This window comes from Streptomyces sp. NPDC093109, from assembly GCF_040701725.1.
Taxonomy (GTDB): Bacteria; Actinomycetota; Actinomycetes; order Streptomycetales; family Streptomycetaceae; genus Streptomyces.
The window spans coordinates 1-55,713 of record NZ_JBFBEZ010000002.1 but is presented as its reverse complement, the minus strand read 5'-3'; the positions used below and the strand labels follow the sequence as shown (position 1 = coordinate 55,713).

Genomic DNA, 55,713 nt, shown 5'->3' with positions numbered 1-55,713 from the left:
CTTCCACTGCGCGCGGGCGAAGCCGAGGGGCGCGCGGGTGTGGTCCTTGCTGTCGCGTACGGCACGGCCGCCGTTGGCCGTAGGGGCTATCTCGACGCAGTCGTTGTTGTGGCCCGAGTAGGACGATTTCCGGTACGGGCCTACGGCCTCGGGGGTCACGAGGCATCCGTCTTCGCGTGCGTCAGGAAGATCTTCCACTGCGCGCGGGCGAAGCCGAGGGGCGGCCTCGCGGGATCCTTGCTGTCCCGTACGGCACGGCCGCCGTTGGCTGTCACGGCAATCTCGACGCAGTTGTTCTCCTGCCCGGAGTACGAAGATTTCCGATACGGGCCTATGACGTCAGAGGTCACGATGTGTCTTCCTTGCTGCTCCGCAGTGCGGCCCGGATAAGCCGCGCGCTCGCCTCGGGTGCCAGTGCTGCCGATCGTAGTTGGTCGAACGCATTGGCGTAAGCCGTCAAGTCGTCGGCTCCTTCGAGGACGGACGTACCTCTCAGGTTGTCCAACGTAACGGCCTCCACAGTCGGTTCGGAGTCGAAGCTGAACGACGCAAATGCTGAGGTCATGGCCGCCTTCGCCCCTGCGGTGAACGGCAGCACCTGGATGGTCACGTTCTTCCGCTTGCCCACCTCAAGGATGTGTGCCAACTGTTCACGGTGAATGCCGTCATCGACCAACGGGTGCGCAATGACTGGTTCCCAGACAATGGCGGCATAGGTGGCTCCGCCCTCGCTCACCTTCGCCTGCCGCCCCTCCCGCACTTGCATCAGCTTCTCGATCCGCTCCGGAGCGACATATCCAAGCCCTGCCTCGATGGATGCCTTCGCATAGGCAGAGATTTGCAGCAGCCCGGGGAACATGACGGGCTGCCACTCCCGGATGTACGTGGCGTCGTCCTCCAGAGAGATGTGGTCGAGGTAGTCCGAGCGGAGATGCGCAGCATGTTCGAGCCACCAGCCGCGCCGCTTCGACGTCTTGGCCAGTTCCTCGTACCGCGCGACCTTTTCGCGCTCGGTCTCCCCGTAAGCCGCCATGAGCAAGCGGACGTCGATCACACGACAGGACACATGCCCGCTCTCCATTCGGCTGATCTTGGCCGCGGACGCAGCGATCACCTCAGCGGCCTGCGCCTGATCCATCTTCGCCGCATGCCGGTAACGCCTCAGCGCCGCACCAAGCCGCCTGCTGCGCACCGTCGGTTTCCCACCATCGGGCATGGCATTCCCCTCTCTTCAGGGGCCCAAGTCTGCAACTCCGTTGCAGGGCACGGCTAGTCACCCGTCTGTGTGAATTACTGCATGCTTGCAGTCAGATGGGGTTGTCGTCAGAGGTTATGCAGCCCTAGCCTCGGGAACGCGCCGTCGCCATCCGGCCACTCGGCGTAACTCCGACCACGCGTCAGCTGGGGGTCCAGCCATGCCCACCACCCTTTCCGCGGAGCCGCTTCGCGCCACCTTCCGCATCCCGAAACGCAAGAAACACGTGCCGGCCGTGCGGGCCCGAGTCAGGGAGACCCTGGCCGCATGGGGGCTGGAACGGCTCACCCCGGAAGTCGAGTTGGTGGCGTGCGAGCTGGTCACCAACGCCGTCGTCCACTGCCGCGTGAGCTTCGCCGAGGTCGAGGTGACGCTGCATGTGGACTGGGGCGAGCTGGTGCTGGAGGTCTCCGACCCCGACCGCACGAGGCTGCCGCAGCTCGGCGCGGGCTGCCCCGAGGACGGGGAGGGCGGGCGCGGGTTGCTGCTCGTTGCCGCGCTGTCCGAATCCTGGGGGTGCCGGGAGCTGGAGTACGGGAAGTGCGTGTGGGCGCGGTTCGAGGCGGACCGGGACGGCGCCGGGGGTTCGGCGTGAGGGGGTGGTTACGTCGCGGCTTCGAGCGGTGGCGGGCCCGGGGGCATACGGCCGCGCCCATGCCCGTACCCGTAACTCCCGTCCGGTCGGCGCCCGTACCTACGACGCCCGAGATGTGGGACGCGCTTCTCACGCTCGCCCGCCATCACCGCGCGGCGCGAGGCCAGGACGGGTACCGCGACCGCAACCAGGGAGAGCGGTGGCGCACATGGACGGGCTGACCGTCGGGATGGTGGTGTACGACCGGACGTTCGAGATGCCCGGCCGGATCACCAGCTTCGCCGGGGAACGCGTCTGCCTGGAGCGGCCCACCGGGTACGCCTGGGTCGCGAAGCTGAGCACCGTACGGTCGGCAACCCCGTGGGAGCGGCGCCAACTCGCCGCCCTCGGCAGGCTCCACGGCCGCCGACGCCGCTCCGCGTCGTAATGGCGCAGGGGGGGGTGTGACCTGCGGGTTAGAGCGGTGTTGAGTGGGGTGGATGGGTGGCGCGGGTTGTTGGGAAAGGGGCCGCCCCTCCAGCCTTTGAGTGTCGCGTCTCCGTGCCAGGTGTAAAGGGCGCTCCTGTGTCGCGTCGGCTGCGCCGATTACGCTTCGCTACACCCTTGACACCTGTCCCGGAGTCGCAAGTGCGGGTGTGGGAGGGGCGGCCGGGGGGTGAGGGGGGCCCAAGAGGTCCGCTGCCCTACCACTCGGCTCAGGGTCCGACGGCCCGGCGGACCCTGCAGGGCCACGCGGCAGAGGAGAGGGGCGGCCCGACACCGGCTCAGCGGCCAACGGTCCGTTGCTGGTTACGACTCAGGCCCCGCTGGTCACCGTGGGGTGGGGGAGGGACTGGTGGGACCTGCGTGGCGGCAAGTGGGCTCCCGGAGGCGGTCTTTGCATCGAGGAGTGCGTCTAACGCACCTCAGGACACATGTGCCGTCCGGAGAGCCCCCCAACCACCTCCCAAATCACCCCATATGGGACTGATCGATGGGGGTGTGGGAGCTTGATCCCGACGACTGCGACGCTGTAGCCGTCTGACGTGCCGAAAGTGGCTCCAACGTCGCACTCCCTGCTCCCGGGCACCGCCCGGAGACTCCCGGCCCGGAACGGGCCCGAGGACCCCGACCGGACAGCAGGCGCCACCCAGCTCCCGGGCACCACAACGCAACGGTGATCAGTGGGGCATGAGTGCCGGCCAACCGGCGGCCGTCGGCCGCCGAGACGAGCCCGGCAGCCCCATGCAAAGAGTGCGCAGCCCCGCAGGGCCCACCCACCCGAGGACCCCGAACCGACCGGCAGCCCGGCCGGTCCCCCGGGCAACCCCTCACCCCCCGGCCGCCCCTCCCACACCCGCACTTGCGACTCCGGGACAGGAGTCAAGGGTGAGCGAAGCGAAATCGGCGCAGCCGACGCGACGCAGGAGCGCCCTTTACACCTGTCACGGAGACGCGAAACTCACAGCAGGAGGGGCGGCCCCACGCCCAACAATCTCCGCCACCCACCCACCCCACTCGGCGTTGCACTGACCCTCAGCACGTCCCGAAGCCGACGGCGGCTCAGTCCTCGTCCCCCTCCAGCTCCCCCTCCGTCTCCAGGAACACCTTCCGCAGCGCGTCCAGCACCCCCGGGTCCGGCTTCTCCCACATCCCGCGCGACTCCGCCTCCAGCAGGCGTTCCGCGATGCCGTGCAGGGCCCACGGGTTGGCCTCCTGGAGGAAGGCGCGGTTCTCGGGGTCCAGGACGTACGTTTCCGTCAGCTTGTCGTACATCCAGTCCGCGACGACGCCCGTCGTCGCGTCGTAGCCGAAGAGGTAGTCGACCGTCGCCGCCAGTTCGAACGCGCCCTTGTAGCCGTGGCGGCGCATCGCCTCGATCCACTTCGGGTTGACGACGCGGGCGCGGAAGACGCGGGACGTCTCCTCGACCAGGGTGCGGGTGCGGACCGTTTCCGGGCGGGTGGAGTCGCCGATGTACGCCTCCGGGGCCGTGCCCTTCAGGGCGCGTACGGTCGCGACCATGCCGCCGTGGTACTGGAAGTAGTCGTCGGAGTCCGCGATGTCGTGCTCGCGCGTGTCCGTGTTCTTCGCGGCGACGGCGATGCGCTTGTACGCGGTCTCCATCTCCGCGCGCGCCGGCCGGCCGTCGAGCTCGCGGCCGTACGCGTAGCCGCCCCAGACGGTGTAGACCTCCGCCAGGTCCGCGTCCGTGCGCCAGTCGCGGCTGTCGATGAGCTGGAGGATGCCCGCGCCGTACGTACCCGGGCGGGAGCCGAAGATGCGGGTGGTGGCGCGGCGTTCGTCGCCGTGTTCGGCGAGTTCGGCCTGGGCGTGGGCCCGTACGAAGTTGGACTCGGCCGGCTCGTCCAGCCCGGCGACCAGCCGCACCGCGTCGTCCAGCAGCCCGATGGCGTGCGGGAACGCGTCGCGGAAGAAGCCGCTGATGCGCAGGGTGACGTCGATGCGGGGGCGGGCCAGTTCCGCGAGAGGGACCGGCTCCAGGCCCGTTACCCGCCGCGACGCGTCGTCCCACACCGGCCGCACCCCCAGCAGCGCCAGCGCCTCCGCGATGTCGTCGCCCGACGTGCGCATCGCGCTCGTACCCCAGAGGGAGAGCCCGACGGACGTCGGCCACTCGCCGTTGTCCGTGCGGTAGCGGGTCAGCAGCGAGTCGGCGAGCGCCTGGCCGGTCTCCCAGGCGAGGCGGCTCGGGACGGCCTTCGGGTCGACGGAGTAGAAGTTGCGGCCGGTCGGCAGGACGTTGACAAGACCGCGCAGCGGCGACCCGGAGGGGCCCGCGCTGACCGAGCCGCCGTCCAGCGCGTGCAGCACGTTGTCGATCTCGTCGGTCGTCGCCTCCAGGCGCGGTACGACCTCCTCGGCGGCGAATTCGAGGATCGCGGCGACCTGTTCGGGGTGGCCGGCCGCGACGGTGGGCACCGCGTCGACGTCCCAGTCGGCGTCCTCCATCGCCTGGACCAGCGCGCGGGCCGTCGCCTCGACCGTGTCCGCGTCGGTGCGCGTCGGCGCCGACTCGTCGAGGCCGAGCGCCTCGCGCAGGCCGGGCAGCGACGTCGTACCGCCCCAGATCTGGCGCGCGCGCAGGATCGCGAGCACCAGGTTGACGCGCGCGTCGCCCTCCGGCGCGTGGCCGAGGACATGCAGCCCGTCGCGGATCTGCGCGTCCTTGACCTCGCAGAGCCAGCCGTCGACGTGGAGGAGGAAGTCGTCGAAACCGTCGTCGTCCGGCCGGGCCTCAAGACCGAGGTCGTGGTCGAGCTTCGCGGCCTGGATCAGCGTCCAGATCTGCGCGCGGATCGCGGGCAGCTTGGCCGGGTCCATCGAGGAGATCGCCGCGTACTCGTCAAGGAGCTGCTCCAGGCGCGCGATGTCGCCGTACGACTCGGCGCGCGCCATCGGCGGTACGAGATGGTCCACCAGCGTGGCATGCACGCGCCGCTTCGCCTGCGTACCCTCGCCCGGGTCGTTGACCAGGAACGGATAGATCAGCGGTACGTCACCGAGCGCCGCGTCGGGCGCGCAGGCGGCGGAGAGGCCCGCGTTCTTGCCGGGCAGCCACTCCAGATTGCCGTGCTTGCCCAGGTGGATCATGGCGTCGGCGCCGAAACCGCCGTCCGCGCTGTCGGCCGCGATCCAGCGGTAGGCGGCCAGATAGTGGTGCGAGGGCGGCAGATCGGGGTCGTGATAGATCGCGATCGGGTTCTCGCCGAAACCGCGCGGCGGCTGAATGAGGATGAGCAGATTCCCGCGCCGCAGCGCCGCGAGGACGATGTCGCCGTCCGGGTCGCCACCGTTGCCGACGCGGCTGCGGTCGAGGAACATCTCGCCGGGCGGCGGGCCCCAGTGCGTCTCGACCTTCTCGCGCAGCTCGGCGGGGAGCTTGTCGTACCAGCGCCGGTAGTCGGCGGCCGGGATACGGACCGGGTTACGGGCGAGCTGCTCCTCGGTCAGCCACTCCTGGTCGTGGCCGCCGGCGTCGATCAGGGCGCGGATCAGCTCGTCGCCGTCGCCGGAGGCGAGGCCGGGGACGGGTCCGTCGGTGTCGCCGGTGCCGTCGGGGTCGCCGAAGTAGTAGCCCTGGGCCAGGAGTTCACCGAGGAGTTCGATGGCGCTGGCGGGGGTGTCGAGACCGACGGCGTTGCCGATACGGGAGTGCTTGGTGGGGTACGCGGACAGCACGAGCGCGATGCGCTTGTCCTCCGTCGGGATGTACGCGAGCCGGGCGTGCTTCACGGCGATCCCGGCGACGCGCGCGGCCCGCTCGGGGTCGGCTACGTAGACCGGCAGGCCGTCCTCGTCCAGCTCCTTGAAGGAGAACGGGACGGTGATCAGCCGGCCGTCGAACTCCGGCACCGCGACCTGCGAGGCCGCGTCCAGCGGGGTCAGCCCCTCGTCGCTCGCCTCCCAGGCGGCGCGGCTGGAGGTCAGGCAGAGGGCCTGGAGGATCGGTACGTCGAGCGCGGCGAGCGCGCCCGCGTCCCACGCCTCGTCGTCGCCACCGGCGGAGGCGGTGGCGGGCTTGGTGCCACCGGCCGCGAGGACGGTGGTGATGATCGCGTCGACGTCCTCCAGCGCCTCCAACAGCTCGGGCTCGGGGGAACGGAGCGACGATACGAAGATCGGCACGGCGCGGCCGTTCGCCTCGTCGATGGCGTCGCACAGGACGTCCACGAAGGCCGTGTTCCCGCTGAGGTGGTGGGCGCGGTAGTAGAGGACCGCGACAAGGGGACGGTCGCGCTCCGCGAGAGGTCCGGAGGGGAACGGGGACCGGCGCTGCATCCGCCCCCACGTCGGCGACGCGGCCGGCGGCTCGAAGCCGTGCCCGGTCAGCAGCACGGTGTCGGAGAGGAAGCGGGCGAGCTGCGCGAGGTTCTCCGGGCCGCCGTGCGCGAGATATCCGTGCGCCTCGGCGGCGATCCCGATGGGGACGGTCGACGCCTCCATCAGCTGCGCGTCGGGGGCCTGCTCCCCGGTGAGGACGACGACGGGCCGGGGCCCGGCGAGGAGCTGGTCAATGCCCGCCTGCCAGGCGCGCAGCCCGCCGAGGAGCCGTACGACGACAAGGTCGACGCCCTCCAGCAGCGCGGGCAGCTCGTCGAGCGCGAGCCGGGCGGGGTTGGCGTACCGGTACGGAACCGGTCCCTCCGCCGAGCGGGCGCTGAGCAGATCGGTGTCGGACGTCGACAGGAGCAGAAGCATGCGGCGTCTGGCCTTCCTCGGGGTCCGCGCCCCGGGCGGGGTGGTGAGTGGACGGCGGGAGTTCCTGACTCGTCCGGCGCCGTGTCGCGTCGCACGCTGCGCCGCGTTACGGCTGCGCACGTCGCACGGCACACGTCGCCGGGCTCACAGTGGCGGGACCGCGCCGGGTTCGCACCGGGCTTCCTCCCCAAGACGCCGTCGCTGGCGATCGGCGGGCCGTGGAACCCGCCGTCTGCATAGTAAGTGCTGAGGTCACGGGCGGGGAGGCCGCCCGGGAGGGCGCCGGTGGAGACGGCTGCGCGCCAGGTGGCCGGGCGGTCCCACGTGGGTATGCTCGCGGCCATGCCGCCCACCCCGCAACCACCCGTGAACCGGGACGAAACCCCTGGCCCGGAGCCCGTAGGGGACGCTGCGTCGGTGTCCGTAGGGGACGCCGCTCCGGTGTCCGTACGGGACGCTGCCCGGCTGTCCGTAGGGGACGCCTCGCCGGCGCCCGTAGGGGACGCCGCACCCGTAGGGGACGCCGCGCCCGTCCCCGTACGGGATGCCGCCCCGGGGCCCGTACGGGAGCGCGGTGACGCCTGCCCCGGTGCGCTGCGGCTGCACAGCGCCGACGACGGATGGCTGGCCCGACTGCGGCTGCCGGCCGGGACGTTGACGTACCGCCAGGCGGAGGCGCTCGCGGTGGCGGCCGAGCGGCTGGGCGACGGGCATCTGGACATCACGTCCCGGGGGAACGTCCAGCTCCGGGGGCTGGGCGCGGCCTGCGGCGGCGAGCTGGAAGCGCTGCTGGACGCGGCCGGCCTGCTGCCCTCGCCGGAGCACGAGCGGGTACGGAACATCGTGGCGTCCCCGCTCTGCGGCCTCGACGAACTCGCCTCGGGGGACGCCCGGTTGTGGGCGCGTGAGCTGGACGCGCTGCTCTGCGCGAGCCCGGCGGCGACGGCTCTGTCGGGACGCTTCCTCTTCGCGCTGGACGACGGCCGGGGAGACGTGGCGGCGCTGGGCGCGGATGTGACGTTGCTCGCACAGCCGGGCGGCGGGGCGACCGTACACACCGGAACGAACCGTTCCGGTGACCGTTCAGGTGACCGTTCCGGCGTACGGGTATCCGCGTCCGACGCCCCCCGCGCGGCCCTCCTCGCGGCGGAGACCTTCCTCACGGTCGCGGCGGCGAGCGGCACCGGCGCCTGGCGGGTACGGGAACTCCCCGACGCGGGGCGGGAGCTGGACGCCGCAGTGGCGGCGCGGCTGACGGAGGCGGGAATCGGGGGGCGAGCGTACGAGCCGCCCACCGCACCGCCCGCACCGGCTTCTCCGCCCGCACCCTGGCCGTACGCCGCTCCCCCGGCCCCCGGCCGGATCCACTCCCCCGACGGAACGGTCGCCCTCTCCGTCCACGCCCCACTGGGCCGGCTGAGCGTCGAACAGTGGCGACTCATGCTGACCGAAGACAGACCGGAGAACGGACCGGAGAACGGACCGGGGGAGCTGCGCGTCACCCCCTGGCGCGGCATGATCATCCCCGGCCTGGCCCCGGCCGCCGCCGACGCGCTCCTCGACCGGCTCCGTACGGCCGGACTGATCACCACCCCCGACTCCCCCTGGCACGGGGTCGGCGCCTGCACGGGCCGGCCCGGGTGCGCGAAGGCGCTGGCGGACGTACGGTCCGACGCGGCGGACGCGGCCGGCGCGGCCGGCGCTCTGGCGCCCCTCCCCGGGGACGCCCTCCCCGTCTACTGGTCGGGGTGCGCGCGGCGCTGCGGTCATCCCGGGGGCGCGTGGGTGGACGTGGTGGCGACGGAGGCGGGCGACTACACGGTCTCCGTACACGGCGTTCCGCAGGCAACGACAGTGGCGGCGACGGCGACCGGACCACGGCTGGCCGCAGCAGTAGCGACAGCCCGATCACAAGCACAAACACAAACACAGACTCGAACACGATCAACAACAGTCACGAAATGAGCGAGACCAGAGTGTCCACAGCGTTCGACTACGAGAAGGACGGCGCGGAGATATACCGCCGTTCCTTCGCCACGATCCGCGCCGAGGCGGACCTCGCCGGGCTGCCCGCCGATGTCGCCCAGGTCGCGGTGCGGATGATCCACGCCTGCGGCATGGTCGATCTGGTCCGCGATCTCAGCTACACGCCCACCGTGGTCGCCCGCGCCCGCGAGGCGCTGCGCGCGGGCGCGCCGATCCTGTGCGACGTGTCCATGGTCGCCAGCGGGGTCACCCGCAAGCGGCTGCCGGCGGACAACGACGTCGTCTGCACCCTCTCCGACCCGTCGGTGCCCGCGCTGGCCGCCGAGATGGGGACGACGCGCAGCGCCGCCGCCATGGAGCTGTGGCGGGATCGGCTCGAAGGCTCGGTCGTGGCCGTCGGCAACGCGCCGACCTCGCTCTTCCGCCTGCTGGAGATGATCGAGGACGGCGCGCCGCACCCGGCGGCGGTCATCGGCGTACCGGTCGGCTTCATCGGAGCGGCCGAGTCCAAGGACGCGCTCGCCGAACACCCGGCCGGCCTGGCACACCTGGTCGTACGGGGGCGGCGGGGCGGCAGCGCCATCGCGGCGGCGGCCATCAACGCGATCGCGAGTGAAACGGAATGACCGAGAACAGCACCAGCACCAGCACCGCCGCCACCACCACCATCACCACCAACGAGTCCCGCGTAGTCCCGGGCCCGGGCCGCCTGTACGGGGTGGGCCTGGGCCCCGGCGACCCGAACCTGATGACCGTACGGGCCGTGCAGGTCATCGCCGAGGCGGACGTCGTCGCGTACCACAGCGCCCGTCACGGCCGTTCCATCGCGCGCTCCATAGCCGCTGAGCATCTGCGCCCCGACCACATCGAGGAACCGCTGGTCTACCCGGTCACCACCGAGACCACCGACCACCCCGGCGGCTACCGGGGCGCGATGGAGGAGTTCTACGCGGAGGCCGCCGCCCGGCTCGCCGTCCACCTGGACGCCGGGCGCACGGTCGCGGTGCTGGCCGAGGGCGATCCGCTCTTCTACGGCTCGTACATGCACATGCACAAGCGGCTGGCCGACCGCTATCCGACGGAGGTCGTCCCCGGGGTGACGTCGGTGAGCGCCGCCGCCGCCCGGCTGGGTACGCCGCTGGTCGAGGGCGAGGAAGTGCTGACGGTCCTGCCGGGCACGCTGCCCGAGGAGGAGCTGACGGCACGGCTGGCGGCGGCGGACTCGGCCGTCGTCATGAAGCTGGGACGGACGTTCCCGGCCGTGCGGCGCGCGGTCGAGCGGGCGGGGCGGCTGGGGGACGCGCGGTATGTGGAGCGCGCGACGATGAGCGGCGAGCGTACGGGGGCGCTGGCGGACATCGATCCGGAGTCCGTGCCGTACTTCGCGGTGGCGGTGCTGCCGAGCCGGGTGGACGCGAAGCCTTCGCCCGCCCCGAATGCCGCGCCGACCGGCGAGGTGGTGGTCGTAGGAACGGGCCCGGCGGGTCCGCTGTGGCTGACGCCCGAGACGCGCGGCGCGCTGGCCGATGCCCAGGATCTGGTCGGCTACACCACCTATCTGGACCGTGTTCCGGTCCGGCCGGGGCAGGAACGGCACGGATCCGACAACAAGGTGGAGTCCGAGCGCGCCGAGTTCGCCCTGGACCTGGCCCGGCGCGGCCGGCGCGTGGCCGTCGTCTCGGGCGGTGACCCGGGCGTCTTCGCGATGGCCACGGCGGTGCTGGAGGTGGCGTCGGCCGATCCGTACCGGGAGATCCCCGTACGGGTTCTCCCGGGGGTGACGGCCGCCAACGCGGCGGCGGCGAGGGTCGGTGCCCCGCTGGGCCACGACTACGCCGTCCTCTCGCTCTCCGACCGGCTCAAGCCGTGGGAGGTCATCGCGGAACGGCTGCACGCGGCGGCCCGCGCCGATCTCGTCCTCGCCCTGTACAACCCGGGCTCGCGCAGCCGCACCTGGCAGGTCGGCAAGGCCCGCGAACTGCTGCTGGAGCACCGCGCACCGGACACCCCGGTGGTCGTCGCGCGCGACGTGGGCGGCGCGGGGGAGCGGGTACGGATCGTACGGCTGGCGGATCTCGACCCGGCGCAGGTCGACATGCGGACGATCCTGCTGGTGGGTTCGTCGCAGACGGTACGGGTGGTGCGCGGCACGGGCGAGGAGATCGTCTGGACGCCGCGCCGCTACCCGGAGCCGGTCGCGGAACCGGAACCGTCGGACGCGGAGCCGGAGCCGGAGCCGGAGAGCTGAAGCACCACCCAGTCGGCGGCCTCCGCCACGGTGCCAGCCACCGCCACCCCCGGAGGCCCGGCCGGCCGCCGTACGACCACCACCGGAATCCCCGCCTCCCGGGCGGCGGTGAGCTTGGGCGCGGTGGCCGCGCCGCCGCTGTCCTTGGTCACGAGGGTGTCGATACGGTGCCGGCTCAGAATCTCCCGCTCGCCGTCGAGCCCGAAAGGTCCCCGGTCCAGCAGGACGTCCATTCGGGACGGGAACGGCGGCTCCGGCGCGTCCACGGACCGTACGAGGAACCACACCGCGTCGAGATGCGCGAAGGCGGCCAGCCCCATCCGCCCGGTGGTGAGGAAGACCCGGCGGGCGCCGAGCGCGGACAGCACGTCGGCGGCCTCGGGCAGCCCGCCGGCCGGATGCCAGTCGTCGCCCGCGACGGGGACCCAGGAGGGGCGGCGCAGGACGAGCAGGGGAACATGGGCGGTGGCGGCGGCGAGGGCCGCGTTGTGGCTGATGACGGCGGCGAAGGGATGGGTGGCGTCGATGAGCGCGTCCACCCGGTGCGCCCGGAGCCAGTCCGCGAGCCCGTCGGCACCGCCGAACCCGCCGATACGGACGTCCCCGGGCGGGAGCGAGGGCCGGGAAACGCGCCCGGCGAGGGAACTGGTGACCAGCAGCCGGGGATCCGGAACCAGGATCTCGGCGAGCCGACGGCTCTCGGTGGTCCCACCAAGAACAAGAACGCGGAACGGCTCGCGGAACGGCTCCGGGAACGGCTCCGGGAACGACTCACTCATAGACGGTGGAACTCCCCATGACGACTGACGGCGGCGGCGGATCCGCGACCGGCGGCGCGGCGGGCGGACGAGGTGCCCAACTCAAACACACGGGCCTGCGCTCCGGCTGGACGACCGGCGCGTGCGCGACGGCGGCGACGAAGGCCGCGTACACGGCGCTGCTGACGGGCGAGTTCCCCGACCCGGTGACCATCGAGCTGCCCAAGGGCCAGACCCCGTCCTTCGCGCTGGCGAAGGAGAGCCTGACGCCCGGACCGGAGCCGGAACGGTCCGCGATGGCGGCGGTGGTGAAGGACGCGGGCGACGACCCGGACGTCACCCACGGCGCCCTGGTCCGCGTCACCGTCCGCCCGCTGCCGCCGGACAGCGGCGTCGTCTTCCGCGCGGGCCCTGGCGTGGGCACGGTGACGCGCCCCGGCCTGCCGCTGGACGTCGGCGAGCCGGCGATCAACCCCGTACCAAGGCAGCTGATGCGCGCCCATGTGGCGGAGGTGGCGGCCCGGTACGGCGGCACGGGCGATGTCGAGATCACGGTCTCCGTGGACCACGGCGAGGAGATCGCCCGCTCCACCTGGAACCCGAGGCTGGGCATCCTGGGCGGCCTCTCCATCCTCGGCACGACGGGCATCGTCGTGCCGTACTCCTGCTCGGCGTGGATCGACTCCATCAGGCGGGGCGTGGACGTGGCACGAGCGGCGGGCCGTACACACGTGGCCGCCTGCACGGGCTCGACGTCCGAGAGAACGGTCCTGGCGACCTACAGCGCCCTCCCCGAGGACGCGCTGCTCGACATGGGCGACTTCGCGGGCGCGGTCCTCAAGTACCTCCGCCGCCACCCGGTAGACCGCCTCACCATCTGCGGCGGCTTCGCCAAACTCTCCAAACTGGCGGCGGGCCACCTGGACCTCCACTCGGCCCGCTCCCAGGTCAACAAGGACTTCCTGGCAACCCTGGCCACCGAAGCAGGCGCGTCCCCGGCCCTGGCCGCGCAGGTAGCAGTGGCGAACACGGGCCTGGAGGCCCTGCGCCTCTGCGAGTCACAGGGCATCCCCCTGGGCAACACGGTGGCGTCAAGGGCCCGCGACGAGGCGCTGGCGGTCCTGCGCGGTGCACCGGTGGAGGTGGACGTGATCTGCATCGACAGGGCGGGAGCGGTGGTGGGCCGCGCCTGAGCGCGCGTCAGTGGAACCAGACCAGAACGGGGATCCGGATCTCACGGATCTCCCGGAGCACGACGTACTCGAAAACGACCGGCTCACCATCGATCTGCATGCTGTACCGCACCCCGAGATCATCCATCGGGTCGCCCGGCGGCTCTCTGTCCGCATCAACGGCTCCCCCGGCATCCACAGCCAGGGACACCAGAACGTTCACCGTCTTCTTCACCAGATCCGGCGGTATGTCGAGCATGATCTGCGCCGGGAACTCCTCGGTGAAGACCGTCCAACCTCAACGCGGCGGAAAATCGGTCACTGACCAGCGTCTTCGATCCGTGCGGCAAGCTCATCCACGGACACGAGGTTACGGCCTGCGACGACATTGTCACGACTGTGCTCAGCGCCAGGGGCGCGGTTGAGCATCGCGATCTTCCACCAGCGGCGCATGACTGCCGGCACGAGGCTTTCCTCGGCGGCGAGGACATCGGCGTAAAAGCGGGCGCGGTCAGTGCCGTTGAGCGCGTCTCCGATGGCGTTGATGGTGTGGGGAATGGCCGGAACGGCCACGTTCCGGTTTCCCGCCGAGTGCTCTGGCTGAACAGTCAAGGCTCTCTCCTCATCACTGAAGACTCCGACCAACGCCCATGCTGCCAACGGCAGCCGTGCTCCCCGCACGGGGAACACGGGTGAGGCCCTGTGACATTTCTACAGTCACAGGGACCGTCCCCGCACGCGCGGGGAGCACAGCGGATCGGCGCCAGTGACTTTAGAGACAGCGGGACCATCCCCGCACGCGCGGGGAGCACGGGTCGGCCAGCAGTGCACGCACGGCGTGCACGGGACCATCCCCGCACGCGCGGGGAGCACGCCGTCCCGGACGACGCGACGTCCTACAACCAGGGACCATCCCCGCACGCGCGGGGAGCACCGGGACTGCGGGGCGGCGTGCACGGACCGCGGGGACCATCCCCGCACGCGCGGGGAGCACTCGGCGAGTTCCGCCCGCTGTGTCTCGTACTGGGGACCATCCCCGCACGCGCGGGGAGCACAGTCGGTCGAGGTCGGTTCCGGTGGTGATGGGGGGACCATCCCCGCACGCGCGGGGAGCACTCGGCGGCTGCATTGCGGAACAGGGTGGCGAGGGGACCATCCCCGCACGCGCGGGGAGCACACTGCCTGGCCTGCGACCCTACGCCCCGCCCCACTCCCCCACGCCTAGTTTCACCGAAACCGGCATTCCGCCCGAGACAGGACAAGCCTCAGCAAGTGTGGTCGTCCCCCGCCCCCGCCGTCGCCCCCCGCTCCCGCGCCGCCGAGTAAAGGTGGCTGTCCCGGAACTGCTCCGCGCCCAGCGTGCGGCCCACCAAGATCACCGCCGTGCGGACCACGCCCGCCTCCCGGATGCGGTCCGCGATGTCGGAAAGCGTGCCGCGCAGGACCAGTTCGTCCGGGCGGCTGGCCATCGCGACCACCGCGGCCGGGCAGTCGGGGCCGTAGTGCGGGAGGAGTTCGGCGACGACGCGGTCCGCGTAGCGCGCCGCGAGGTGCAGCACCAGCAGCGCGCCGCTGCGGCCGAGCGTGGCCAGGTCCTCGCCCTCCGGCATGGGCGTGGCCTGCTGGGAGACGCGCGTGAGGATGACCGTCTGGCCGACGGTCGGGACCGTCAGCTCACGCTTCAGCGCCGCCGCCGCCGCCGCGAACGCCGGCACCCCCGGAATCACCTCGTACGGCACGCCCGCCGCGTCCAGCCGCCGCATCTGCTCCGCGACGGCGCTGAAGACCGACGGGTCGCCGGAGTGCAGCCGGGCCACGTCGTGGCCCTCCTGGTGCGCGCGCACCAGCTCCGCCGTGATCCCGTCCAGATCCATCCGCGCCGTGTCGATCAGGCGTGCGTCCGGCGGGCATTCGGCCAGCAGCTCGCGCGGGACGAGGCTGCCCGCGTACAGACAGACCGCGCACGAGGCCAGCCGCCGCGCGCCGCGCAGCGTGATCAGGTCGGCGGCGCCCGGACCCGCGCCGATGAAGTACACCGTCATCGTTCTTCTCCTGCTCCTGCTTCTGCTTCTGAAGGCCGCTCCGACGGCCGCTCCGACGGCCGCTCCGACGGCCGCTCCGACGGATCCTCCGTCGAACTCTTCGTCACCGCCCACTGCGTCACCGGCATCGCCTGCCGCCACCCCGTGAACCCGCCCACCGGCACCGCGTGCGCCACCGCCAGCCGTACCAGCTCCCCGCCCCGGCGCCGGTACCACTCGGCCAGCAGCGCCTCCGACTCCAGCGTCACCGTGTTCGCCACGAGCCGGCCGCCCACCGGCAGCGCCGCCCAGCACGCGGCCAGCAGGCCCGGCACCGTCAGCCCGCCGCCGATGAACACCGCGTCGGGCACCGGCAGTCCCGCCAGCGCGGCAGGGGCCGCGCCGGTCACCACCCGCAGGCCGGGCACGCCCAGCGCACGCGCGTTGCGGCCGATGCGCTCGGCGCGCGCCGGATCGCGTTCCACGGACACCGCCCGGCAGGAACGGTGCGTACGCATCCACTCCACCCCGATCGAGCCCGAACCGCCGCCCACGTCCCAGAGCAGCTCCCCCGGCGCGGGCGCCAGCGCGCCGAGCGTCGCGGCGCGCACATGGCGCTTGGTGAGCTGGCCGTCGTGCTCGTACGAGGCATCCGGCAGCCCCGGTACGGCGCCGAGGCGCGGCGCGCCGTCCGCGCGGCGGCAGTCGACCGCCACGACATTCAGCGGGTCGCCGGCCGGCGCGGACCAGTCCGCCGCGTGTCCCTCGACGCACCGTTCGCGCTCCGCGCCGAGGGCTTCGAGCACGCGCAGCCGGCTCGGTCCGTAACCCCGTTCCCGCAGCAGCGCCGCCACCTCGGCGGGCGTCGCGGCCCCGGCGCTGAGCACCAGCACCCGGCGCCCGTGGTGCAGCGCGGCGGCCAACGTCGCGGTGGGGCGGCCGACGAGCGTGACGACCTCCGTGTCCTCCACCGGCCAGCCGAGCCGTGCGCAGGCGTACGACACCGACGACGGATGCGGCAGCACCCGCAGCGCACCGGGCCCCGCCTCCTCGGCGAGGGCCCGCCCGATCCCGTAGAACATCGGATCCCCGCTGGCCAGTACGGCGAGACGGCGGCCGGCGTACGCGGCCAGCAGCCGGGGTACGGCGGGCCGCAGCGGCGTCGGCCACGCGACCCGCTCGCCCGCGCACTCCCCCGCGCCTGTCCCGGCTTCCGCCCCCGTCTCAGCCCCTGCCCCTGCCCCTGCCTCCGCCCCTGGAAGCAGCGCCAGTTGGCGCGGGCCGCCGATGACCACCTCGGCACGGCGCAGCGCCGCCCGCGCGGCGTCGGTGAGCCCGCTCCAGCCGTCGGCGCCGATCCCGACGACTGTCACACGGGCCTCGGCCTCACCGGCCTCGGGAACCTCATCAGGCACAGGGGCCTGATGAGGCCCGTGGCCCTCGCGGGGCGGGATGCTCACTGCCGTACACCTCGGAGCTTCTGAACTGGGAGAAAACCGACCTCGAACTCTACTTCTCCCCGCCACCGCTCCCCGCCGAGGCACCGGCGCCCGCCGCCGCGAGCCCATCAGCGCGGGCCCGTCAGCGCGGGCCCGTCAGCGCGGGCCCGTCAGCGCGCCGGTTCGGCCGCCGTCCGCGCCGCGCCGCCCTCGGCCACCCCGCCCTCGGCCGCGCTGTCCTCCGTCCCGGCCCGGAGCATCCGCTCCGCCAGCGCGCCGAATATCAGCCCGAAGGCTGTCCAGAGCACCGCCTGCACGGCGATCGACGACAGTCTGAACTCCCAGAGCAGCGCCGCCGGGAAGGTCTCCGGGATGGCGTCGGTGTTCGCGGGCAGTACGAGACACGCCACGGCCACGGCGACGACATAACCGGCACCGGCGGCGAGCGACGCGTTCCAGTTGCCCAGCCGCGGCGCGAGCCGTCGGCCCGCGATGACCGCGGCGACCGCCAACAGCACGCTCAGCAGGATCATCAGGAAATACAGCGCGGTGCGCCGGCCTATCGTGTCCGCGTCTCCGACCGCGGGCGGGTTCGCCGGATACTTCAGGAACGGCACCAGACAGACGGTGGTGAAGGCCGCCCCGGCGATCAGCGCCGCGGTCGCCCGCGGCCCGAACCTGCCGAGCCTGCCCAGGCCGACGGCGAAGACCAGGGCGGCGATGCCGCCCACGGCCACCCCGTACACCAGGACACCGGTGGCCAGCCCGAACGTCGACTGCACCGGCCTGCTGACCAGTTCTTCCTCCTCATCTCCATGTGAATGGCCTGCGGAACCAGAAGTTGAAGCGGAATCGGAATCGGATGAACCCTGTTCTCCGTCGCCGTCGCCGTGTTCATGCGCCGGCGCGGAGTGGGCCTCCTCCTGCGCGATCGAGGCCCGTACGGAGGGCTCGCCCGCGAAATAGGCCAGTCCGAACGCGACAAGTCCGGCCAGCACGCCCGCGATCATGCCGCGGACCAGGAGGTTTCTGACGGTGGAGGCATGCATGTGCGTGATCTCCGTCAGTGGTCAGTGGCAGGGGAAGCCGAGCAGATGACGGCCGTCGTGCACCCACTCGTGCACCCCCGCACCGGAGAACACCGACGTCGCGCCCTGCTCGGCGCCGACGAAGTAGAGGAGCACCAGCATGAGCGTGCCCACGAACACGGCCCACGGGAGCACCGCGCGCAGCGGGAGCGGGGTCACCGGGGTACCGGCGTCGGCGGGAGAAATGACCGGATGCGCTATGGACTGCGCCATGACACAACCTCCTTGGGGAACTCGCGTCCCATAAGTGGAGCTCTGACGACGGCCATCGGGTCTGACTCACCCGGAACCCGCCGCCTGGTACGCGGCCGGTCCCCGGCATACAGTGGCGCGACCGTGCCGGACTCTCACCGGACTTCCGTCTCGCCGTCGTGATATCGACGTGAAGGTACCGCGAACCGACAAGCGGGCCAAGAGGCCCTTCGCCCAGGAACTGGCCCCCACGTATGACCATGACCACACAGCTGTCACTGCATGTGTCCCTCATCGCCCCCGCCATCAGCACCGCCCTGCGCGAGGCCCGCTTCGGCGAAAGCGAGAGCGACCACGACAGCGACGACGACGGGCTCGACGCCACCGGTCTGCGCCAGACCGAAGCCGTACGGGAGACCTTCCCCCGCGCCACGGCCCACTACGCCGCCCCCACACGCCGCTGCCACCGGACCGCTCAGGCCCTCGGCCTGACCACCGCCCCGCTGGACGCCCTCGCGCCGTGCGCCATGGGCCGCTGGCAGGGCAGGACCCTGGACGAAGTGGCCGCCGCCGAACCGGAGTCGGTGGCCGCCTGGCTGTCCGACCCCGACGCCGCACCGCACGGCGGAGAGTCCCTGCGCGACTTCCACACCCGCGTCGCCCACTGGCTGGACACGGCCGGCGCGGCCCACGGCGACGACGCGACCGGAACCGGCGGGCGCCTCGTCGTCGTCGCCGAACCCGACTTCATCCGCGCCGCCACCGTCCACGCCCTCGGCGCACCTCCGCAGACGTTCTGGAGGCTTGACGTACGTCCCCTGTCCGTCACCGAACTCAGCGGGCGCAACGGCCGCTGGAATCTACGCGTCGGCCGCCCGCTCCACGAATGAGCCCGGCAGGACAGCCGGCCCCGGCCGGTCAACCCCGGCTGCCCCGGCGGGTCAGCCGGTCAGCCCCGGCCCTTCACCCGGTCCAGCGCGGCGACACCCACCGCTGCCAGACCGATCTGGATTATCAGCTCGATCCAGTCGATCCCCTTGGTATTCGCGACACCGAGCCCAGCCGCGAGGGCCGTGCCGATCAGAGCCGCGACGATGCCCACCAGAACGGTCAGCAGCACACCGATGCGCTGGCGCCCGGGCACGACGAGCCGACCCAGCACACCAATGACGATGCCGATCACGATGGCCGTGATGATGCCGGAAATCTCCATGTCTTCCGTCCCCTCCTTGTCGCACAACCGCTACGGATAGTGGTCCCTGCAAGACGTCTGCCCGCCGTGCACCCGTCCAGTCCCGTCCAACCAATGATTGCGAGTGTTCGCCAGTTCGGTTTACGTCCCGGCTGCCGCGGTAGGAGAAGCCGTTCCGGAGCGGACCCAGCGCGGTTCCCGCCCTGTCAGACCTCCGTCCTACAGTGCCGGACATGGAGTCCACGACGCCGCGAGTACGGCTCACCCCCTGGTCGGAGCGCGACCTCGACCTGCTCCGCGCGGCCAACGCACCGGAGCTGATGCACCATCTCGGCGGCCCGGAGACCGAGGAACAGCTGCTCAAACGGCACAAGCGCTATGTCGCACTGAGCGCCGACCGCAGGGGCCGGGGCCGGATGTTCCGCATATCCCTCGCCCCGGACGGCGAAGCCGTCGGCACGGTCGGCTTCTGGGAGCAGACTTGGCAGGGCCGGAAGGTGTACGAGACGGGCTGGGCGGTGCTCGCCGCCCACCAGGGCCGGGGCATCGCGGTCACGGCGGTGGCCGGGGTGGTGGACCAGGCGCGCGCCGAGGGCAGACACCGCTATCTGCACGCCTTCCCGTCCGTCGGCAACCCGCCGTCGAACCGGCTGTGCCGCAGAGCCGGGTTCTCCCTGCGGGACGAATGCGAGCTGGAGTACCCACCGGGGCGTCCGATGCGCTGCAACGACTGGCGGCTCGATCTGCGCCCGGGGGACCCGGCGGAATAACCGCCGGACCCGGCGGAATAACCGCGGAACAACCCCATGGCCCCTCCCCTCCCCCGGTGACATCCTGGCCGCGTGAACGGACCAGAGATCCAGATCGACTTCGCCCACGAACTGCGCCTGTTCGTCCCGGCCGAGCGGCGTCAGGGGCGTACGGCCCTGCGCACCGACGGCTCCTCCACCCTCGGCCACGCCGTCGAGTCGCTCGGCATCCCCCTCACCGAGGCCGGCCCGCTGCTCGTCGACGGCCGCGAGGTGACCGTCTCGCACATCCCCGCGGCGGGCGAGTCCGTGGAGGTACGTGCCGTGCGCAGGCCGCAGCAGGTGCCCGGCGCACCGCTGCGCTTCCTGCTCGACGTGCACCTCGGCACCCTCGCCCGGCGGCTGCGGCTGCTCGGCGTCGACGCGGCGTACGAGAGCACGGACCCCGGCGATCCGGCGCTCGCCGCGCTCTCCGCCGCCGAACACCGCGTCATGCTCTCCCGGGACCGCGGGCTGCTGCGCCGGCGCGAGATCTGGGCCGGGGCGTACATCTACAGCGACCGCCCGGACGCACAACTCCGCGACGTACTCGAACGCTTCGCGCCCGCCCTCGCCCCCTGGACCCGCTGCACCGCCTGCAACGGCCCGCTCTCCCCTGCCGACAAGGAGTCCGTCCAGGACAGGCTGGAGCACGGCACGCAGCACGGCTACGACGTCTTCGCGCAGTGCGCGGCGTGCGAGCGGGTGTACTGGCGGGGCGCGCACCACGCGCGGCTCGCGGCGATCGTGGACGACGCGGTAAGGGAGTTCGGCGGCACGACGGCCCCGTCACAGCACCAGTCGGCGCAGCACCAGTCGTCGCAGCACCAGTCGTCAGAGCGCTAGAAGGCGTACTGGTCCCCGGTGGCCGGCACCAGCACCCGGTGGTGCTGGTTCTCGGGGTTACGGTCGCTCGCGCCACCGTTCCACGCGGTGTCGATCCGTACGACGACCTCGGCCGGATCGCCGGGCAGCGCCAGGTCGAGCGCGGTCTCTCGGCTCCTGCCGGTCGCCCTGAGCTGCCCCGTACGGCACAGCACCACGCGGTCGCCGCCCCACAGGCAGTGGGCGGGCAGCGCCTGACCGGCCGTGGGCGCGGCCGAGAGATCCAGCCGTACGGTCGCCTCCGGCACCTTGGCCGGGCCGTGGTTCTCGGACTCAAGCCGGACCGTCAACCGCCCCTTCCAGAGGGACACGTGGCCGTGGTGCGAGAGATCGGCCTCGACCGCGACGGAGTCGGTATCGACGTCCGCCACAGAAGAAACAGAAGAAACAGAAGAAGCGGAGGAAGCGGAGGAAGCAGAGGAAGCAGAGGAAGCAGAGGAAGCAGAGGAAGCAGAGGAAGCAGAGGAAGCGGAAGAAGCGGAGGCGCCCGGCCCGGCACCCGCACCCAGCACGACCGCCGCGGCGGTGGACACCACGGTCAACAGGGACTTTCGCATCACAGCCATAGCGGGAACATACAGATCATCACACCGCAATTCGGCCCACTCGCCCGCGCAGCACGCCCCGATCACCCGATCACCGGAACACCCATACGCCCCACACACCCCGGTCCGCACCCCGGTCCGCACCCCGGTCCGCGCCCCGGACACCCGGCGCACGCCCCCGCGCCCCCTGCCTATCCTGGCCCTGACCAGCTCGGCCGATCAGCCGATCACACGCGCGAGGAGTACGTCATGACCGCCGCCGGAAGCACCCCCGCCGCACCTGTCGCACCCGCCGCCCCCGCCACCCCCACCGCGCCCGTCGCCGTCGTCACCGGAGCGAGCAGCGGTATCGGCGCGGCCACCGCCCGGCAGCTCGCCGGCGCGGGCTACCACGTCGTCGTCACCGCCCGCCGCAAGGACCGCGTCGAGGCGCTCGCCGCCGAGATCACCGCCGCGGGCCACCGCGCCACCGCGTACGCGCTCGACGTCACCAACCGCGCCGCCGTCGACGCCTTCGCCGCCGGACTGACCGGGTCGAACGGCTTCCCGACCGTCAACGTCCTCATCAACAACGCCGGCGGCGCCCTCGGCGCCGACCCGGTCGCCACCGGCGACCCCGCCGACTGGCGTCAGATGTACGAGACGAACGTCATCGGCACCCTCAACATCACCCAGGCCCTGCTCCCCGCCCTCACCGCCAGTGGCGACGGCACGGTCCTCGTCCTCTCCTCCACCGCGGGCCACGCCACCTACGAGGGCGGCGCGGGCTACGTGGCCGCCAAGCACGGCGCCCACGTCCTCGCCGAAACCCTCCGCCTGGAGATCGTCGGCACCCCCGTCCGCGTCATCGAGATCGCCCCCGGCATGGTCAAGACCGAGGAGTTCGCCACCACCCGCTTCAACGGCGACACCGAGAAGGCCGCCAAGGTCTACGCGGGCGTGGCCGAACCCCTCACCGCCGAGGACATCGCCGAAACCATCACCTGGGCGGTCACCCGCCCCAGCCACGTCAACATCGACCTCCTCCTGATCCGCCCCCGCGCCCAGGCCTCCAACGCCAAGGTCCACCGCGTGCTGTAAACCTCCACGGGCCGGCCCACCCCTCCGAGTGAACCGTTCGAGTTCACCCGTGTGCGCGGTTCCGTTGACCGTACGGTCAATGGACAAGCAGTACACAGAACGGCCCTCAGCCCGGATCGCACTCCCGGCCAAGGGCCTGACCACACAGGAACGTGGGCTTCCCCGTGGCTGAACGCGAGCCTAGCGCGCACCAATACACCTTCGACGACACGCTGAGCGTCAACACCCCAAGGTTCATGGACCTTGAGAACCCCGACTACGCCTACATGTTCGGATTCCTGCAGACCGATGGGCATCTCTCCCAAGGAACGGGTCAGAAGGGCAAGCTCAGCCTTGAAATCAACGTCCGGGATATCGCGATCCTTCGCGAATTTCAGCGACTGACGCCGTACAACAGCTCCATCACAGAACGCACTCGATCTACGAATTTCACCGACAGTCACCATTCGGCGACATGGACACTGTGCTCCCTCGAAGCCAGGACCACGATCAACCAGCTCGGCCTGCCTTACGGCCGGAAGTCCAGGACGATCGCCCCGCCCCGAGTCCCGTTCTCCGGACGCGACTACCTGCGCGGGGTCATCGACGCGGACGGCTCGGTCGGCTACACCGCACAGGGCCTGCCCTTCATCTCGCCGACTTCGGCCAGTACGGCCGTCAGCGTGTATCTCGGCCGCTACGCGCAGCAGCTCACCGGTACAGAGCGCCTCATCAAGCGCAATTCTCGCGACCAGGTCTATAACGTCGTCTACACGAAGGAAGCGGCGATGCGACTGGCCGAGGACCTTTACTACCCGGGCTGTCTCGCCCTGGAGCGGAAGCGCGTCTCCGCCGCTTCCCTCGCTTCCTGGGAACGTCCCGCAGGAATGAAGGTCGCGCCTCCGCGTCGGCGCTGGACAGACTCGGAGGATCGCATCCTTCTGGAATCCGGCAACGCGGCGGTTACCGCCACAGCACTCGGCCGGACAGTGACCAGTTGCGCTCTGCGTCTCTGGCGTCTGCGATCCGGCCGTGTTCCGTTGCCTCCGCAGGAGCCGGGCAGATAGCCGGTCACGTACTGATCGCCCGCCGGCTCCGGGCAAGCCGTCCGAGGCCGGCTCCCCTCCGGCGGAACAAGCCTGTTTCAGCCCTTCACGCACACAACCTGCTTCAGCTTCTCCACCACCTCGACCAGATCCCGCTGCTGGTCGATGACTTGCTCGATCGGCTTGTACGCGCCCGGGATCTCGTCCACGACGCCGGAGTCCTTGCGGCACTCCACCCCCCGCGTCTGTTCCTCCAGGTCCTGGGTCGTGAACCGGCGCTTCGCCGCGTTACGGCTCATCCTCCGGCCCGCGCCGTGCGAGGCCGAGTTGAAGGCCGCGGTGTTTCCGAGCCCCTTGACGATGTACGTGCCCGTGGCCATCGACCCGGGGATGATCCCGTAGTCACCCACCCCCGCACGAATCGCGCCCTTACGCGTCACCAGCAGATCCATGCCGTCGTACCGTTCCTCCGCGACATAGTTGTGATGGCAGCTGATTTCCTGCTCGAACGCGATCCTCGCCCTCTTGAACTCCTTGCGGAGCACGTCCTTCAGCAGCCCCATCATGATCGCGCGGTTGTGCTTCGCGTACTCCTGCGCCCAGAACAGGTCATTCCGGTACGCCGCCATCTGCGGTGTATCCGAAATGAACACGGCCAGATCCCGATCCACCAGCCCCTGGTTGTGCGACAGCTTCTGCGCCACGCCGATGTGGTACTCAGCAAGTTCCTTACCGACATTTCGGGAACCGGAGTGAAGGGTCAGCCACACAGAACCCTGGGAATCGAGATTGACCTCGATGTGGTGATTTCCCCCGCCGAGCGTTCCCATCTGCTTCGTGGCGCGGTCCTGGCGGAATTTGACCGCGTCGGCCACCCCGTCGAACCGCCCCCAGAACTCCCCCCACCCCGCCGTAGGGAACCCGTGCAGCCGCCCCGGATCCACCGGGTCGTCATGCATGCCCCGGCCCACCGGAATGGCCTGCTCGATCTTGGAACGCAGCCGGGACAGATCGCCCGGGAGGTCGTTCGCCGTCAGGGACGTCTTCACCGCGGACATGCCGCAGCCAATGTCCACCCCCACCGCCGCCGGGCACACCGCGCCCTGCATCGCGATGACCGAGCCGACCGTCGCACCCTTGCCGTAGTGCACATCGGGCATGACGGCGAGGCCCTTGATCCAGGGCAGCGTCGACACATTGCGCAGCTGCTGCATCGCGACGCCCTCGACCGTCGCCGGGTCGGCCCACATACGGATCGGGACCTTCGCGCCCGGAATCTCTACGTACGACATAACTCCTCGTTCCCCCCGAAGTCCATGAAACGCAAAAACCGGAACCAGGGCCGTCATAGAGGACAGCCGGCCAGCATCGACGGCATCGCGTGCGATAGACATTGTGTCCACCGGCCGCCTCGCGGCGGCAACCAGTTTTCGCGCGGAGCCCGCGCGGAACCCGTACAGAAGGGAGCCCGGGACCGTGCAGCCAAAGGCGCGCCACGCGTACCTCCCCGGCCTGGCGGCGCTCCTCGTGGCGGCCGTCACCGGCTGCTCGGGCGGCAGTCAGGGCGGCGGGTCGACCTCCGACTCCAAGCCGGGCGGCCCCACCACCGTCACCGCCGCGCAGCCCGGCAAGTACCGCACCCTCCGCGAAGCGTGCGGCACCGTGCCGCGGGCCGTGCTGAAGGAGCTGCTGCCCGGCGTCGCGTCGCTCCCCGAAGCCCAGCAGGCCAAGGCGTACCGGGGCACGCCCTCCGTCACGTACGACACGGACCGCCGCGTCGGATGCGCCTGGAAGGCCGACTCCCCCGACGCCTCCCACCAGCTGGCGATCGACCTCGAACGCGTCGTGTCGTACGACCCGACCGTGAGCGACGCCGACCGCGCGCGGGAGGTCTACGAGAAGCAGCAGCTCGCCGCCGGCGTGCCCCTCACCGACGCGCAGAGCGACGCGTCCGCCACGGCAAGCCCGGACTCGGATACGGATACGGCCCCGGACACGGACACGTCCTCCGAATCGGCCTCCGCCTCGGGCACCCCCGCAAGCACGAGCACAAGCACAAAAACAGGCAAAACCCCCCAGAGCGGCACCGCCCCCGCCTCCCCCACCGCCTCCACCACCACCTCCGGCCTCGAACCCCGCACCCTGGACAGCCTCGGCGACGCCGCCTTCCTCAACGACGTCCTCGCCCACTCCGGATCGGCCGCCCAGCGGCGCACGGTGAGCGTGGTGTTCCGCACATCGAACGTGATCGTGACCGTCCGGTACACCGAGCAGCCCGCCCGCTCCTCCGAGGTCCCCGACAGCGCGGAACTCCAGGACAAGGCGCGGTCACTGGCCAGAAAACTCCGCGACCAGCTCAACGACTGACCGCCCGGCCGCCCGGCCCGGGACCGCCGCCCGCGCGAACCCGTGTACGGCTCACCGGCCCGCGAAGTCGCTCCGGCGGTTACCGTGGCCGATCGGACCGTACCCGTGACCCAAGGACCACTGAAGGAACCATGCGCCGATCAGCCTCGCGACTCCGACTCACCCGCATCCTCGCCTGCGCAGCCGTACCGGTGATGCTCGCCGCCGCCGGCTGCTCGTCCGACTCCGGTGACAAGAGCGACGCCGACGGCTCCTCCACGAGCCCGAGCACCGCCCCCTCCCCGACCGTGGCGCCCGCCAAGTTCAGCGGACTCCCCGACCCCTGCAAGATGCTCGCCGTCAAGACGATCCAGTCGCTCGTCCCGAAGGTGAAGACCAAGGGCGGCACGGCCGGCACGACCAGCGACACCGCCGCCCGCGGCAGCTGCTCCTGGAACGGTCTGGACGACAAGGGTGTGAAGGGCTCGCAGTACCGCTGGCTCGACGTCTCCCTCATGCGGTACGACTCCGACGCGACGCTCGGCACCGGCGCCAAGCGCGCCGACGAGTACTACACGAAGGAGGTCTCCGGCGCGCAGGCCACGGAGGGCGCCAAGAACGTCAAGTCCGCCCCGGCCACCGGCGTCGGCGACCAGGCGACCACGGTCACGTACACGATCAAGAAGTCCAACGCGGACTTCTCGTACGCGACGATCGTGACCCGTACGGAGAACGTCGTCCTCACCCTCACCTACAACGGCGCGGGCCTCGCGGGCGCGAAGTCGCCGGGCGTCGCCGACATGACGGCCGACGCGGTGAAGGCCGCCAAGGAGGCCGTGACCGCGATCGCGGGCGGTGGCGGCAGCGCCGGGAACGACAGCGACAAGAAGGACGACAGCTCCGAGGGCGTCGGCGCGAGCCCCGACAACTCCTCGGCCAAGTCCGAGTAGTACGGCCGGTACGGGGGCGAGGGCGGACGGGGCGGGCGCGAGCCGCCGGGCTCCGGGCCGCCCCGGGCCCTCCCCCCACCGGGCCCACCACCCCCGCCGTACTATCCGTACACATGTGCCAGGCTCCACGTCAGGCGTCTTACCCGGCCCGCGGAACGGGTCGCATACGGGAGGGGATCGCGGGTGGCCGCGATGCAGCTGACACGCACACACCGGATACTCATCGGGGTCGTGGTCTTCGGCTCGGTGATCATCGCCGCGATCGGCTTCGCGGGTTCCTACGCCGCCGTACGTGAACTCGCCGAGGAGAAGGGCTTCGGGAAGTTCTCGCTGGTCTTCCCGATCGGCATCGACGCGGGCATCTGCGTCCTGCTCTCGCTCGACCTGCTCCTCACCTGGATGCGCATCCCCTTCCCCCTGCTGCGCCAGTCGGCCTGGCTCCTGACGGTCGCCACCATCGCGTTCAACGGCGCGGCGGCCTGGCCGGATCCGCTGGGCGTCGGGATGCACGCGGTGATCCCGCTCCTCTTCATCGTCTCCGTCGAGGCGGCGCGCCACGCGGTCGGCCGGATCGCGGACATCACCGCCGACAAGCACATGGAGGGCGTACGCCTCACCCGGTGGCTGCTGTCACCCATCCCCACGTTCATGCTGTGGCGCAGGATGAAGCTGTGGGAGCTGCGGTCGTACGAGCAGGTCATCAAGCTCGAACAGGACCGGCTCATCTACCAGTCACGCCTCCAGGCACGTTTCGGCCGCAACTGGCGCCGGAAGGCGCCCATCGAGGCGATGATGCCGCTGCGCCTCGCCAAGTACGGTGTGCCATTGGCCGATACGGCGCACGCGGGGCTGGCCGCTGCGGGCATCGAGCCCGTACTGCTGCCGCCCGCGCCGGAGCCGGTACGGCCGAAGCCGGTACGGGCGGCCGTGGCGGATTCCGTCCGCCCGGTGGCCGAACTCCCGCAGGCGCAGGACGAGATACCCGCCGGCCCCCCGCCCGCAGCGCAGGAGCAGGCGCAGGCGCAGCAGCCCACAGCTGCCCAGCCCACGCCTCAAGAGCAGATACAAGACCAACAGCAGGCCCAACAGGCCCAGCAGGCCCAACAGACACAGCAGCAGCCCCAGCAGACACAGCAGCAACAACAAGCTCAGCCGGCCCCCCAGCCCGCCGCCGCCCCCGATCCCCAGGTCAGCCCCTGGTTCGCCGCCCCGCTGGTCCAGGAGGCCGCGTACGAGGGCTCGTACAACCCGGCGTACAACCCGCCGAACGGCCCGACCAGCGACCCGACCAACGGCCCGGCGAACGACCCCGCCCAGGGCGTCAACCCCGAGGCCGGGACCGGGTCCGAGACCGGCCAGGTCCGGGTCCCCGCCGGCCCCGGCCGCAGCCGCGCGCTCGGCCGCGTACCGGGTCAGGGCCCGCAGCCGTCGCCCCAGCAGCCCCCGGACCAGCAGCAGCCGTACGCCGGTCCCGAGAACAGGCAGACGGCCGAGCGGACGGCGGCCATCGACGGCCCCGGCTCCACCACGGGTTCCTTCCCGGTCATGGGCCAGGATCCGCTCGACGAACTTCCCGTCCCCAACCTGCCCGACGGCGTGACCCGCGAAGAGGCGTATTTCAGCGCCTTCCGCAAGTACATCAGCGAGAACGGCGACTTCCCCAACGCGCGCCAGTTCGGCCTCTACCTGATGGATCTGTACGGCATCACCGGCCGTAACGGCGGTCCCCTGAGCGAGAATTCCCTGCGCACGTACCTCAGGAACTTCAAGGAGCGCTACACCGCCGAGATGGACAGCGAGTACATCGCCTGACCACCTGAGTCCCACGGCATCAGGAAGTAAACCTCCAGCAAAGAGATTCTTTTCGGGCACAACTGTTCCCAGGGGCCACCGGTCTGGACTGCCGGGTCAGGAGACCCGTCGACATCACCACTCCCCCCGGGATGCACTATGCGCATGCGTGCCACCGTCGCCGCCGTAGCCGCCGTGACCGGCGCCCTGGCCCTCTCCGGCCTCGTCGTTCCGGTGGCGTCCGCCGCCACCACCGCCGACCCCGTGGTCAGCAAGGGTGTCGTGAACGGCGGCAAGCCGATCGTGGTCAGTGCCACGACGGCCAAGAAGGTGACCGTTTCGATCACCGCCAGCCACTCCTCGGGCATCAAGGACGCGTTCATCGCCCTCTGGAAGGGCAAGAACATCGAGACGACCCAGGACGTCCTCGGTCCCAACGAGGATCACGCCACCTGCAAGGCGGCCAGTGCCACCACCTCAACCTGCACCATGACGATCACCCTCGCTCCCAAGGCGCTGTTCAACACGGACGCCACCACCTGGAAGCTCGCCGCCGACGTGGACGCCAAGAACGGCGCCACCGTCTCGGCGGACAACATCACCACCACCAAGATCCAGCGGGCCTCGCAGCTGACCGTGGCCGCGACCCCGAAGCCGGTGAAGAAGGGCAAGACCCTCACCGTCACCGGCAAGCTCTCCCGCGCCAACTGGGAGACCGGCAAGAACGCGGGCTACGGCACGCAGCCGGTGAAGCTCCAGTTCCGCAAGAAGGGCGCCACCGCCTACACCACCGTCAAGACGGTGAACACGGCCACCACGGGCGCCCTGAAGACCACCACCACCAAGACGACCGCCACCGGCTACTGGCGTTGGAGCTTCGCCGGTACGGCGAGCAGCCCGGCCGTCAACAGCGCGGACGTCCTGGTCTCGGTCAACTGACCGGAGCCCGACAGCAGACACGAACACGGAGGGCCCGGCCTCAGAACTGAAGCCGAGCCCTCCGTTTCATTCACACCCGAGCAACACACGCGAGCAATTCACACCCGAGCAATTCGCACCCGAGCAAGCGACCCCTCAGGCACCGAGCAGCTTCCGCACCCGGTCCGCCCCCACCGCCAGCAGCAGCGTGGGCAGCCGCGGCCCGGTGTCCCGGCCCACCAGCAGGCGGTAGAGCAGCGCGAAGAACGACCGCTGCGCGACCTTCAGCTCGGGCGTCGGCTTGGCGTCGGGCGCCAGGCCGGCCAGCACCTTCGGCACCCCGTAGACGAGCGTGGTCAGCCCGTCCAGCGACCAGTGGCTGTCCAGGCCGTCCGCCAGCAGCCGCAGCGACTGCCGCCCCTGCTCGTCCAGGGTCGCCAGCAGCTCCTGGTCAGGCTCGGCCCGTACGATCGTGCGCGCCTCGGCCGGCACCTGGCTGGTGATCCAGTTCTCCGCGCGGTCAAGACGCGGACGCGCCTCGTCGAGCGAGGTCAGCGGGTGCGCCGGGTCCAGCTCGCTGAGGATGCGCAGGGTCTGCTCCTCGGCACCCGCCGTGATGTCCGCGACCGAGGCCAGCGTGCGGTACGGCAGCGGGCGCGGCGTCCGGGGCAGCTCCCCGGCGGCCGTGCCGACGGCCCGGGAGTACGCGGCGGCGTCGGCCGGCAGGACGGAACCGTCGGCGACCTTGCGCTCCAGCGCGTCCCACTCGTCGTACAGCCGCTGGATCTCCTGGTCGAAGGCGATCTTGAACGACTGGTTGGGCCTGCGGCGCGCGTAGAGCCAGCGCAGCAGCGGCGCTTCCATGATCTTCAGCGCGTCGGCCGGGATGGGAACGCCGCCCTTGCTGGACGACATCTTCGCCATGCCGGAGATGCCCACGAAGGCGTACATCGGGCCGATCGGCTGTACGCCGTCGAAGATCTCGCGCACGATCTGGCCGCCGACGACGAACGAGGAGCCGGGCGAGGAGTGGTCGACGCCCGACGGCTCGAAGATCACGCCCTCGTACGCCCAGCGCATCGGCCAGTCGACCTTCCAGACCAGCTTGCCGCGGTTGAACTCGCTGAGCGCGACCGTCTCCGAGAAGCCGCAGTCGGCGCAGGTGTACGTCAGCTCCGTCGTCGCGTCGTCGTACGCGGTGACGGTGGTGAGGTCCTTGCCGCAGCCGCCGCAGTAGGGCTTGTACGGGAAGTAGCCGGCGCTGCCGCCGCTGCCGTCGTCCTCGGCGGCGGCGCCGGAGCCCTCGGCGGCCTCCAGCTCGGCTTCCTCGGGCTTCTTCTGGCTCTTGGCCTGTCCCTGTCCCTGTCCCTGTCCCTGGCCCTGGCCCTGGCCCTGTGTCTTCGCCTTGTCCTTCGTCCGGTACCGGTCGAGGATCCCGTCGATGTCCGCGCGGTGCTTCATCGCGTGCAGGATCTGCTCGCGGTAGACGCCCGCCGTGTACTGCTCGGTCTGGCTGATGCCGTCGTACGCGACACCCAGCTCGTCGAGCGCCTCGGCCATCGCGGCCTTGAAGTGCTCGGCCCAGTTCGGGTACGCGGAGCCGGCCGGGGCGGGCACGGACGTGAGCGGCTTGCCGATGTGCTCAGCCCAGGACGCGTCCGTACCGGGGACGCCCGCGGGCACCTTCCGGTAACGGTCGTAGTCGTCCCAGGAGATCAGGTGCCGGACCTCGTACCCGCGGCGGCGGATCTCGTCCGCGACCAGGTGCGGAGTCATGACCTCGCGGAGATTCCCCAGGTGAATGGGGCCGGAGGGGGAGAGTCCCGACGCGACCACCACAGGTTTGCCGGGGGCACGCCGCTCCGACTCGGCGATGACATCGTCCGCGAAACGGGAGACCCAGTCGGCCTCGGTGCTCGGAGCCACGATCGGCACGTCCTTCTTTCTTTCTCGTACGCCCAAACAAACCGGCGCCAGTCATTCTCCCAGGTACCCACGACGATGCGAAAACGGATTGAGCACGCATGGGATACTTGACAGATCTCACCTCGACCCCCGACAGGAACGGCTCACGCCCATGGCCCCGGTCATCTCCCTCGCTTCGACCGTCGATCAGCGCATCGCGGACGCCCTCTCGGCTGCCCTGCCGGAGGCCGGCGCCGCGGACCCGCTGCTGCGCCGAAGCGACCGGGCCGATTTCCAGGCCAACGGCATGCTGGCGCTCGCGAAGCGGCTCAAGGGCAATCCGCGTGAGCTGGCGACCCGGGTGGTCTCGGCGATCACCGCCCCCGAGCTGATCAAGGAGATCGAGGTCTCCGGACCCGGCTTCCTCAACATCACGCTCACCGACCGGGCGATCACCGAGACCCTGGCGGCCCGCGCGGCCGACGCGACCGGCCGGCTCGGCGTCGCGTACGCGGACCACCCGGGCACGACGGTGATCGACTACGCGCAGCCGAACGTGGCCAAGGAGATGCACGTCGGCCATCTGCGGTCCGCCGTGATCGGCGCGGCGATGGCGGAGATCCTGGAGTTCACCGGCGAGAAGGTGATCAGGCGCCACCACATCGGCGACTGGGGCACCCAGTTCGGCATGCTCGTCCAGTACCTGATCGAGCACCCGCACGAGCTGGACCACGAGGGCACCGAAGGCGCCGAAGGCGCCGAGGGCACCGTTTCCGGCGAGGAGGCGATGACCTCCCTCAACCGCCTCTACAAGGCGTCGCGGGCGCTCTTCGACTCCGACGAGGAGTTCAAGACGCGCTCCCGGGACCGGGTGGTGGCCCTCCAGGCGGGCGATCCGGAGACCCTCGCGCTCTGGCAGCGGTTCGTCGACGAGTCGAAGATCTACTTCTACTCGGTCTTCGACAAGCTCGACATGGAGATCCAGGACCCCGACGTCGTGGGCGAGTCCGGTTACAACGACATGCTGGAGGAGACCTGCCGGCTGCTGGAGGAGTCGGGCGTCGCCGTCCGCTCCGAGGGCGCGCTCTGTGTCTTCTTCGACGACGTCAAGGGCCCGGACGGCAACCCCGTACCGCTGATCGTCAAGAAGACGAACGGCGGCTACGGCTACGCGGCCACCGACCTCTCCGCGATCCGCGACCGGGTCGGGAACCTCGGCGCGTCGACCCTGCTGTACGTGGTCGACGCCCGCCAGTCGCTGCACTTCAAGATGGTCTTCGAGACCGCCCGCCGGGCCGGCTGGCTGAGCGACGAGGTCAACGCCGTCCAGCTCGCGTTCGGTACGGTCCTGGGCAAGGACGGCAAGCCGTTCAAGACGCGCGAGGGCGAGACCGTACGGCTGGTGGACCTGCTCGACGAGGCGGTCGAGCGGGCGACGGCGGTCGTCCGTGAGAAGTCCGAGAAGATCGGCCTCGGTGAGGACGAGATCGCCGAACGCGGCGGCCAGGTGGGCATCGGCGCGGTGAAGTACGCCGACCTGTCGACGTCCGCCGCCCGGGACTACAAGTTCGACCTGGACCAGATGGTGTCGCTGAACGGCGACACGTCCGTCTACATCCAGTACGCGTACGCCCGTATCCAGTCGATCCTGCGCAGGGCGGGCGAGACGGCGGGCAGCGCGACCCCGCTCGCCCACCCGGAGCTGCCCCTGGCCCCGGCCGAGCGTGCGCTCGGGCTCCACCTCGACCAGCTCGGCGAGGTGCTGGCCGAGGTCGCGGCGGCGTACGAACCGCACAAGCTGACCGCGTACCTCTACCAGCTGGCGTCGCTCTACACGACGTTCTACGACCAGTGCCATGTGCTCAGCGACGAGAACGCGCCGGAGGTCGTGGAGAACCGTCTCTTCCTCTGCGACCTGACCGCACGCACGCTCCGGCAGGGCCTGGCGCTGCTGGGGATCCAGACGCCCGCGCGGCTGTGACAGCCTCGTAACACTACGTAGCAGAGAGCCCCCGGTGCGGTTGTCGCGGTTGTCGCACCGGGGGCTTCTCCGTTGCCCTGGCCGACAGGCCATCACGGCCACCGCGGCCCTCGCCGGCGGCCTCACCGCCTGTGACGGCGACGACGTCGCTGCGGCCACCCCGTCGGCCTCGGCCTCGGCCACGGGCAGCTCCGACTCGCCGTCGCGGTCAAGCTCCCGGGCCGATCCACGTCGAGAACCCCACCGTCGTCAACTGGTACGCCAACGCCGGCGCCGCCATCCCCCCGTACAAGGGCTTCACCACGTCGTAATCACCGGCCCGAGCGTTTCTCGGCGGCGGCGGGGATACGGAGCCGGTTCCCGCCGCATGCTTCCATGACCCGATGAACACTTCGGCCACGCCCGCCGCCTCCCTCCCCACCACCTCCCTCCCCGCCGCCGTCCCGGTCCGGCTTCCCGTCCTGCACTGGGGCCGGCCCGACGCGTCGCGCCGCGCCCTGCTGCTCCACGGGCTGACGTCATCGGGCGCGTGCTGGTGGCGCGTGGCGGACGAACTGGCCGAGGCGGGCTGGTCGGTGACCGCCCCCGACCTCCGCGGCCACGGCCACGCGCCCCGGACCCGGCGCTACGACATCGCGAGCTTCGTCGCCGACGTCACGCCGATCACTCCGTACGACGGCGGCGCCTGGGACCTGGTCGTCGGCCACTCCCTGGGCGGCGCGGTCGCCACCGCCGCGGCGAGCGCCGAGCCCGGCTGGGCGGACCGGCTGCTGCTGGTGGACCCGGCGCTCACCATCGCCGGCGAGCTGAACGAGGCCATGCTCCAGGCCATGATCGCCGAACTGGACGCCACCCCGGAGGCCCTGCGCGCGGCCAACCCGGCCTGGCACCCGGAAGACGCCACGCTGAAGGCCGCGGCTGCCGCGCTGACCAGCCCGCACGTCGTCGACAGCATCCTGCGGCAGAACATCCCCTGGTCGTACGAGCAGGCCCTGACCGCCTACCCCCACCCCGCCACCGTCCTCGCCGCCGACCCCGCCCGCTACCCGGCCTTCACCGCCGAGGAGGGCCGCCGGGTGGCGAGCGCCAAGAAGGACTTCGCCTGGTCGGTGGTGGAGGGCGCGGGCCACTCCGTCCACCGCGACAACCCGGCGGCGGTCATCGCCGCGGCCCTGGCCGAGCCGCAGCTCGGCGCCGGGGGTCGGTCGGGGCGAGCCGGGGCGAGTGTGCACGTGGGGCCGCCCCTCCTGCTGTGAGTTTCGCGTCTCCGGAACAGGAGTAAAGGGCGCTCCTGCGTCGCGTCGCTGCGCGATGGGCTGCCGCCCACCCTTGACACCTGCCCCGGAGCCGCAAGCGCGGCTTGTTGGGAGGGGCGGCCGGGTGGGAGGGGGTTGCCCAGGGGGTGCCCGGGAGTACCACTCGGCTCAGGGGCCGGCGGGCCGGTGAACCCTGCGGGGCTGCGCACTCCTTGAATGGGGCTGCCCGGCTCGTCTCGGCGGCTGACGGCCGCCCGTTTACTCAGACTCATGCCCCGCTGGTCACCGAGTGTGGGTAGTGGGGTTACTGGGATGTGTGTGGCGACAAGTGGACCCCTGAAGGCCGTCCATGTGTCGTGGAGTGCCCCTAACGCACCTGAGGACACATGTGCCGCCCGAGAAGACCCCCAACAGCCCGTCAAAACGGTCCATACAGGACAGGCGGGTGGGGTCGGGTGGCCCGAGGGCCCGGCCGGGCAGCAGAACCCGTCCGCCTTCCGGGCACCACAGCGCAACGGTGCCCAGCGGGGCATGAGTCGCAACCAACAACGGACCGCCGGCCGCCGAGCCGGTGTCGGACCGCCCCATTCCACTGCTGCGCAGCCCCGCAGGGCCTACCGGCCCGCCGGACCCTGAGCCGACCGGCAGCACAGCGCACCCCCCCTGGGCCCCCTCCCCCCGGCCGCCCCTCCCTCATCCGCACACGCGCCGGAAGGGGAGGTGTCAAGGGCGGAGCGCAGCGGAGTCGGCGCAGCCGACGCGACGTCAGGAGCGCCCTTTACACCTCCCCTGGAGGCGCGACACTGACAAGAGGAGGGGCGGCCCCACACCCCACGCTCGCTCCGGGCCCATGGTCACGCCTGCCGGACAACACCTCTGGCTCGACACACCTGACCGTCCGCTCTGACGTCGAACTCGCACCACACGATCTTCCCGGGATCGCGCTCGCCGACACCCCAGATGTCGGCGAGCGCCTCCACAAGCAGCAGCCCACGCCCCGACTCCGCCGCCTCGGCTGCCTCCTCGCCGGCCACCGCGCCGCCCGGCGCGCTCACCCGGGGCTGCCCGCCGCCGCTGTCATGGACCTCGATTCGCAGCGGCCCGTCCGCGCACCACCACAGCCGCAGCAGAAACCCGCGCCCCGGCGGTACGCCATGGACGAGCGCGTTGGTGGTCAACTCGCTGACACAGAGCAGCACATCGTCCAGCCGCGCGCCAAGGCCCCACTCCTCCGCAGCGGCACGGACAAACTCCCTGGCGGCGGGCACGGACTGACGCTCACGCCGATAGAAACGCTCACGCAGCAGATGGTGTTGCATCGTCTCGTTCACGAGACGAGTGTCACTGTGAGTGATTAGAGTGGTGCAGTGCGTGGACCCGTACATCGAAACTGTACGGGCGGCTGCGCGTGACGTACGGGTGAGGAAGGGGAGTTGGAGAGTCATGCACCCCAGAAAACGGCCGCGCAAGAACGCGTCGGCGATGAAGCTCGTAGGCAAACTGGTGGCCCGGTTCCGCGAGGCAGCGGGGCTCACGCAGCGAGAGCTGGCCGAGCGGTTGAACGCGCACGAGGAGACGATCGCCTCCATCGAGCAGGGCAGAAGGCCGCTCAAGCCGGACATGGCGGAAGCGATGGACAGGCTGCTGGAGACGAAGCGGGCGCTGGAGACGGCGGTGGAGAACATGCCGGAGATCGATCTGATCCCGGCGTGGGCGGAGCAGTACATGGACCTGGAGAGCGAGGCGATCGCGCTGTCCTGGTTCGAGAACCAGGTGCTGCCGGGGCTGCTCCAGACGAAGAACTACGCGCGCGCGGTCTTCCGAACCGAGGTCCCCACACTCGACAAAGATGAAATTGATGTAAAGGCCACAGCCCGCCTGGACCGCCAGAAGATCTTGCACCGCAAGGTTCCCCTGATGGCGAGCTTCATCATCTCCGAGGCCGTTCTGATCGACCGCCTTGGCGGCAATGAGGTATACCGGGAAACTCTGCGCCACGTCCGCACCTGCGCCGACCTCCCCGGTGTAAGTCTCCAGGTCATGCCCCTCGGCCGACAGTCGCACGCCGGGCTCTCCGGGCCTTTCATCCTTCTGGAAACCCCCGACCACCAGCACCTCGCCTACGCCGAGACTCAACGCGGCAGCCTTCTCATTTCCACCCCGGACGACGTGAGTATCGTCAGCCGGAAATATGCGATGCTGCGAACTCAAGCCCTCAACCCCGAGGAAACCAAGGGCCTGTTGGACCGCCTGCTAGGAGAAGCATGAGCACCGCACTGGAATGGTTCAAATCCACTTACAGCACGGAACAGGGCGGCGCCTGCCTCGAAGTCGCCTACGCCTGGCGCAAGTCCAGCCACAGCGGCAGCGACGGCGGCGAGTGCCTGGAGATGGCCGCCCACCCCGCCGCCGTACACATCCGGGACTCCAAGGTCCCCGGCGGCCCGATACTGACCCTCGCCCCCACCACCTGGGCCGCCTTCACCGGACACATCACCACACACTGAACGCAAGTCCGACACGCGAGGCCAACTACCGTTACACAGAGCCCTGTTGGCGAGACAGAACCAAGACATTCACGAGATCATTTCAAGAACACATCGACCATAAAGTTGACGTTGTCAGCAGCTCACACCGCAGCTCACACCGCAGCCAACAAGTCGATGGAGATCTCCCATGCGTTCGCGTCTCGCCACCCGTTCCACCCGCGTCATCCTCGCCGTCGCCACCACCGTGGCACTCGGCGCCGGTCTCACCGCGTGTGACGACGAGGACCTCGCCGCGGGCGGCTCCGGCGGCGCCGCGGCCTCGTCCACGGGCGGCTCTGGCGGCGGCTCGGCCGACAAGGGCGGCGCCAACGGCGACAACGCCGCGGACAAGGGCACGGACAAGGGCGTCGGACAGTCCTGCGGCGCCAACGACCTGGACCTGAAGATCACCGATGCCGACGGCGGCCACTACCTCATCACCGCCAAGGCGAAGTCGGGCATCACCTGCCAGCTGAGTGACACCGTCGCGGTCGTCTCCTACGGCTCCGGCGAGAAGAGCAGCGCCTACCCGACCGATCTGATGGCGAAGCCCGGCCCCGGCTCCATCACTCTCTCCGGCTCCAGCGAGGCATTCGCCACCCTCGTGACCAACTCCGAAAGGGCCGAGGGGGCACCGGAGTTCAAGCAGGTGAAGTTCGCCGTCAGCGACGAGGACGCCACCCCCGTCTCCGTCGACCTGCCCAAGTCGGCCGACTTCTCCGACCCCGTCGTCACGCAGTGGTACACCACCGCCTCCGACGCCGCCGTCATGGCCAACTGACGCGCCCCCTGTGTACCCCCCACGGCGGGTGTCCGGCTGTCGCATGAGAGTGCAACCGCCTCATACGACAGCCGGACACCCGCCGCACAGCTGTCCCGGCTCAGAGCCGGCGCGCGGCCTCCGTCGCCCAGTACGTCAGGATCATGCTCGCGCCCGCGCGCTTGATGCTCGTCAGGGTCTCCAGGATCGCCGCGTCGCGGTCGATCCAGCCCTTCTCCGCCGCGGCCTCGACCATCGCGTACTCACCGGAGATCTGGTACGCGGCGACCGGCACGCTCGTCTCGGCCGCGATGCGCGACACGATGTCGAGGTACGGCAGGGCCGGCTTGACCATGACCATGTCGGCGCCCTCTCCGAGGTCGAGCGCCAGCTCCCGCAGGGACTCCTGGACGCTGCCGGCCGGGTCCTGCTGGTAGGTCTTGCGGTCGCCCGTCAGCGACGAGCCGACGGCCTCCCGGAACGGTCCGTAGAACGCCGACGAGAACTTGGCGGTGTACGCGAGGATCGCCACGTCGTCGCGGCCGATCGTGTCGAGCGCGTCGCGGACCACGCCGATCTGGCCGTCCATCATTCCGCTGGGGCCCACCACGTCGACGCCCGCGTCGGCCTGGACCTGCGCCATCTCGGCGTACCGCTCCAGCGTGGCGTCGTTGTCGACCCGGCCCCGGGCGTCCAGCACCCCACAGTGGCCGTGGTCGGTGAACTCGTCGAGGCACAGGTCGGACATGATCAGCAGCTCGTCGCCGGCCTCCGCCCGCACCGCGCGGATCCCGGCCTGGAGGATGCCGTCCGGGTCGGTGCCCGCCGTACCCGTCGCGTCCTTCTTGTCGTCCTCGGGGACGCCGAAGAGCATGATCCCGGAGACCCCGGCCTCGACCGCCTCAGCCGCCGCCTTCCGCAGCGAGTCCAGCGTGTGCTGGACGACACCGGGCATCGCGGAGACCGGCACGGGCGCGCCGATCCCCTCCCGTACGAACGCGGGCAGGATCAGATCGGCCGGGTGGACCCGGGTCTCGGCCACCATCCGCCGCAGCACCGGGTTGGCCCGCAGCCGCCGGGGACGGGAGCCGGGAAAGGAACCGTACGCAGTCATCCTTCGACGATAGACCCGGTCATACCATGCGCTTGCCGACAGCGAGACCGGAAACGCGCACCGGAAACGCCAGAGGGGCCCCACCGCTTCCCCAGCGGCGGAACCCCTCCATCAGCTCACGTAACCGACCCCGGGCGCTCAGGTCGTCGTACGCCTTCTGCGACTGCCCGGGCGGCGCTCGCTCGGGCGAGTGACCGTTTCACCGGCCTCCTTCGCCGCCTCCCGGCGCTGCGCGCCGAACGCGGCCAGCGCCTCCGCCAGCTTGTGCACGGACGGCTCGGGCGCGAGGACGTCGACGCGCAGGCCGTGCTCCTCGGCGGTCTTGGCCGTCGCCGGGCCGATGCAGGCGATGACCGTCACGTTGTGCGGCTTGCCCGCGATCCCGACCAGGTTCCGTACGGTCGAGGACGAGGTGAAGAGCACGGCGTCGAAGCCGCCGCCCTTGATCGCCTCGCGGGTCTCGGCAGGCGGCGGCGAGGCGCGCACCGTGCGGTACGCGGTGACGTCGTCGACCTCCCAGCCCAGCTCGATCAGGCCCGCCACCAGCGTCTCGGTGGCGATGTCGGCGCGCGGCAGGAACACCCGGTCGATCGGGTCGAAGACCGGGTCGTACGGCGGCCAGTCCTCCAGGAGCCCGGCCGCGGACTGCTCCCCGGAGGGGACGAGGTCGGGCTTCACGCCGAAGTCGATCAGCGAGGCGGCCGTCTGCTCGCCGACCGCGGCGACCTTGATCCCGGCGAAGGCGCGGGCGTCGAGCCCGTACTCCTCGAACTTCTCCCGCACCGCCTTGACGGCGTTGACCGAGGTGAAGGCGATCCACTCGTACCGCCCCGTGACCAGGCCCTTGACGGCCCGCTCCATCTGCTGGGGCGTACGCGGCGGCTCGACCGCGATGGTCGGCACCTCGTGCGGTACCGCGCCGTACGACCTGAGCTGGTCGGAGAGCGACGCGGCCTGCTCCTTGGTGCGCGGGACGAGAACCTTCCAGCCGAAGAGCGGCTTGGACTCGAACCACGCGAGCTGGTCGCGCTGGGCTGCCGCGCTGCGCTCGCCGACCACGGCTATGACGGGCCGGTGTCCCTCCGGGGAGGGCAGCACCTTCGCCTGCTTGAGGATCTGGGCGATGGTGCCGAGCGTGGCGTTCCAGGTGCGCTGGCGGGTGGTGGTGCCCGCGACGGTGACGGTCAGCGGGGTGTCCGGTTTACGGCCGGCCGCGACCAGCTCACCGGCGGCGCCGGCGACCGTCTCCAGCGTGGCGGTGACCACGACCGTGCCGTCGCTGGCGCCGATCTCGGCCCAGCAGCGGTCATTGGCCGTCCTGGCGTCGACGAACCGTACGTCCGCGCCCTGGGCGTCGCGCAGCGGCACTCCGGCGTACGCCGGCACACCGACCGCGGCGGCGACGCCCGGAACGACCTCGAAGGGGATGCCGGCGACGGCGCAGGCCAGCATCTCGGTGCCCGCGTCACCGTCCAGCCCCGGGTCGCCCGTGACCGCACGGACCACCCGCCTGCCGCCCCGCGCGGCCTCCATGACAATATTGGCCGCATCCCGGATCGCGGGGATCCCGGCGGCTGCTGACACATCGTCCACAACCGTCAGCGCGGGGGTGCTCACACCCGCCCTCGCATGGCTCCGTACGACCTCGAGCACATCAGGCTCGGCGATCAGTACGTCAGCACCCGCGAGCGCCTCGACGGCGCGGAGTGTCAGCAGACCCGGATCTCCGGGTCCGGCACCTAGGAAGGTGACGTGCCCCGATGCGGAGCAGGCCGGAAGGTCAGAGGTGGTGGGGCTCAAAGTGCTCGCTCCCCCATAAGACCGGCCGCACCCTTGGCGAGCATCTCGGACGCGAGTTCGCGCCCGAGCGCGGACGCGTCGCTGTGCGACGTGGGTACGGGACCGGTGGTGGACAGCTGCACCAGCGTCGAGCCGTCGGTCGTGCCGACGACGCCGCGCAGGCGCATTTCGTTGACAACCTGTCCGTCGGCCAGCAGGTCGGCCAGTGCACCCACAGGTGCGCTGCAACCGGCCTCCAGGGCGGCGAGCAGGGAACGCTCGGCGGTCACGGCGACCCGGGTGTACGGGTCGTCGAGTTCCGCGAGCACAGCGGCGAGGTCCACGTTGACCGCGGCGCACTCGACAGCCAGCGCCCCCTGGCCGGGGGCGGGCAGCACGGCGTCGACCGACAGGAACTCGGTCACCTCGTCCGTTCTGCCGATGCGGTGGAGCCCGGCGGCGGCGAGCACGACGGCGTCGAGCTCCCCGCTCCGGACGTAGCCGATACGCGTGTCGATGTTCCCGCGGATCGGTACGGTCTGTATGGCGCGGCCGTGGCCGCGCGCGTACGCGTTGAGCTGGGCCATCCGGCGCGGCGACCCCGTTCCGACGCGGGCACCGTCGGGCAGCTGCTCGAAGGTCAGCCCGTCGCGGGCGACCAGCGCGTCCCGCGGGTCCTCCCGGCGCGGCACGGCGGCCAGCGTCAGGTTGTCGGGCTGCGTGGTCGGCAGGTCCTTCAGGGAGTGCACGGCGAAGTCGACCTCGCCGGCGAGCAGTGCGTCGCGCAGCGCGGTGACAAAGACGCCCGTGCCGCCGATCTGCGCGAGATGCTCGCGGGAGGTGTCGCCGTACGTGGTGATCTCGACCAGCTCGACCGGGCGGCCGGTCAGTTCACTCACCGCCTGTGCCACCTGCCCGGACTGGGCCATGGCGAGCTTGCTGCGTCTGGTGCCGAGCCTCAGGGGCCGCTCGGACCCCAGGACCCTCTCGGGCCTCGAAGCCCGCTCGGACCTCAGTGCCTTCTCGGTCATACTCGCCCTCTGCCTACACCGTCGGTGTCATTCAGGTCGGCCCGGCTGACGGCGGCGACCGTCTGCGGGTCGAGGTCGAAGAGTTCGCGCAGCGCGTCCGCGTACCCGGCGCCGCCGGGTTCGCTGGCGAGCTGCTTGACCCGCACGGTGGGCGCGTGCAGGAGTTTGTCGACAACGCGGCGGACGGTCCTGGTGACCTCGGCCCGCTGTTTCTCGTCAAGATCGGGGAGCCTGCCTTCGAGGCGCGCGACCTCGCTGCTCACCACGTCGGCGGCCATGGCGCGCAGGGCGACCACGGTCGGTGTGATGTGCGCGGCGCGCTGAGCGGCGCCGAAGGCGGCCACCTCGTCGGAGACGATGGTTCTGACCTGGTCGACGTCGGTGGCCATCGGCGCGTCGGCGGACGCCTCGGCCAGCGTCTCTATGTCCACGAACCGGACGCCGCCCAGGCGGTGTACGGCGGCGTCGATGTCCCGGGGCATCGCCAGGTCGAGCAGGGCGAGCGGGGTCCGGCGCCCGTGCAGGGCGGTCTCGACTGCGTCGGCGGTCAGCACCAGGCCGGTCGAGCCGGTGCAGGACACGACGACGTCCGCGCGGGCCAGTTCGGCGTCGAGGGCGCTCATGTCCACGGCGCGCGCGCTCACGCCGGGGGCGGCGTCCGCGGCGGCCGTCCGGTGACGGAGGGGGCCGTGCTGCTGGTTGAGGATCTCCACGAGCCGGTCGGCGCGCGCGGGGGTGCGGTTGGCGACGACGATCTCCCGTACGCCGACGCGTGCGAGCGTCGCTGCGGCCAGCGAGGACATCGAGCCGGCGCCGATCACCAGCGCGCGCCGGTCCTTGGCCCAGGCCTCGACGGCGGTGCCGGCGGCGAGCTGCTCCAGGCCGAAGGTGACCAGGGACTGCCCGGCCCGGTCGATGCCGGTCTCACTGTGGGCCCGTTTGCCGACGCGCAGCGCCTGCTGGAAGAGGTCGTTGAGGAGCCGGCCCGCGCTGTGCAGTTCCTGCCCGAGCGCGAGCGCGTCCTTGATCTGGCCGAGGACCTGGCCCTCGCCGACGACCATCGAGTCCAGGCCGCAGGCCACCGAGAAGAGGTGGTGGACGGCGCGGTCCTCGTAGTGCACATAGAGATAAGGGGTCAGCTCGTCGAGCCCGACGCCGCTGTGCCGGGCGAGGAGCGTGGACAGCTCGGCGACACCGGCGTGGAACTTGTCGACGTCGGCGTACAGCTCGATGCGGTTGCAGGTGGCGAGGACGGCGGCCTCGGTCGCGGGCTCCGCGGCGAGGGTGTCCTGCACCAGCTTGATCTGTGAGTCGGTGGGCAGCGACGCGCGCTCCAGCAGGCTCACCGGCGCGCTGCGATGGCTCAGTCCGACGACCAGGATGCTCATGCCGGCATCACCGCGGGGACGTCCCCGTCGGGTCCTTTCCGGCTCGCGGCGGCGCCCGTGCCCGCGCCCGGATCGGGATCCAGGACGGGGAGGGTGACGGCGGCGGGTGCCGGGGCGGACGCGGCCTCGGCCGCCGCCCCTTCGCCGGCCTTGCGCTGCTCGTGGAAGGCGAGGATCTGGAGCTCGATGGAGAGGTCGACCTTGCGTACGTCCACGCCGTCGGGCACGGACAGCACGGTCGGCGCGAAGTTGAGGATCGAGGTGACCCCGGCGGCGACCAGCCGTTCGCAGACCTGCTGGGCGGCGCCCGCGGGGGTCGCGATGACCCCGATCGAGACACCGTTGTCGGTGATGATCTTCTCCAGCTCGTCCGTGTGCTGGACGGCGATACCCGCGACCGGCTTGCCCGCCATCGCGGGATCGGCGTCTATCAGCGCGGCGACCCGGAAGCCGCGGGACGCGAACCCGCCGTAGTTGGCAAGCGCGGCACCGAGGTTACCGATACCGACGATCACGACCGGCCAGTCCTGGGTCAGCCCCAGCTCGCGGGAGATCTGGTAGACGAGGTACTCGACGTCGTAGCCGACACCCCGGGTCCCGTAGGAGCCGAGGTACGAGAAGTCCTTGCGCAGCTTCGCGGAGTTGACCCCGGCCGCGGTCGCGAGTTCCTCGGAGGAGACCGTGGGCACGGAGCGCTCGGAGAGAGCGGTCAGCGCCCGCAGGTACAGCGGAAGCCGGGCGACGGTGGCCTCGGGGATTCCTCGGCTACGGGTCGCCGGTCGGTGAGTTCGGCCAGTTGCCACGGTGCTCCTGCGGGATGAGCGGGGCTGTAGGCGGCCGTATGTCCCAGGACCGCCCCGTCCCCTGCAGGCTATGTCTTTGTGAACGCGTGCACAAAGATGGTGTCCGCTTTGTCCGAGCAAAGTGATCGGGGTCACGCGATTTGATCCGGCCAGCACGGAACCGGACACCGCTTCAGCCCGTTGCACACACGAAGGGGGCAAAACCGCACACACTCCTCACGAATACGCCCCCGAGACCGCTTCCCGCACTTTCCGGGACCGACCCCCGGACGCCCGGCGACGACCCCCGCCACCGCGTACGCGGCGCGGACCGTGATCACCGGAGGTAAACCGGCAAAGCGCCCACGATGGTAACCGTCTTTCCCTTCAGCCCCCCAGTTCCCGGCGGAGCCGATCGGGATCCACGCGCCAGAAGGTGTGCTGCTCGCCGTCGACCAGCACCACCGGAATCTGCTCCCAGTACGCCCGGTACAGCGCCTCATCCTGGGAAATGTCCTTCTCTTCCCAGGATGCACCGGTCTCCGAGCACACCTTCTCGACGACGGCACGCGCGTCGTCACAGAGATGGCAGCCCGGCTTGGAGACAAGCGTCACCACCCGGTCGCTACTCTTCTTCTTCGTCGTACGCCGCAACAGAGGAGTCATGAGAGCCATTCTCCGCCCCCGCACCGCCCTGAGCGGCCGGTTGTCCACAGAGGCACCCCGGCCAGATGATCACCGGATTAACACACCGTCCGCCGAGTGTTCACCCCTCCGCGGCCCCATCCCGTCCATGAGCCCCGAACAGACTGGCTATGCTCGCGCTATGGCCGCACTGGGATGGCTCACTCCTCGTAGGCGCTCCGCCACAGCACGGAGCGTGCTGGCGGGCGAGGCCGCGGCCGAGGCCGGGCTGAAGTCCACGCAGGAATCACCGGACCGGCGAAAAGACGGAACCGCCACGACCGGCGCCCACGAGGTACCGGACTTCCCCGTCTTCGGCGACGACCGCGCCGCCGCCTTCTTCGACCTCGACAACACCGTCATGCAGGGCGCCTCGATCTTCCACTTCGGCCGCGGCCTGTACAAGCGGAAGTTCTTCCAGCGCCGCGAGCTCGCCAAGTTCGCCTGGCAGCAGGCCTGGTTCAGACTCGCCGGGGTCGAGGACCCCGAGCACATGCAGGACGCCCGCGACAGCGCCCTGTCCATCGTCAAGGGCCACCGCGTCTCCGAGCTGATGTCCATCGGCGAGGAGATCTACGACGAGTACATGGCCGACCGCATCTGGCCCGGCACCCGCGCCCTCGCCCAGGCCCACCTGGACGCGGGCCAGCAGGTCTGGCTGGTGACGGCCGCACCCGTCGAGACCGCGACGATCATCGCCCGCAGGCTCGGCCTGACCGGCGCCCTCGGCACCGTCGCCGAATCGGTCGACGGCGTCTACACCGGCAAGCTCGTCGGCGAACCGCTGCACGGCCCCGCGAAGGCCGAGGCCGTCCGCGCCCTGGCCGCGGCCGAGGGCTTCGACCTCGACCGCTGCGCCGCGTACAGCGACTCGCACAACGACATCCCGATGCTCTCGCTCGTCGGCCACCCGTACGCGATCAACCCGGACACCAAGCTCCGCAAGCACGCGCGCCGGCTGGAGTGGCGGCTGCGCGACTACCGCACCGGCCGCAAGGCGGCCAGGGTCGGCATCCCCGCCGCCGCGGGCGTCGGCGCCATCGCGGGCGGCACCGTCGCGGCCGTGGCGCTCCACCGCCGCCGCCGCTGACCCCAGGGTCACCCCCGCACCGCACACCTCGCCCCCGTACGGACATCCGTACGGGGGCGAGGTCGTCACTCAGCCACAACCCATCACGAGAGCAAGCAGATCTTGACGCAATCCGATCAGCAAACGGTCACGATGTGCGACTAGATACGCCGCTTAGGCGTCACGGAAGCGACGTAATCGATGATTTGAGCAACTGGGTGTAGCGCTGCCTGTACGAAGCGTTATTCTCCTCAGACGCATACCGGACCCCACCCGTCGCTACGACGAGTGAACGGTCCCGCACTGCACGTGATGGAAGCTCTGCCTCTGGGAGTCCCGTGTACCCACACGTCGGGGTTGACGCCTCGGGCCTGGCTACGCTGCGCGCAACGGTCCTCGACCACTTGCGCGGCTTCGTCCCCACCGCGTACGCCGTCCCCGCCTTCGCCGCACCGGCCCCTGCCGTGAGCGGCCCTATCGGTCCTTGTTACGCCCTGGCGAACGGCGGTGCGGCGGTCGGCAGACGGGGAAGCCGAAACAGCACCGCCGCCTCGACCACCACCCCCCGCCGACCCGCCGCCGACAGCGACAGCGCCCGCATGATGGAACTGGTCGAACGCGCCCAGGCCGGCGAGGCCGAAGCCTTCGGCCGGCTGTACGACCAGTACAGCGACACCGTCTACCGCTACATCTACTACCGCGTGGGCGGAAAGGCGACCGCGGAGGATCTCACCAGCGAGACGTTCCTGCGTGCCTTACGCCGGATCTCCACGTTCACCTATCAGGGTCGCGACTTCGGCGCCTGGCTGGTCACCATCGCCCGGAATCTGGTCGCCGACCACTTCAAGTCGAGCCGCTTCCGGCTCGAAGTGACCACGGGCGAAATGCTCGACGCCAACGAGGTCGAACGCAGCCCGGAGGACTCCGTCCTGGAGCACCTCTCCAACGCGGCCCTGCTCGAAGCCGTACGGAAACTCAACCCCCAGCAGCAGGAGTGCGTCACCCTGCGCTTCCTCCAGGGCCTCTCGGTCGCCGAGACCGCCCGGGTCATGAAGAAGAACGAAGGAGCGATCAAGACCTTGCAGTACCGCGCCGTCCGTACGCTCGCCCGGCTGCTCCCGGAGGACGCCCGCTGACCGCCCCCGTCCCCGCCCCCGTACCGCCCGCCCCCTCCAGGGACTCAACTCACAGTCGGTGACGCCCCGATGACGCACTGGTCCGATCATCCTCCGCGCGTAACCCAAGTGCCGCGCCGCTCGTTGTGCGGGATGCAGGCTCCCTGCGGTCACGCCATGCCCGCGGCCACTCACTCCATCGTGTGGGGGCGCTCAAGGCGTGCAACCTTCCGGACCCCCAGGGGAGTCGATCGTCATGACGAGAGGAGGTGCCGCCAGTGATCGCGAACGTTTCGGCACACCGGCGGGCGAACGCCTTCGCCCAGTCCCTGGACGACCAGACGGTCCAGGGCGCGGCGGGGGACCAGCCCGCCGAGTCGGTCGAACCGGCCGAACAGGGGCGGCTGTTGGCCCTGGCGCGTGGTCTCGGCGACATGCCGAAACCCACGCTGGACCCCGAGGTCAAAAGGGTGCAGCGAGCACAGCTCGTGGCAGCCATGGAGGCCATGCTGCTGGAGGGCAGAGCCGCCGGGGGGGTGTCCTCGGGCCCTACGGTGCCCGAGCAGCGGACCTCCGGCAAGGGCGCCCACCGGGCCTCCCCGCTCCGCAAGCTGCGGCCGAGGTCCCGCTGGTCCAAGGGCCTCGCGGCCGGCGGACTCACGGTGGGTGTGGCGGCGGGCGCGTTCGGCGGAGTCGCCGCTGCCAGTTCCGACGCCCTGCCAGGTGATTCGCTGTACGGGCTGAAGCGCGGCATGGAGGACATCAAGCTCAACCTGGCGGGTGACGAGTCCGCGCGCGGCGAGCTGTATCTCGACCACGCCTCGACCCGGCTCAGCGAAGCCCGCCGGCTCATGGAGCGGGGCCGCTCCGGCCCCCTCGACCACGAATCCCTGGCCGAGATCCGGCGCACGCTGAGCGGGATGAAGCACGACGCGACAGAGGGCCACCGCCTCCTCCACGAGGCATACGAACGGGACGGCGCCATCGGCCCGATCGCCACCCTCTCCTCGTTCTCCGCCTCGCACCGCCAGTCGTGGAACGGACTGCGCGACCGGCTGCCCCTCCAGCTGACGGACGTCGGCGACGAGGTCAGCTCGGTGTTCGACGCCATAGACCAAGAGATCGCGCCACTCCAGTCACTCCTGCCACGAGCGCCCGAAAAACGCCAGGACATCACCCGTCCCGGCGCCACGGAGAACTCCCCGGGCACCAGCCGTACGGAGCCCTCCCCGACGCCGTCCACACCCGCCACGAGCGACGAGGACGGCTCCACCACCAGCGCCCACACCAGCGAGGGCCCCAAGCCGTCCGGCCAGGACTCGGGCAGCCCGTCCGACGAAGGCCTCCTCGGCAGCGCGGGCGGCCTGCTCGACCCGGCACCGAGCAACGCCACCCCGTCCCCGTCCGACAGCAGCAAGGAGAGTTCCGAACGCCCGGGACCGAACGTCACGATCCCGCCGCTCCTGCCCGACCTGCTGCCCGGACTGGGCATCAAGGCGGAAGACGCCGACTAGGCCAACCCGCACGCACCGATCGACCGATCGCCGGACAGGCTCCACAGCCCGTCCGGCGATCACCCATGTCCGGTCAGTCGGTCATTCCGGGTCAGAAGAACACGGACCGCCGCTGCACCAGCAACTTGTAGAGCGTGTGCTGAATCTGCTCCCGCACCTGATCGGTCAGGTTGAACATCAGCATCGGATCCTCCGCCGCCTCCGGCGGATACCCGTCCGTCGGGATCGGTTCACCGAACTGGATCGTCCACTTCGTCGGCAGCGGCAGCGCCCCCAGCGGACCCAGCCACGGAAACGTCGGCGTGAGCGGGAAGTACGGCACCCCCAGCAGCCGCGCCAGCGTCCGCGCGTTGCCGACCATCGGGTATATCTCCTCGGCGCCCACGATCGAGCACGGCACGATCGGCACCCCCGCCCGCAGCGCCGTCGAGACGAATCCGCCCCGGCCGAAGCGCTGCAGCTTGTACCGCTCGCCGAACGGCTTGCCCAGGCCCTTGAAGCCCTCCGGCATCACCCCGACGACCTCCCCGCGCAGCAGCAGCCGCTCCGCGTCCTCCGCGCACGCCAGGGTGTGCCCGGCCTTCCGCGCCAGCTCGTTGACCACCGGCAGCATGAACACCAGATCCGCGGCCAGCAGCCGCAGATGCCGGTCCGCCGGGTGGTGGTCGTGGACGGCGACCTGCATCATCAGCCCGTCCAGCGGCAGCGTCCCCGAGTGGTTGGCCACCACGAGCGCCCCGCCGTCCGACGGGATGTTCTCGATGCCCTTCACCTCGACCCGGAAGTAGTTCTCGTACAGCGGCCGGATCAGCGACATCAGGACCTGATCGGTCAGCTCCTCGTCATAGCCGAACTCGTCGACCCGGTAGTCCCCCGTGACCCGCCGGCGCAGAAACGCCAGCCCGCCCGCGATCCGCCGCTCCCAGCCGCCGCCCCCGGGCCCGGCCGCCGCCTCCGGCTGTGGCTCCGACTCCTCCGGCTCCGGTACGGGCGCCAGCGGGCGCTTCCCGGCGGCGTCCTTCGCATGCGGACCGTGCTGCCCGGACTGACGACGGCCACCGCCACCGCCGCCACCAGAGCCACCGCGCCGCGGCCTCGGTTCGTCGCCGAAGGGGAGGACCTTGGCATCAGCCATGTCGGATGCGCTCCTTGCTGACGGAGGGGGCGGAAGTGCCGGACGCGGCAGAGGCGGCGAGGGCGACCAGACCCGAGAGCCGGTCGACCGCGCCGGCCGCCGCCTCCGGCGGCAGCAGCCCCGCCCCCCGCCCCCGGACGAAGTCCGCGAACGCCTCGGCCGTCGAGTACGAGGGCGTGAAGCCCAGTGTCTCGCGCAGCTGATCCGTACTGACCACCCGCCCATGGGTCAGCAGCCTTATCTGCTCCGGCGCGAAGTCCGTCACCCCGACCGCCCGCAGCGCCGACCCGACCCAGGTGACGGCGGGCAGCACGACGGGCACCGTGGGCCGCCCCAGCCGCCGTGCGCACTGCGACAGCAGCAGCACCCCCTCGCCCGCGACATTGAACGTCCCGCTGTTCAGCGTCCCGCGCCGCGGCTCGTCCGAAGCGAGCAGCAGGACATCGAGGACATCGTCCTCGTGCACGAACTGGAGCCGCGGGTCGTAGCCGAGGACCGTCGGCAGCACGGGCAGCGAGAAGTAGTCGGCGAGCGGGGAATCCGCCGCGGGCCCGAGGATATTGGCGAAGCGCAGCACACAGACCGCCACATCCGGCCGGCGCCGCGCGAAGCCCCGTACGTACCCCTCGACCTCGACCGCGTCCTTGGCGAAGCCGCCGCTCGGCAGCGACTTGGGCTGCGTGGTCTCGGTGAAGACGGCCGGGTCGCGCGGCGCCGAGCCGTACACGCCCGTACTGGACTTGACCACCAGCCGCTGGACACCGGGCGATTTCTGGCACGCGCCGAGCAGCTGCATCGTGCCGATCACATTGGTCTCCTTGACCGTGGACCGGCCCCCGGAACCCAGCGGAATTCCCGTCACATCGAGATGGACGACGGTATCGACCCGGTGCTCGGCCAGGACCCGCGCGATGGCCGGCCGGCGGATGTCGGCCCGCACGAATTCCGCCCCGCCCAGATCGTGCTCGGGAGGGACCGCGTCCACCGCGATCACCCTCTCCACCCCGGCGGCGCGTTGAACACGCCGCACAAAACGGCTTCCGAGCTGCCGGGCCGCTCCGGTCACGAGCACGACCTTGCCCAAGATCAGCGCCTTTCTCTGCCTCTGCTGCCTCTGCCGCCGGGAAAACGCACTCCGTCGCACTCCACGCACCGCGTACCGCGTCACCGTACAGCCCGGTTCAGCAGGGCACGGAAAAACACCGCGGCCCTCCCACCGGTTCGGTGGAAGGGCCGCGAATGCACGAACAGCTGCCGCTTACTTCTTGTTGCGACGCTGAACGCGGGTGCGCTTGAGCAGCTTGCGGTGCTTCTTCTTGGCCATCCGCTTACGCCGCTTTTTGATAACAGAGCCCACGACTACCCTCGCTCACTTCTCTTCACTCGGTGCGGGGCGTCTGGGCCCACACGACCTACGTCGGCCTAGCCTACCCGCCACCGAGTGAGGGACGTAATCCGAGGGAACTCCTAGGCGGACTGGACCCCCACAAAGGACTCGCGGAGGTACTCGTGAACCGCTTGCTCCGGCACCCGGAATGACCTGCCCACCCGGATCGCCGGCAGATGACCGCTGTGCACCAACCGGTACACGGTCATCTTCGACACTCGCATCACCGAGGCGACTTCCGCCACGGTAAGGAACTTGACCTCGTTGAGAGGCCTCTCGCTGCCAGCAACCATGATCCACCTGTACCTTCCGCACCCGACGGCCACCGGCTTCCCCTCCGGTAACTCTTCGTCGCTGTGCGCTCACAACCCAGAGTAGGGGCGGGTGATACGAGTGGGGAAGAGGAGCAGCCTTCGGCCGCCTACTGTGACAGACACGCCCGATTGAGTACATAGCGCGCCAGCGGCCGGTAGTAGGCCGCACGCGCCGCGTCATCCAGCGGCACCGCCACCGACACCCGCCCCTCGGCCTCGCCGACGAACAGCGCGGGGTCGTCCGTGTCGGCCAGGCCGATGGCCTCGATACCCAGCTGACCTGCCCCGCAGACCCATCCGTGGTCCCCGACGACCAGCTTCGGCAGGGGGTCCCCACTCGCCGCCAGACCGTCCAGAGCGACCCGAACCGGCAGCGGGGAGTGGGTATGTGCGCCGGTGTCACTCCCGGCACTCCGCGCGCCGGGTTCCCGCACCAGCGCGACTCCCCGTACGTAGTCAAGGTTGCACGTACGTACCCCGAACCGGGTCGTTATGTCGATACATCGGCCCTGCGCGGGGGTGAGGACAAGACATCCCGCCGCCGACAAAGCGTCTGCCAGTCCTGCGTAGAACCCGAGCAGCCGATCCGGATGCCCCGTCCCGAGCAGCACCGGAACCCGCCCCGCCGCGGCCCACCCCAACCGGTCGGCGAACGCGTCCAGCGCGCTCAGCGTCCGCTCGGGATCAATGACATCAGGACCCGAGACATGATCGGAATCGTCGGAAACCCCGCACTTGTCTGCCATGAGCCTGAGCAAGTCCCGCTCATCCCATGCCCATTCAGGATCGAGTCCGAGCGTCACCCGGGGATCGCGCACGGCGAAGAGACGGTAGCTGCGCAGGCTCTTCTCCCGCGACGTGGCCACAGGACCGGCCAGCCTGGCCGCCAGCAGATGCGCCCGCAGGGCTCCCTTGCTCAACACCCCGCCGATGCTGCCGCCCGCACCACCCACCCGGGCCGGAACCCCGAATACACCGCACAGTTGGCGTAACGAACGTAACGAACAACGCCGGAGGCGGTACGGGCCGACGCCCGATGGCCGGCCCGGCCGACGGACCGCCGGCCGGTCTACGCGAGCATCCCCCGCAGCGGGAACACGGCCTTCCGCGTCGCCAGCACCGCCTGGTCCAGCCGGTCCGCCGGATCGTACCCGGCATCCCACGACGCCCACCGCGGCGTCCGCCCGTCCGTCATCCGCCCCGGCCCCGGCTGCCGCGTCCGCGCGTACACCTCGGCCCGCCAGTCCGCCGGCACCAGCGACTCCGGATCCACCGGCGCGTGCGCCGCGATGCCCACCAGATGCGTCCAGGACCTCGGCACCACATCCACGACCGCGTACCCGCCCCCGCCGAGCGCGACCCACCGCCCGCCGTCCGCATACGTGTGCGCCAGCTCGTGGCAGGACTCCTGCACCGCCCGCTGCGCGTCGAGCGACACCGCCAGATGCGCCAGCGGATCCTCGAAGTGCGTGTCCGCGCCGTGCTGCGTCACCAGCACCTGCGGCCGGAAGTCCGCCAGCAGCTCGGGCACCACCGCGTGGAACGCCCGCAGCCAGCCCTCGTCCCCCGTCCCGGCCGGCAGCGCCACATTCACCGCGCCACCCTCCCCCGCCCCCGCCCCGGTCTCCTCCGGCCACCCGGTCCCCGGGAAGAGCGTCCGCGGATGCTCGTGCAGCGAGATCGTCAGAACGCGCGGATCGTCCCAGAACGCCGCCTGGACACCGTCCCCGTGGTGCACGTCCACATCGACGTACGCGACGCGCTCCGCGCCCAGCTCCAGCAGCCGCGCCACGGCCAGCGCCGCGTCGTTGTAGACGCAGAACCCGGCCGCCGAGCCCGGCATCGCGTGGTGCAGACCGCCGGCGAAGTTCACCGCGTGCGCGCTCTCGCCGCGCCACACGGCCTCGGCGGCGCCGACCGACTGCCCGGCGATCAGCGCCGACGCCTCGTGCATCCCCGCGAACGCCGGATCGTCCAACGTACCCAGGCCGTACGCCCCATCGGCACCACGCGGATCCCGCGAGGCCCGCCGTACCGCCTCCACATAGTCCTGGTGGTGTACGAGCCGCAGCGTCGAACCGCCGGCGGGCGGCGCCGCGACCACGTCCACCACCCGGTCGAGCCCGCAGGCCCGCACCAGCCCCATCGTCAACGTCAGCCGTACCGGATCCATCGGATGGCCGGCGCCGAAGTCGTATCCCGTAACCGCGTCATCCCACATCAACCGCGCGTGGCCGCTCATGCCCGCCACCGTATCGGTCCGGCTCCACGCCGAACGAGCGGGCATACACGAGAGTCACCAGCACCATTACCATCGGTACGAGCATCGCGCCCCGATAGCTCCACGCGTCCCCGAGCGCCCCCACCAGCGGCGAACCGACCAGGAATCCGACGTAGTTGAAGACGTTGAGCCGGGCGACCGCCGCGTCGCTCGCCGCCGCACCGCGCTCCCCCGAGGCGAGCCGCCCGGCGGCGGCGAAGGTCTGCGGCACGATCACACAGAGCCCGAGCCCCAGCATCGTGAAGCCGGCGATACCCACCCACGCGCCCGGCGCCACCGCCACCACGGCGAACCCGGCCCCCGCCAGCAGCGCCCCGCACCGCACCACCGCCACAGGCCCGAACCGCCGCACCCCGAGATCCCCGACCGCGCGTCCCAGCAAGGTCGTCACCATATAGGCGTTGTACGGCACGGTCGCCAGCTCCTCCGAACCCCCGAGGACGTCCTGAAGGTACTTGGCGCTCCAGTTCGACACCGTGGAGTCGCCGATGTACGCGAACGCCATGACGAGACAGAGCGGCAGCAGGAACTTGAACGCGACGGGCGTCCCCCCACCCCCACTGTCACCCTCACCACTACCGGCACTACCGACACCCCCCGCCGCACCCGTCTCCTGACGCACATCCGCGTACCAGCGGCTCCCGAGCAGCGCGGCGGGCAGCAGCACCACGACCACCGGGAGGTACGACACGACCAGCGCCAGGTGCCAGTGCGCCCCCACCCAGGCCAACGAGGCCCCGGCGATGCCGCCCAGGCTGAACGCGGCATGGAACCCGAGGATGATGCTGCGCCCGTACGCCCGCTGAAGGCTCACGCCGAGCATGTTCATGGACGCGTCGAGCGTGCCGACCCCGAGGCCGAACATCGCCAGCGACAGCCACAGTTGCCAGACCGCGTCCCCGGCCCCCACGCCGAGGAGCGCCAGCAGGACGACGGGCTGCGACCAGCGCAGCAGCGTCCCCGGCCACACCCGCGCCACCAGCTTCTCGCTGAGCACGCTCCCCACCCCGGCGAGGACCGGCACAGCGGCGAGGAAGAGAGGAAGCATTCCGTCGGATATCCCGTACCGGTCCTGGATGGCGGGGATACGGGTCACCAGGAGCGCGAACGTCACTCCCTGAACGAAAAAGCTGAGCGCCAGAGAGACCCGGCCGTGCCGCAAACGCGCATCTGTCATGGCCGGACAGCGTAGGACCCCGCGCTACCCATGGGTAGATGGATCAGGCCCCGGATCCGTGGAGAAGCCCGGGAAGTTCGGACATGTGGGAGAAGAGCGCGGTCGCCCCGGACAGTTTCTCGGCGGGGGTCATCGCGGTGAACGCGTAGACGTCCATGCCGGCGGCCCTGGCGGCGGTGACTCCGTGCGGGCTGTCCTCGACGACGGCACAGGCGCTGGGGGCGACCCCCATCCGCTCGGCGGCGTGGAGGAAGAGGTCGGGCGCCGGCTTGCCCCGCCCGACGTCCTGGGCGCTGTAGATGATGCTGTCCCCGAACCACCGGTCGAGCCCGGTCCTCCGGTGCCCCACCCGGATCCGCTCGTGGCTCCCGGACGACGCCACGCAGTACGGCACCCCGTCGGCGGCGAGCTTCTCCACCACGGCGACCGCGCCGTCCACCGGCAGCAGCTCGCGTTCGAAGGCGGCGAAGATCCGGGTGTGGAGCACATCGTCGAAGTCGGCCGGGAGCGCCTGACCGGTCCGCTCGCGCACGAGGTCATGGATCCGGTGGACGGCGCCGCCCATGTAGTCGTGCAGGCACTGCTCGTAGGTGGTGGGGTGGCCCAGCTCGGTGAGATAGGCGGCGAGGATCGTGTTGGAGATCGGCTCGCTGTCGACCAGCACACCGTCGTTGTCAAAGATGATCAGTTCGTAGCGCATACATCGACCCTAAACGCAAAAATGCCCCGCACCAGATACCTGGTGCGGGGCATTCCCACAATAATTGTTCGGCGGCGTCCTACTCTCCCACAGGGTCCCCCCTGCAGTACCATCGGCGCTGTGAGGCTTAGCTTCCGGGTTCGGAATGTAACCGGGCGTTTCCCTCACGCAATGACCACCGAAACACTATGAAGATATCCAACAGCTGGAAGACAACACGGCTGTTCGTTACTTCAGAACTAACACAGTGGACGCGAGCAACTGAGGACAAGCCCTCGGCCTATTAGTACCAGTCAGCTCCAACCGTTACCGGTCTTCCACATCTGGCCTATCAACC

The 55,713-nt window shown here is 70.8% G+C and carries 53 protein-coding genes, 2 rRNA genes, 1 CRISPR repeat array and 1 riboswitch (1 of these 57 only partly in view); of the genes, 23 read left to right on the top strand and 32 right to left on the bottom strand.

Features of this window, described 5'->3' with window-relative positions:
* The 3 genes in view from AB0389_RS02645 to AB0389_RS02635 are tightly spaced (each overlapping or abutting the next) and all read right to left on the bottom strand, a layout consistent with a single transcriptional unit that may run on beyond the window.
* Window positions 1-159 carry the 5' portion of a DUF397 domain-containing protein gene (locus tag AB0389_RS02645; RefSeq protein ID WP_366393490.1) on the bottom strand. 36 nt of this gene lie to the left of the window's left edge, so the window shows 159 of its 195 coding nt (coding positions 1-159); the start codon lies at window positions 157-159; its stop codon lies beyond the left edge, outside the window.
* Window positions 156-350 (bottom strand): DUF397 domain-containing protein, encoded by a 195-nt coding sequence (locus AB0389_RS02640; RefSeq protein ID WP_366393489.1) that lies wholly within the window; start codon window positions 348-350, stop codon window positions 156-158. Before AB0389_RS02640 ends, AB0389_RS02645 begins: the two co-directional genes overlap by 4 nt.
* A complete protein-coding gene (locus tag AB0389_RS02635) occupies window positions 347-1,216 on the bottom strand; it encodes a helix-turn-helix transcriptional regulator (RefSeq protein WP_366393488.1) in 870 nt (289 codons plus the stop codon). Before AB0389_RS02635 ends, AB0389_RS02640 begins: the two co-directional genes overlap by 4 nt.
* A 199-nt stretch (window positions 1,217-1,415) precedes the next feature.
* On the opposite strand from AB0389_RS02635, the gene AB0389_RS02630 reads away from it, so the two are divergent.
* Complete coding sequence (locus AB0389_RS02630; RefSeq protein WP_366393487.1) at window positions 1,416-1,850, top strand: ATP-binding protein; 435 nt, start codon at window positions 1,416-1,418, stop codon at window positions 1,848-1,850.
* Window positions 1,851-2,058: 208 nt separating this feature from the next.
* Window positions 2,059-2,277 (top strand): hypothetical protein, encoded by a 219-nt coding sequence (locus AB0389_RS02625; RefSeq protein ID WP_366393756.1) that lies wholly within the window; start codon window positions 2,059-2,061, stop codon window positions 2,275-2,277.
* A 1,115-nt stretch (window positions 2,278-3,392) separates the two neighbouring features.
* Here the strand turns inward: AB0389_RS02625 and cobN are convergent.
* Window positions 3,393-7,052 (bottom strand): cobaltochelatase subunit CobN, encoded by a 3,660-nt coding sequence (gene cobN / locus AB0389_RS02620; protein ID WP_366393486.1) that lies wholly within the window; start codon window positions 7,050-7,052, stop codon window positions 3,393-3,395.
* Between the two features lie 330 nt (window positions 7,053-7,382).
* Here cobN and cobG point away from each other — a divergent pair, with 330 nt between their 5' ends.
* The 3 genes from cobG (at window position 7,383) to cobJ (ending at window position 11,286) form a co-directional block, all read left to right on the top strand.
* Entirely contained in the window at window positions 7,383-9,017 is a 1,635-nt protein-coding gene (gene cobG, locus AB0389_RS02615) for a precorrin-3B synthase (protein ID WP_366393755.1), read from the top strand.
* Window positions 9,014-9,664 carry a precorrin-8X methylmutase gene (locus AB0389_RS02610; RefSeq protein ID WP_366393485.1) on the top strand — a complete coding sequence of 217 codons (651 nt, stop codon included), beginning with the start codon at window positions 9,014-9,016 and terminating at the stop codon, window positions 9,662-9,664. Before cobG ends, AB0389_RS02610 begins: the two co-directional genes overlap by 4 nt.
* 122 nt (window positions 9,665-9,786) lie before the next feature.
* Complete coding sequence (gene cobJ / locus AB0389_RS02605) at window positions 9,787-11,286, top strand: precorrin-3B C(17)-methyltransferase (protein ID WP_366393754.1); 1,500 nt, start codon at window positions 9,787-9,789, stop codon at window positions 11,284-11,286.
* Here the strand turns inward: cobJ and AB0389_RS02600 are convergent.
* Window positions 11,220-12,065: a cobalt-precorrin-6A reductase gene (locus AB0389_RS02600; protein WP_366393484.1), complete on the bottom strand. Its 846-nt coding sequence runs from the start codon at window positions 12,063-12,065 to the stop codon at window positions 11,220-11,222. The genes cobJ and AB0389_RS02600 overlap by 67 nt on opposite strands.
* 17 nt (window positions 12,066-12,082) lie before the next feature.
* Here AB0389_RS02600 and AB0389_RS02595 point away from each other — a divergent pair, with 17 nt between their 5' ends.
* Complete coding sequence (locus AB0389_RS02595) at window positions 12,083-13,237, top strand: cobalt-precorrin-5B (C(1))-methyltransferase (protein ID WP_366393483.1); 1,155 nt, start codon at window positions 12,083-12,085, stop codon at window positions 13,235-13,237.
* A 7-nt stretch (window positions 13,238-13,244) separates the two neighbouring features.
* Here the strand turns inward: AB0389_RS02595 and AB0389_RS02590 are convergent, their stop codons facing one another.
* The 6 genes from AB0389_RS02590 to AB0389_RS02565 all read right to left on the bottom strand — a co-directional run bounded on the left by AB0389_RS02590 (window position 13,245) and on the right by AB0389_RS02565 (window position 17,977).
* The gene (locus AB0389_RS02590) at window positions 13,245-13,475 is read right to left on the bottom strand and encodes a hypothetical protein (protein WP_366393482.1); all 231 of its coding nucleotides are present in this window, start codon (window positions 13,473-13,475) and stop codon (window positions 13,245-13,247) included.
* A gap of 59 nt (window positions 13,476-13,534) precedes the next feature.
* Window positions 13,535-13,828 (bottom strand): hypothetical protein, encoded by a 294-nt coding sequence (locus tag AB0389_RS02585; RefSeq protein WP_366393481.1) that lies wholly within the window; start codon window positions 13,826-13,828, stop codon window positions 13,535-13,537.
* A gap of 49 nt (window positions 13,829-13,877) precedes the next feature.
* Window positions 13,878-14,393: direct repeats of the CRISPR family, unit length 29 nt; unit sequence GGGACCATCCCCGCACGCGCGGGGAGCAC.
* An 88-nt stretch (window positions 14,394-14,481) separates the two neighbouring features.
* Window positions 14,482-15,258: a precorrin-4 C(11)-methyltransferase gene (gene cobM / locus AB0389_RS02580; protein WP_366393480.1), complete on the bottom strand. Its 777-nt coding sequence runs from the start codon at window positions 15,256-15,258 to the stop codon at window positions 14,482-14,484.
* Window positions 15,255-16,652 carry a precorrin-6y C5,15-methyltransferase (decarboxylating) subunit CbiE gene (gene cbiE, locus AB0389_RS02575; protein ID WP_366393479.1) on the bottom strand — a complete coding sequence of 466 codons (1,398 nt, stop codon included), beginning with the start codon at window positions 16,650-16,652 and terminating at the stop codon, window positions 15,255-15,257. Before cbiE ends, cobM begins: the two co-directional genes overlap by 4 nt.
* 194 nt (window positions 16,653-16,846) lie before the next feature.
* A complete protein-coding gene (locus AB0389_RS02570; protein WP_366393478.1) occupies window positions 16,847-17,725 on the bottom strand; it encodes a CbtA family protein in 879 nt (292 codons plus the stop codon).
* 21 nt (window positions 17,726-17,746) lie between these two features.
* Window positions 17,747-17,977, bottom strand: a complete 231-nt coding sequence (locus AB0389_RS02565) for a CbtB-domain containing protein (protein ID WP_366393477.1) — start codon at window positions 17,975-17,977, stop codon at window positions 17,747-17,749.
* A 75-nt stretch (window positions 17,978-18,052) separates the two neighbouring features.
* Window positions 18,053-18,175, bottom strand: a riboswitch (cobalamin riboswitch).
* Window positions 18,176-18,210: 35 nt separating this feature from the next.
* On the opposite strand from AB0389_RS02565, the gene AB0389_RS02560 reads away from it, so the two are divergent.
* Window positions 18,211-18,846 (top strand): histidine phosphatase family protein, encoded by a 636-nt coding sequence (locus AB0389_RS02560; protein ID WP_366393476.1) that lies wholly within the window; start codon window positions 18,211-18,213, stop codon window positions 18,844-18,846.
* A gap of 59 nt (window positions 18,847-18,905) precedes the next feature.
* Here AB0389_RS02560 and AB0389_RS02555 read toward each other — a convergent pair whose 3' ends face one another.
* The gene (locus AB0389_RS02555) at window positions 18,906-19,169 is read right to left on the bottom strand and encodes a GlsB/YeaQ/YmgE family stress response membrane protein (protein WP_366393475.1); all 264 of its coding nucleotides are present in this window, start codon (window positions 19,167-19,169) and stop codon (window positions 18,906-18,908) included.
* A gap of 212 nt (window positions 19,170-19,381) precedes the next feature.
* On the opposite strand from AB0389_RS02555, the gene AB0389_RS02550 reads away from it, so the two are divergent.
* Together AB0389_RS02550 and AB0389_RS02545 are read left to right on the top strand one after the other, a co-directional pair.
* On the top strand, window positions 19,382-19,918 hold the full coding sequence (locus AB0389_RS02550; RefSeq protein WP_366393474.1) for a GNAT family N-acetyltransferase: 537 nt from the start codon (window positions 19,382-19,384) through the stop codon (window positions 19,916-19,918).
* Window positions 19,919-19,990: 72 nt separating this feature from the next.
* Complete coding sequence (locus AB0389_RS02545) at window positions 19,991-20,782, top strand: Mut7-C RNAse domain-containing protein (RefSeq protein WP_366393473.1); 792 nt, start codon at window positions 19,991-19,993, stop codon at window positions 20,780-20,782.
* Here the strand turns inward: AB0389_RS02545 and AB0389_RS02540 are convergent.
* Window positions 20,779-21,192 (bottom strand): hypothetical protein, encoded by a 414-nt coding sequence (locus AB0389_RS02540; RefSeq protein ID WP_366393472.1) that lies wholly within the window; start codon window positions 21,190-21,192, stop codon window positions 20,779-20,781. The genes AB0389_RS02545 and AB0389_RS02540 overlap by 4 nt on opposite strands.
* A gap of 423 nt (window positions 21,193-21,615) precedes the next feature.
* Between AB0389_RS02540 and AB0389_RS02535 the strand changes: the two genes are divergently transcribed.
* A complete protein-coding gene (locus tag AB0389_RS02535) occupies window positions 21,616-22,446 on the top strand; it encodes an SDR family NAD(P)-dependent oxidoreductase (RefSeq protein WP_366393471.1) in 831 nt (276 codons plus the stop codon).
* A 164-nt stretch (window positions 22,447-22,610) separates the two neighbouring features.
* On the top strand, window positions 22,611-23,492 hold the full coding sequence (locus tag AB0389_RS02530; RefSeq protein WP_366393470.1) for a hypothetical protein: 882 nt from the start codon (window positions 22,611-22,613) through the stop codon (window positions 23,490-23,492).
* 77 nt (window positions 23,493-23,569) lie between these two features.
* On the opposite strand, the gene AB0389_RS02525 is transcribed toward AB0389_RS02530, so the two are convergent.
* On the bottom strand, window positions 23,570-24,763 hold the full coding sequence (locus tag AB0389_RS02525) for an RtcB family protein (RefSeq protein ID WP_366393753.1): 1,194 nt from the start codon (window positions 24,761-24,763) through the stop codon (window positions 23,570-23,572).
* A 184-nt stretch (window positions 24,764-24,947) separates the two neighbouring features.
* Between AB0389_RS02525 and AB0389_RS02520 the strand changes: the two genes are divergently transcribed.
* From AB0389_RS02520 to AB0389_RS02505, 4 genes are all read left to right on the top strand, one after another.
* Window positions 24,948-25,838 carry a DUF3558 domain-containing protein gene (locus AB0389_RS02520; protein ID WP_366393469.1) on the top strand — a complete coding sequence of 297 codons (891 nt, stop codon included), beginning with the start codon at window positions 24,948-24,950 and terminating at the stop codon, window positions 25,836-25,838.
* Between the two features lie 131 nt (window positions 25,839-25,969).
* Window positions 25,970-26,767 (top strand): DUF3558 domain-containing protein, encoded by a 798-nt coding sequence (locus tag AB0389_RS02515; RefSeq protein ID WP_366393468.1) that lies wholly within the window; start codon window positions 25,970-25,972, stop codon window positions 26,765-26,767.
* A gap of 183 nt (window positions 26,768-26,950) precedes the next feature.
* Entirely contained in the window at window positions 26,951-28,579 is a 1,629-nt protein-coding gene (locus AB0389_RS02510; protein WP_366393467.1) for a DUF2637 domain-containing protein, read from the top strand.
* Window positions 28,580-28,717: 138 nt separating this feature from the next.
* Entirely contained in the window at window positions 28,718-29,497 is a 780-nt protein-coding gene (locus tag AB0389_RS02505) for a DUF5707 domain-containing protein (protein ID WP_366393466.1), read from the top strand.
* Window positions 29,498-29,632: 135 nt separating this feature from the next.
* On the opposite strand, the gene lysS is transcribed toward AB0389_RS02505, so the two are convergent.
* Window positions 29,633-31,411, bottom strand: a complete 1,779-nt coding sequence (gene lysS / locus AB0389_RS02500) for a lysine--tRNA ligase (RefSeq protein WP_366393465.1) — start codon at window positions 31,409-31,411, stop codon at window positions 29,633-29,635.
* 142 nt (window positions 31,412-31,553) lie between these two features.
* Here lysS and argS point away from each other — a divergent pair, with 142 nt between their 5' ends.
* On the top strand, window positions 31,554-33,362 hold the full coding sequence (gene argS, locus AB0389_RS02495) for an arginine--tRNA ligase (protein ID WP_366393464.1): 1,809 nt from the start codon (window positions 31,554-31,556) through the stop codon (window positions 33,360-33,362).
* A gap of 383 nt (window positions 33,363-33,745) precedes the next feature.
* On the top strand, window positions 33,746-34,618 hold the full coding sequence (locus tag AB0389_RS02490; RefSeq protein ID WP_366393463.1) for an alpha/beta hydrolase: 873 nt from the start codon (window positions 33,746-33,748) through the stop codon (window positions 34,616-34,618).
* Between the two features lie 854 nt (window positions 34,619-35,472).
* Here AB0389_RS02490 and AB0389_RS02485 read toward each other — a convergent pair.
* On the bottom strand, window positions 35,473-35,937 hold the full coding sequence (locus AB0389_RS02485; RefSeq protein ID WP_366393752.1) for an ATP-binding protein: 465 nt from the start codon (window positions 35,935-35,937) through the stop codon (window positions 35,473-35,475).
* Window positions 35,938-36,061: 124 nt separating this feature from the next.
* Here AB0389_RS02485 and AB0389_RS02480 point away from each other — a divergent pair, with 124 nt between their 5' ends.
* From AB0389_RS02480 to AB0389_RS02470, 3 genes are all read left to right on the top strand, one after another.
* A complete protein-coding gene (locus tag AB0389_RS02480) occupies window positions 36,062-36,886 on the top strand; it encodes a helix-turn-helix transcriptional regulator (RefSeq protein WP_366393462.1) in 825 nt (274 codons plus the stop codon).
* Complete coding sequence (locus AB0389_RS02475) at window positions 36,883-37,125, top strand: DUF397 domain-containing protein (RefSeq protein WP_366393461.1); 243 nt, start codon at window positions 36,883-36,885, stop codon at window positions 37,123-37,125. Before AB0389_RS02480 ends, AB0389_RS02475 begins: the two co-directional genes overlap by 4 nt.
* A 169-nt stretch (window positions 37,126-37,294) precedes the next feature.
* Window positions 37,295-37,927 (top strand): DUF4232 domain-containing protein, encoded by a 633-nt coding sequence (locus AB0389_RS02470; protein ID WP_366393460.1) that lies wholly within the window; start codon window positions 37,295-37,297, stop codon window positions 37,925-37,927.
* A gap of 100 nt (window positions 37,928-38,027) precedes the next feature.
* Here the strand turns inward: AB0389_RS02470 and hemB are convergent, their stop codons facing one another.
* From hemB to AB0389_RS02440, 6 genes are all read right to left on the bottom strand, one after another.
* The gene (hemB, locus tag AB0389_RS02465) at window positions 38,028-39,020 is read right to left on the bottom strand and encodes a porphobilinogen synthase (protein ID WP_366393459.1); all 993 of its coding nucleotides are present in this window, start codon (window positions 39,018-39,020) and stop codon (window positions 38,028-38,030) included.
* 138 nt (window positions 39,021-39,158) lie between these two features.
* Window positions 39,159-40,820 (bottom strand): bifunctional uroporphyrinogen-III C-methyltransferase/uroporphyrinogen-III synthase, encoded by a 1,662-nt coding sequence (locus tag AB0389_RS02460; RefSeq protein ID WP_366393458.1) that lies wholly within the window; start codon window positions 40,818-40,820, stop codon window positions 39,159-39,161.
* Window positions 40,817-41,830: a hydroxymethylbilane synthase gene (gene hemC / locus AB0389_RS02455; protein ID WP_366393457.1), complete on the bottom strand. Its 1,014-nt coding sequence runs from the start codon at window positions 41,828-41,830 to the stop codon at window positions 40,817-40,819. The genes AB0389_RS02460 and hemC overlap by 4 nt, the downstream gene beginning before the upstream one ends.
* The gene (locus tag AB0389_RS02450; protein WP_366393456.1) at window positions 41,827-43,218 is read right to left on the bottom strand and encodes a glutamyl-tRNA reductase; all 1,392 of its coding nucleotides are present in this window, start codon (window positions 43,216-43,218) and stop codon (window positions 41,827-41,829) included. Before AB0389_RS02450 ends, hemC begins: the two co-directional genes overlap by 4 nt.
* A complete protein-coding gene (locus tag AB0389_RS02445) occupies window positions 43,215-44,021 on the bottom strand; it encodes a redox-sensing transcriptional repressor Rex (RefSeq protein WP_366393455.1) in 807 nt (268 codons plus the stop codon). The genes AB0389_RS02450 and AB0389_RS02445 overlap by 4 nt, the downstream gene beginning before the upstream one ends.
* Before the next feature lie 366 nt (window positions 44,022-44,387).
* On the bottom strand, window positions 44,388-44,666 hold the full coding sequence (locus AB0389_RS02440; protein WP_366393454.1) for a glutaredoxin family protein: 279 nt from the start codon (window positions 44,664-44,666) through the stop codon (window positions 44,388-44,390).
* A gap of 160 nt (window positions 44,667-44,826) precedes the next feature.
* Here AB0389_RS02440 and AB0389_RS02435 point away from each other — a divergent pair, with 160 nt between their 5' ends.
* From AB0389_RS02435 to AB0389_RS02425, 3 genes are all read left to right on the top strand, one after another.
* Window positions 44,827-45,774 (top strand): HAD-IB family hydrolase, encoded by a 948-nt coding sequence (locus AB0389_RS02435; protein WP_366393453.1) that lies wholly within the window; start codon window positions 44,827-44,829, stop codon window positions 45,772-45,774.
* Between the two features lie 317 nt (window positions 45,775-46,091).
* Window positions 46,092-46,889 (top strand): ECF subfamily RNA polymerase sigma factor, BldN family, encoded by a 798-nt coding sequence (locus AB0389_RS02430; RefSeq protein ID WP_366393452.1) that lies wholly within the window; start codon window positions 46,092-46,094, stop codon window positions 46,887-46,889.
* A gap of 257 nt (window positions 46,890-47,146) precedes the next feature.
* A complete protein-coding gene (locus AB0389_RS02425; protein WP_366393451.1) occupies window positions 47,147-48,382 on the top strand; it encodes a DUF5667 domain-containing protein in 1,236 nt (411 codons plus the stop codon).
* Between the two features lie 91 nt (window positions 48,383-48,473).
* Here the strand turns inward: AB0389_RS02425 and AB0389_RS02420 are convergent, their stop codons facing one another.
* From AB0389_RS02420 to AB0389_RS02375, 10 genes are all read right to left on the bottom strand, one after another.
* Window positions 48,474-49,517, bottom strand: a complete 1,044-nt coding sequence (locus tag AB0389_RS02420; protein ID WP_366393450.1) for a lysophospholipid acyltransferase family protein — start codon at window positions 49,515-49,517, stop codon at window positions 48,474-48,476.
* Window positions 49,510-50,601 (bottom strand): NAD-dependent epimerase/dehydratase family protein, encoded by a 1,092-nt coding sequence (locus AB0389_RS02415; RefSeq protein WP_366393449.1) that lies wholly within the window; start codon window positions 50,599-50,601, stop codon window positions 49,510-49,512. Before AB0389_RS02415 ends, AB0389_RS02420 begins: the two co-directional genes overlap by 8 nt.
* Before the next feature lie 174 nt (window positions 50,602-50,775).
* Entirely contained in the window at window positions 50,776-50,874 is a 99-nt protein-coding gene (locus AB0389_RS02410; RefSeq protein ID WP_003948845.1) for an AURKAIP1/COX24 domain-containing protein, read from the bottom strand.
* A gap of 110 nt (window positions 50,875-50,984) precedes the next feature.
* Window positions 50,985-51,197, bottom strand: a complete 213-nt coding sequence (locus AB0389_RS02405) for a helix-turn-helix domain-containing protein (protein ID WP_162793810.1) — start codon at window positions 51,195-51,197, stop codon at window positions 50,985-50,987.
* Window positions 51,198-51,325: 128 nt separating this feature from the next.
* On the bottom strand, window positions 51,326-52,141 hold the full coding sequence (locus AB0389_RS02400; RefSeq protein WP_366393448.1) for a phosphatase: 816 nt from the start codon (window positions 52,139-52,141) through the stop codon (window positions 51,326-51,328).
* Window positions 52,142-52,287: 146 nt separating this feature from the next.
* Window positions 52,288-53,460, bottom strand: a complete 1,173-nt coding sequence (locus AB0389_RS02395; protein WP_366393447.1) for an acetoin utilization protein AcuC — start codon at window positions 53,458-53,460, stop codon at window positions 52,288-52,290.
* Complete coding sequence (locus AB0389_RS02390) at window positions 53,429-54,676, bottom strand: MFS transporter (RefSeq protein ID WP_366393446.1); 1,248 nt, start codon at window positions 54,674-54,676, stop codon at window positions 53,429-53,431. Before AB0389_RS02390 ends, AB0389_RS02395 begins: the two co-directional genes overlap by 32 nt.
* A 43-nt stretch (window positions 54,677-54,719) precedes the next feature.
* Window positions 54,720-55,376: an HAD family hydrolase gene (locus AB0389_RS02385; RefSeq protein WP_366393445.1), complete on the bottom strand. Its 657-nt coding sequence runs from the start codon at window positions 55,374-55,376 to the stop codon at window positions 54,720-54,722.
* 66 nt (window positions 55,377-55,442) lie between these two features.
* Window positions 55,443-55,559 (bottom strand): 5S ribosomal RNA (gene rrf / locus AB0389_RS02380).
* 80 nt (window positions 55,560-55,639) lie between these two features.
* Window positions 55,640-55,713, bottom strand: a 23S ribosomal RNA gene (locus AB0389_RS02375); the annotation flags it as partial.

What these genes read in the sequence shown, in the direction of transcription:
- AB0389_RS02635 (WP_366393488.1), bottom strand. Translation starts at nt 1,216, where the DNA reads ATGCCCGATGGTGGGAAACCGACGGTGCGCAGCAGGCGGCTTGGTGCG.
- AB0389_RS02630 (WP_366393487.1), top strand. Translation starts at nt 1,416, where the DNA reads ATGCCCACCACCCTTTCCGCGGAGCCGCTTCGCGCCACCTTCCGCATC.
- AB0389_RS02625 (WP_366393756.1), top strand. Translation starts at nt 2,059, where the DNA reads ATGGACGGGCTGACCGTCGGGATGGTGGTGTACGACCGGACGTTCGAG.
- cobN (WP_366393486.1), bottom strand. Translation starts at nt 7,052, where the DNA reads ATGCTTCTGCTCCTGTCGACGTCCGACACCGATCTGCTCAGCGCCCGC.
- cobG (WP_366393755.1), top strand. Translation starts at nt 7,383, where the DNA reads ATGCTCGCGGCCATGCCGCCCACCCCGCAACCACCCGTGAACCGGGAC.
- AB0389_RS02610 (WP_366393485.1), top strand. Translation starts at nt 9,014, where the DNA reads ATGAGCGAGACCAGAGTGTCCACAGCGTTCGACTACGAGAAGGACGGC.
- cobJ (WP_366393754.1), top strand. Translation starts at nt 9,787, where the DNA reads ATGACCGTACGGGCCGTGCAGGTCATCGCCGAGGCGGACGTCGTCGCG.
- AB0389_RS02600 (WP_366393484.1), bottom strand. Translation starts at nt 12,065, where the DNA reads ATGAGTGAGTCGTTCCCGGAGCCGTTCCCGGAGCCGTTCCGCGAGCCG.
- AB0389_RS02595 (WP_366393483.1), top strand. Translation starts at nt 12,083, where the DNA reads ATGACGACTGACGGCGGCGGCGGATCCGCGACCGGCGGCGCGGCGGGC.
- AB0389_RS02590 (WP_366393482.1), bottom strand. Translation starts at nt 13,475, where the DNA reads ATGCTCGACATACCGCCGGATCTGGTGAAGAAGACGGTGAACGTTCTG.
- cobM (WP_366393480.1), bottom strand. Translation starts at nt 15,258, where the DNA reads ATGACGGTGTACTTCATCGGCGCGGGTCCGGGCGCCGCCGACCTGATC.
- AB0389_RS02570 (WP_366393478.1), bottom strand. Translation starts at nt 17,725, where the DNA reads ATGCATGCCTCCACCGTCAGAAACCTCCTGGTCCGCGGCATGATCGCG.
- AB0389_RS02565 (WP_366393477.1), bottom strand. Translation starts at nt 17,977, where the DNA reads ATGGCGCAGTCCATAGCGCATCCGGTCATTTCTCCCGCCGACGCCGGT.
- AB0389_RS02560 (WP_366393476.1), top strand. Translation starts at nt 18,211, where the DNA reads ATGACCATGACCACACAGCTGTCACTGCATGTGTCCCTCATCGCCCCC.
- AB0389_RS02555 (WP_366393475.1), bottom strand. Translation starts at nt 19,169, where the DNA reads ATGGAGATTTCCGGCATCATCACGGCCATCGTGATCGGCATCGTCATT.
- AB0389_RS02550 (WP_366393474.1), top strand. Translation starts at nt 19,382, where the DNA reads ATGGAGTCCACGACGCCGCGAGTACGGCTCACCCCCTGGTCGGAGCGC.
- AB0389_RS02535 (WP_366393471.1), top strand. Translation starts at nt 21,616, where the DNA reads ATGACCGCCGCCGGAAGCACCCCCGCCGCACCTGTCGCACCCGCCGCC.
- AB0389_RS02525 (WP_366393753.1), bottom strand. Translation starts at nt 24,763, where the DNA reads ATGTCGTACGTAGAGATTCCGGGCGCGAAGGTCCCGATCCGTATGTGG.
- AB0389_RS02515 (WP_366393468.1), top strand. Translation starts at nt 25,970, where the DNA reads ATGCGCCGATCAGCCTCGCGACTCCGACTCACCCGCATCCTCGCCTGC.
- AB0389_RS02505 (WP_366393466.1), top strand. Translation starts at nt 28,718, where the DNA reads ATGCGCATGCGTGCCACCGTCGCCGCCGTAGCCGCCGTGACCGGCGCC.
- argS (WP_366393464.1), top strand. Translation starts at nt 31,554, where the DNA reads ATGGCCCCGGTCATCTCCCTCGCTTCGACCGTCGATCAGCGCATCGCG.
- AB0389_RS02490 (WP_366393463.1), top strand. Translation starts at nt 33,746, where the DNA reads ATGAACACTTCGGCCACGCCCGCCGCCTCCCTCCCCACCACCTCCCTC.
- AB0389_RS02485 (WP_366393752.1), bottom strand. Translation starts at nt 35,937, where the DNA reads ATGCAACACCATCTGCTGCGTGAGCGTTTCTATCGGCGTGAGCGTCAG.
- AB0389_RS02480 (WP_366393462.1), top strand. Translation starts at nt 36,062, where the DNA reads ATGCACCCCAGAAAACGGCCGCGCAAGAACGCGTCGGCGATGAAGCTC.
- AB0389_RS02475 (WP_366393461.1), top strand. Translation starts at nt 36,883, where the DNA reads ATGAGCACCGCACTGGAATGGTTCAAATCCACTTACAGCACGGAACAG.
- AB0389_RS02470 (WP_366393460.1), top strand. Translation starts at nt 37,295, where the DNA reads ATGCGTTCGCGTCTCGCCACCCGTTCCACCCGCGTCATCCTCGCCGTC.
- hemB (WP_366393459.1), bottom strand. Translation starts at nt 39,020, where the DNA reads ATGACTGCGTACGGTTCCTTTCCCGGCTCCCGTCCCCGGCGGCTGCGG.
- hemC (WP_366393457.1), bottom strand. Translation starts at nt 41,830, where the DNA reads ATGACCGAGAAGGCACTGAGGTCCGAGCGGGCTTCGAGGCCCGAGAGG.
- AB0389_RS02450 (WP_366393456.1), bottom strand. Translation starts at nt 43,218, where the DNA reads ATGAGCATCCTGGTCGTCGGACTGAGCCATCGCAGCGCGCCGGTGAGC.
- AB0389_RS02440 (WP_366393454.1), bottom strand. Translation starts at nt 44,666, where the DNA reads ATGACTCCTCTGTTGCGGCGTACGACGAAGAAGAAGAGTAGCGACCGG.
- AB0389_RS02435 (WP_366393453.1), top strand. Translation starts at nt 44,827, where the DNA reads ATGGCCGCACTGGGATGGCTCACTCCTCGTAGGCGCTCCGCCACAGCA.
- AB0389_RS02420 (WP_366393450.1), bottom strand. Translation starts at nt 49,517, where the DNA reads ATGGCTGATGCCAAGGTCCTCCCCTTCGGCGACGAACCGAGGCCGCGG.
- AB0389_RS02405 (WP_162793810.1), bottom strand. Translation starts at nt 51,197, where the DNA reads ATGGTTGCTGGCAGCGAGAGGCCTCTCAACGAGGTCAAGTTCCTTACC.
- AB0389_RS02395 (WP_366393447.1), bottom strand. Translation starts at nt 53,460, where the DNA reads ATGAGCGGCCACGCGCGGTTGATGTGGGATGACGCGGTTACGGGATAC.
- AB0389_RS02390 (WP_366393446.1), bottom strand. Translation starts at nt 54,676, where the DNA reads ATGACAGATGCGCGTTTGCGGCACGGCCGGGTCTCTCTGGCGCTCAGC.
- AB0389_RS02385 (WP_366393445.1), bottom strand. Translation starts at nt 55,376, where the DNA reads ATGCGCTACGAACTGATCATCTTTGACAACGACGGTGTGCTGGTCGAC.